We start from the raw sequence: 57,671 nt of genomic DNA on the forward strand, positions 1-57,671 counted from the left end.
GTTCATCACTCATCTATATTGACCGCCAACTGTTACATGAAGTAACGTCTCCCCAAGCCTTTGAAGGCTTAGAGCTTAATAACCGTAAGCCGTGGCGACTGTCGGCAAATATCGCAACGCCCGACCACAACGTTCCTACATCTAGCAAAGAGCGTGAACAGGGCATTGCAGGGATTGCTGATGACACCTCTCGCATTCAGGTTAAGACCCTTGATGACAACTGCAAGTCGTTTAATGTCGTACAATTTGGCATCAATGACGTACGCCAAGGCATTGTTCATGTAGTTGGGCCCGAGCAGGGTTTGACCCTACCAGGGATGACGGTGGTGTGTGGGGATAGCCATACCGCCACGCATGGGGCGTTGGGCTGTTTGGCTCACGGTATCGGCACAAGTGAAGTGGAGCACGTCCTTGCCACGCAGTGCCTTGTGCAAAAGAAAATGAAAAATATGCTGGTGAGAGTGGACGGTAAATTGGGCAAAGGCGTTACGCCAAAAGACGTTGTACTTGCTATCATCGGTAAAATCGGCACGGCAGGTGGGACAGGACACGCCATTGAATTTGGTGGACAGGTGTTCCGTGATATGTCCATTGAAGGGCGTATGACCGTGTGTAATATGGCGATTGAAGGCGGTGCTAGAGTCGGTCTTGTGGCGGTGGATGATAAGACGATTGACTATGTCAAAGGTCGCCCCTATGCCCCAACAGGCGATGATTGGGAGCGTGCGGTTGCTTATTGGAACACTTTGCATTCTGATGATGACGCTCATTTTGATACGGTGATTGTGCTAAATGGCGATGAGATTGAGCCACAGGTGTCTTGGGGTACGTCCCCCGAAATGGTCATTCCTATTAGCCAGAACGTACCAACCCTAGCCGGTGCCAAAGATGACGTACAACGTAGTAACTGGACTCGTGCCTATCAGTATATGGGGCTAACGGCAGGGCAGCCGTTATCCGACATTCGGCTTGACCGAGTTTTTATCGGCTCTTGCACCAACTCACGCATTGAAGATATTCGTGCGGCGGCAGAAGTCGTTAAAGGTCGCAAGGTCGCCCCAAGTATCAAGCAAGCGATGATTGTGGCAGGTTCGGGTTTGGTTAAAGAGCAAGCCGAGCAAGAAGGGCTTGATAAAATCTTTACCGAAGCAGGCTTTGAATGGCGTGAACCGGGCTGTTCTATGTGCCTTGCGATGAATGCTGATAAATTGCAATCAGGCGAGCATTGTGCCAGTACAAGTAACCGTAACTTTGAAGGTCGTCAAGGCAATGGCGGTCGCACGCACCTTGTCAGTCCTGCTATGGCAGCAGCGGCGGCAATTGCAGGGCATTTTGTGGACGTGCGGACGTTTTGAGATAAGGAATAAAAGATGAAAAAATACACCACCGAAATCGGCATTGTTGCTCCGTTAGACCGTGCCAATGTGGACACCGATTTGATTATCCCCAAGCAGTTTCTAAAATCCATTAAACGCACAGGCTTTGGCGATAATTTATTTGACGAGTTGCGTTATTTGGACGAAGGCTTTTTGGGGCAGGACATTGCCAAACGCCCAAAAAACCCTGATTTTGTGCTAAACCAAGAGCGTTATCAAGGGGCAACGATTTTGCTTGCCCGTGCTAATTTTGGTTGTGGGTCTAGCCGTGAGCACGCCCCTTGGGCATTAAATGAATACGGTTTTCGTACTGTGATTGCTCCAAGTTTTGCCGATATTTTTTATAATAACTGCTTTAAAAATGGTATGCTCCCTGTGATTTTATCAGAGAGAGACATTGATGAATTATTTAAAGAGTGTTTTGATAATGTAGGCTATCAATTAACCGTGGATTTGGCAAATCAAAAGGTGATTAGCCCAAGTGGCAAAGAATATGCTTTTGAAGTGGACGTATTTCGTAAGCATTGCTTATTAAATGGCTTAGATGATATTGGTTTGACTTTGCAAAATGCTGATGATATTAAAGCCTTTGAAGAAAAAGCCCGTGCGGATAGACCTTGGGTGTTTAGGGAATTAACGGCTTGATTTTTTATAATTTGATAGTTGGTGATAAATGTAGGAGCGAATTGCAATTCGCCCAAAATGATAATGTTATATAGGTCAAATATAATTTGCCCCTACCAATATTTTTAAAACATCATTTATTTATCATATTTTTAGTCTTGAATAAGTACAAAAAGGAAACCCCATGACAAAACACATTGCCATTTTAGAAGGTGACGGTATCGGTCCTGAAATCATCGCCCAAGCCGTGAAGGTACTCGACAAACTCATCGCTGACGGTTTGGACGTAAGCTATGAATACGCCTATTTGGGCGGTTCGGCATATGACAAATACGGCTCGCCATATCCTAGCCAGACCCAAGCCATTTGCCAAAAGGCGGATGCGGTGCTATTAGGTGCGGTTGGCTCGCCCCAGTATGACAACCTTGACCGTCCACTGCGTCCTGAGCGCGGGCTATTGGCAATTCGTAAAGATTTAAATTTATTTGCCAATTTGCGTCCTGCCATTTTGTACAAAGAGCTTGCAAATGCGTCCACTTTAAAGCCCGAAGTTGTATCGGGACTTGATATTTTAATCGTACGAGAATTAACAGGCGATATTTATTTTGGCGAGCCTCGTGGGATTATTACCAACGACAAAGGCGAGCGTGAGGGCTTTAACACCATGCGTTATAGCGAAAGCGAGATTCGCCGTATCGCTCATGTGTCGTTCCAATCCGCCCAAAAACGTGGCAAAAAGCTGTGTAGCGTGGATAAGGCGAATGTGTTAGAGACGACCGAGCTGTGGAAAGAGATTCTCAACGATGTTGCCAAAGAGTACCCTGACGTTGAATTGTCGCATATGTATGTGGATAATTGCGCCATGCAACTGGTTAAAGCTCCCAAGCAGTTTGATGTGATTACCACAGGTAATATTTTTGGCGATATTTTGTCCGATCAAGCGTCCATGCTCACAGGCTCTATCGGTATGCTACCATCAGCGAGTCTAAACGAGACAGGCAAAGGGCTGTATGAGCCGTCTCATGGCTCTGCCCCTGACATTGCAGGGCAGGATAAGGCGAATCCATTGGCGACCATTTTGTCACTTGCGATGCTTGTGCGTTATAGTCTAAATGATGAAAATCGTGCGGTTCAGATAGAGCAGGCGGTACAAAAAGTGCTAGAACAAGGCTATCGCACGGCGGATATTTATGAAGACGGCATGACATTGGTTGGCTGTACAGAGATGGGCGATAGAGTCATTACTGCGTTATAATAATAATGATGATGGCAATAGCAGGGTTTGGCAATACATCAAATCCTGCTTTCTTATGATAAATTCATATTTGTAAATTGTTATCATTATGTTATAATAATGTTTTACAGTTTGTGAAATATTTAAAAAAAATTGGCTTGATATTCTTTATAAAATCCAATATAATACGCCATTGATAATTATTATCGTTCGTATTATAGCTTATCACTCGACAGCATAGGTGTAGCAGGCAGTCATCATCATGAATAATGTGAATTCTACTTCGAATAATGGCATCAAAGCCATGGCGGTTGGTGTGGCGATTGCGCTGCATGGTTTGGCAGGGTTGGGCTTGGCGCACATGCAGATGCCGGAGCTTAAGCCGCTAAAGATCACACCGCCCATCAAGATAGAAATCATTGAGCCCATCAAAGAGCCTGAAATCGTTGAAATAAAAATCAACAATCTAGAATCGCCTGAACCACCCAAGCCGATCATGGCACCAAAAATTGAAAAAAATCCGGATCCACGTCCTGCGCCTGCGCCTGCAAAGCCAAAAGTAGCAGAAACAAAGCCTATCAAGCCCCAACCGGTGAAGCCCGCCCAAACCCCTAAGGTGACTGAACCAGAGGTTGAAAAACCACAAGTAACACAGCCCTCAGTAGATCAGGCGCAACTCATCGCTGCACAGCAACGCGCACAAGAGCAGGCAAGATGGGAGGCTCAGCAACGTGCTGAAGCTGATAGATTAGCTCGTGAAAAAGCAGCTGCCGAAGCTCGTGCAAGGGCAGATGCAGAGGCCAAAGCTAAAGCCGAAGCTGACGCTAAAGCAAGAGCAAGAGCCGAAGCTGATGCCAAAGCTGCCGCCGCAGCCGCAAAAAATAGCACTGATGCAGGTAGTGGCAAAGGTCATAACTCAGGCGACAGCATAGGACCTGTGTCTTTAAGTGCTGCCGAAGTCGATGCAAGCTGGAGAAGAAAGCCAAACTTAGCTCAACTATGCTCTCCTAGACTAACAGGTAAAACGGTGAATGTCACTGTTAAGCTAACGATTGATGAAAAAGGCTCTATCCAAAATGCTAGCGTTACCCAGTCATCAGGCGACAAATCCTTTGATAGAGATGTTGCCAGAGCTTATAAAAGTGGCAGGTTAAAGCCTTTTATTAGAAATGGTCAGGCGGTTAAAGGCTTTGCAAATGTACCAACAGCCATTACTATCCCTAGTGGTGCTTGTTAATTTAAATTATTAGTTTGATATTATAAACTTTACCTTTTGTGAGGAATTGTTATGGATTTTGCATTTTATTGGGGTCATACAGACGCCGTTAGTAAAACCCTGTTCTTTATTCTATTTGCTTTATCTATCATCTCGTGGGTAGTTGGCATCATTCGTGTGGCACAGTCGTGCAAATTAGCAGGCAGCATCGGCGATAGCCTAAAGCAGTCAATCTCCAGTTCAGCTACTGATCTAGACGGGCTTGATTTCGGCCAAAAGAAAATGGTCGTTGAGCAAAAGCTGCTTCAAAACGTCGCTCGCTATCGCTACGAGATGGAAAAAGGTCTGCCAATCTTAGGCACGACAGCATCGATTGCGCCATTCATTGGCCTGTTCGGTACGGTTTGGGGTATTTTCCATGCCTTGCACAGCATCTCTAAGAGCGGTCAGGCTGGTCTGGCACAGGTGGCAGGCCCTGTGGGTGAGGCGCTCATCATGACTGGCTTAGGTCTGGCGGTGGCGATTCCTGCGGTGGTGTTTTATAACATAGCGACACGCATGAACAAGCGCGCAATTCATGTTGCGAATGATGCAGCGCACCAGATTTTAGCTCAGACGGCGCGATAAGGAGTCTGTTATGGCGTTTGAATTAGGCGATCAGGACAATGGCGGCATGAATGAGATGAACCTCATTCCGCTCATTGACATCATGCTTGTGTTGATGATTATCTTCTTAGTCACGGCAACCGTGCTAAATCCTACCGTACCGCTCGATCTGCCAAAGACCAGCGCAAGTGTGAATGAGCAGCCGCCAGAAGTGCTACAAGTTAGCATCGACAGCCAAGGCGACATCTACTGGGACAGCCAAAAAATCAGCCTAGAAGAACTACAAAAACGCTTCGCTGATGAAGCCGCCAAAGGCAATGACCCACAGGTGCATCTGCGTGCTGATCGTGAAGGTAAATACGACATGGTCGCACAAGTTTTGGCGACAGCGAGCACGGCAGGATTGTCTAAGATTGCTTTTGTAAATGAGTGATTCATGAGTAATCGATGATGAATGTATAATAAAAAGCCTTGTGTGATACAAGGCTTTTTATTATAGATGATTTATTCATCGATGATGGCAATGCCCATCTTACCAAGCTTTTGATGCCATGCTTGGGCGTGGTTATTCTGAGCATTATCAGCATTGATGATGTGTGCTACCAACCCAGCCGTCGCCAAGCCAGATACCTTACGCATGACGCCACGATCGGGCAGGATGTGTGCATCGATGAGAAGGTAAATGAGCGCATCAGATGCTTTGGCGGTACTGATGGCTTTATCAATGCTACTCTTATCATCAACTACACCAAATTCATGGCAGATATTGATCGATGGATAGGTGATGGGTGTGTCAGTCGGGCGCTCTAGGATGACGCTAATGAATGATTTGTCACTGATGTCCATCGCAGGGGGTGTGATGATGGCACTGCTTGGCGTGTAGTCATCAGGGTCGATGACGCGCTGACTAAATGCATTTAATAAAGTAGCGTAGTAAGGCTTTTTTTGATCGATTTGAAAATCGTGGCGTGACTTGATAAGGCAGGTCATGTATGCGATGAATCTTGGTAGAATGCCATATAATGCGATGCTTAGCATGACCAGCCAGGCAAATTTGGCATTCTGTTCGCTTGATGGTGCGCTCATGTTTGGCAAGTCAAAGCCAAGCAAATTCGGCAGTAACCCAAAGATCTGCATCATCTGCATAAAATGAGCATCGGTAAGCAGTGTTGATTCCCAAGTAAAATCGTAACGACGAAATAAGAATAAGCATAACAATGCCACACTGGCCCCAGTCAGTGATGACAGCCATGCACCATGCATCAGCGCACCAAGATACCAGCGGCGCACAGGGCGATGGATGTCAATCTGTAACTCTAAGGCGTGCTGCATGGGTGGATTATCACCTGCGTCAATGATCTTATACAGTAGCGGCTTTTCGATGGTAAGCTGTGACAAAGCCCCACCCAAAAATGACAAGCCATCACGACGAATCAGCCCGATAACCCACCATAGCAGCGATAGGCTGTGCCAACCCAGTAGCGCGAGCAGCACATAGAAGAAGTTGATGATCTGAGTGCCAAGTAAGCCCATCACACCAACAAAACCCATCAAAAAATAAATGATATAAACCAACCGACCAGAGCCTTTGATGTAGAATTTGGCTTGGTCTAGGGCGGACTCTATCTTGCCATTACTGTCAATCTTATGCGCGCGGATGAATAGCTTATCCAGCGGCGAGGCAGATTCGGACTTGACAGCTTCGGTGATGGTCTTTGGGTGCTGTGCGAAGATATAGTGGCTTTCTTCTAATCTTCGTACAAGATCGGTATGTTCGTGGGTGTGTCTGATGGTCATGATCAGCTCGACTCTAGGGATTGTAGTTCTTGATGAAGTTGTGCTAACTTTGTACGTATTGTATCATCATCTCGCACGGACAGCTGCTTGGTGAGTTTTTTTATTTGGGTGCGAAGCTTCGCTGCGGCGATGGTGTTTTTGGCGGTGTTGGCATTGATGGACTGTGTGGTTTGGGTAGATTCGCTGATGACATTTGCCATCGCTGATTCTACGGTACTAACCACAGGCTTGGTGCCTTGCTTGATGCTGCGTTCGACGCGGTTTAAATGATGGTGATAGCGGCGGCGCAGATTTGACTGCTCATCGATGCGCTGCTCATCGCTCAGTATTCGGGGGTAATCCACCAGTTCGATGCAGTCCACAGGGCAAGGGGTTAGACACAGCTCGCAGCCTGTGCATAGATCGGTGATGATGCTGTGCATGTGCTTGGCGGTGCCGATGATGGCATCGACAGGGCAGGCGGGTATGCATTTGGTGCAGCCGATGCAGTCAGGTTCGTTGATGATGGCGCGTACTTCGATAGGGCGCTGAGTTTGTTTGTCGGTGCGCCGTTTGCTGGGCGTGGCTGCACTACTGACAATACCTAGAATGTCTGCGATGCGATCAGTGACATCTTGCCCACCTGGTACGCACAGATTTGGTGCTTCGCCATTCATCACGATGCCATGAGCATAAGGCAGACAGCCATCATGATGACCGCACAGACCGCACTGAGTCTGTGGCAGTACAGCATCGATCTGCGCGATGGCGATGCGTTTGTCATCTGGTATATCATCTAGCCTAAGCGGGCTAAACAGGACGGGCAAATCTTCTAATCGGGTGAATGTGATGGTCATGGCTGGCAAGCGCTGGCTGTTCGTTAATCTAATTGGTGGTTAAGTGGGCAGATGAATGACGCTTTGGATAAGCGTGTGTGCGATCGTGCCTACTTTTGGCGTTAGGGGTAGATTATCTACATCAAAAAATCTAGCATCTTTAATCTCATCTGCCTGAGGGCAAATCTCACCACCGGCATAATCAGCGATAAACCCAAGCATTAGGTTCGTCGGATATGGCCATGGCTGGCTGCTGTGGTAGCGTAAGTTGGAGACTGACAGACCGACCTCCTCCATAACCTCGCGATAAACGGCACTCTCTATCGACTCGCCTGCCTCCATGAATCCTGCGATGAGTCCATACATGCCAGTATCACCATGTCTGTGATGCAGTGCAAGCAGGATCTGGCGCTTAGCGGTTGTTGGGTGAATGCGTGTGATGGCGGTGATGATGCACGGCTGTACACGTGGATAGACGCGGTGACGGCATCTTTGGCACATCATGGCGTGTTCGCTCTGATGACGATGTGTGCGACCACCACAGCGCGAACAGAATTGATGATCTTGCTGCCATAATATCAGTTGAATCGCTCGGCTAATGGTGTGTGCTAAGGCGTCATCTAGCGTGTTCACGGCATTTCTATAACTTAAAAATGACAAAGATTTGTGTGTGCTGGTGTCGTATTTATCACCATAGGCGTGAATAAGTTTTGTCTTGATGGCAGCGTCTTTTGAGATGGCGAAGGTGTTAGATGGCGTAACTTGAGAAGCGTGTCCGTTATGCACTTCACCAAAGCCAAGCAAGACCGCTTCGCCAAGCGAGACCGCTTCATCTAGCATCACCCCTTGAATCGTGATGGGCAAGCCATCTTCATCGCACAGGACACTGTCCTTATCTATGATCAGATATTCTACATGATTCATCATGACAGCACCGTCGCACGCCAAGTGCTGTCTGCATCCATGTCACCAGCAGAAGTGCATATCAAACCCGCCAAATCAGACAAATCCTGAAAGCCCGTCACGCTTGACTTGGCATCTGCATGATCGTCGCCGTATTCCATCTTTATCGCCATCTGCCCGCCTGTCATCGCAAGATAGACTTCAGCCAGAATCTCGGAGTCAAGTAAAGCTCCGTGGAATGTACGATCTTGATTGCCAACATCTAAGCGACGAACCAGAGCGTCAAGTGAGTTTTTTTGGCCAGGATAGAGTTCCTTGGCGATGGCAAGTGAGTCGGTGGTTTGGATGCGATCTAGAAAGTCGGTCAGACCAACTTTATCAAATTCCATCTTCAAGAATCGCATATCGAACGCGGCATTATGTGCGATGACCTCGCTACCTATCATAAAATCATAAATCTGCTGCGCAACATCGGCAAACTTTGGTTTATCTAGTAAGAATTCATTTGAGATGCCGTGAACGCGGATAACTTCATCATCCATCTCTCTTTCAGGATTGATGTAGACGTGTAGCTTGTTACCGGTGAATTTACGATCGACTATCTCAACGATGCCCACCTCTACGATGCGGTCGCCACCTTGATCCTCAAAACCAGTGGTCTCCGTATCCATGATGAGCTGGCGAGCGCGTGAACCATAATTATTCGGCGATGGTAGAATCGCCCAAAAGTCGCCATTAGCGCGCTGAGTATTACCATCGTAATCGGGATTTTGGTTGTTGTCAGGGCTTATCTTAAAAGTGTGGTCATTCATGACTGCGGCTTGTTTTGGATTATTGGTGTTATTTGGTTCGCTTTGGTTGGATGTATCAGCATCAGTTGGGTGGTCGCAATTGTCAGAACTGATGTATTCTTCACCTGCACCGATGACGCCTTGATTGGCCAGTTGGTCTGCCATCTCATTGCCTTCGTGTCCTGCGTGCCCCTTGATCCATTGCCAATCGATCATGCGACCTTGGGTCAGTGCATCGAGATCCTGCCACAGTTCAACGTTTAGAACGGGTTTTTTGTCGGCTTTGCGCCAGCCGTTCTTTTTCCAGTTGTGTATCCATTGGGTGATGCCGTCTTTAACGTAGCCTGAATCTGTCCATATCTGTATGGGCGTGTCGGTAGGGGTGTGCTTTAGAGCGGTGATTGCGCCTAATAGCTCCATGCGGTTGTTGGTGGTGTCAGCTTCCCCGCCCCAGAGGTTATGGATGTCGCCATTAGGGTGGATGATGTGCGCGCCAAATCCGCCCGCCGATGCGCCTTGTTTGCCATTGCCTTTACAGGCACCGTCAGTGTAGGCGATGATATAGTTATTCATGATAAAACTGTGATTTAAATAATATGGATAAACCGAACATTATAAATCATCGCTTGGCTTTTGTCATTTTAGATCATTAATTTAAACATTATTGATACAAGTGGCATATTTTAAGGAAGTTCATCAAATCAGGCAGTGCATTCGTGGCAGCGGGTGAGTGCTTTGGGATTAATTTAGCAGTGGGTAATTCATGAATTTATCGGATAGATTTGCTATAATAATTGAATATTTTTTTGTTAAAAGCGATGACCATGAGCGATTTATCCCACCGTTTTAACCGCCTGTTTCGCACAGATGCGATCAGCCCACCTAAGAATGTCGAGCCGTTAGATGTGTCGAATGCGCCATTATATTTGGAAATTGGTGCTGGCAAGGGCAAGCACGCCTTATTATTCGCCAAGCAGAGTCCTGATAGGCATTTGATCGCGATTGAGCGCACCAGCGAGAAATTCGAAGCATTCGATAAGCTTGCCAAGGCGGAGAACCTGCCTAATCTCAACGCCGTCCATGCTGACGCCATCGCTTACACCGCGCATCACATCGCCCCAAACTCGCTTGATGGCGCATTCATTCTATACCCCAATCCTGAGCCAGCCAACAAGAATCAGCGTTGGCTGAATATGCCGTTTTTTGAATTTTTGGTGTCGCGACTAAAGCCAGGTGCGACCATCATCCTTGCCAGTAACATCGGCGAGTACATTGATGAGGCGCAGCAGCTGCTTGATGAGGTATGGTTATTGCCTTATGAGCGATTCGAGATTGATGCAGAATCGGCACGTACGCATTTTGAGATTAAATATCTGGCGCGCGGAGAGAAGTGCCAAGAGCTCATCATTCTAAAGCCGAACTATTACCAAACTCGATTCGATCAGATTGATGACCCAAAAGAATAATTCTGCCCCAGCCGTCGCCATCATAGGCGCAGGCGCATCGGGTCTAATGGCGGCGGAAGTGCTGTCAGCGCGCGGTATTGAGGTTCATGTATTTGAGCAGATGCCCACTGCAGGACGTAAAATTTTGATGGCGGGTAAGACAGGGCTGAACATTTCGCATAGTGAGCCTTTGGATGACTTTGTGATACGTTACACACCAAGCGATGTGATGGCGAAGTTTATCCGAGATTTTCATGCTGAGGACATACGCACGTGGATGAATGGACTTGGTATCGACAGCTATGTCGGCTCTAGCGGGCGCATATTTCCTGTGCAGATGAAGGCGTCTGACCTGCTGCGTGCGTGGCTATCTAGGCTGAGCGAACAAGGCGTGCAATTTCATTATCGTCATGCCTGTATGGGTGTGCAGGATAATTTGGTAAATTTTATAAAAAAAGATAAGCGTGGGGATGAGCTTGATCGCTTTGAGCGTCGGTTTGATGCGATTGTCTTGGCGTGTGGTGGTGGATCTTATGCGCACCTTGGTAGTGATGGTGCTTGGCAAGCTTGGTTCGGTGATGATGAATTAACACCGCTGTATGCCAGTAATGCTGGTGTGGTGCGTTCGTGGTCGCCATTCATGAATGATGTCTTTGGACAGGCATTAAAGCGCATCACCATCACGGCAGGCGACGAATCTGCACATGGTGATGTGGTGATTAGTCATTATGGCATGGAGAGTGGGCTGATTTATAAGTTAAATCGTGCCATGCGTACGATGCTTAACGAGTCGGGGCGTATTCGATTGCAGATTGACCTGATGCCAGACAAGTCCATTGACGACATCGCAAAAGCACTTAACAAATCAAAAAAACAATCACTGAATAACAGCCTACGCAAAGCAGGGCTGGATGCCACAAAAATAGCCTTATTAAGAGAATGCACACATAAGACCGACTGGTCGGATTTATCAAAAATGGCAGCATTTGTTAAGAATTTGCCTGTTGATTTTGATGGGTTTCGACCGATGGATGAGGCGATCAGCACGGGCGGTGGCGTAAGACTGTCCGCGGTAAATGATCAATTGCAATCACGTTGTAACCCTCATCTATTCATCGCAGGCGAGATGTTGGACTGGGATGCGCCAACTGGTGGCTATCTGCTGACCGCTTGCCTTGCAATGGGACGTATGGTGGGGCAGAGCGTTGCTGATTTTATCCAAAATTGACAACCGTTGGACTTGAGCGGCTAAGATGGCTGATGTTGGTATGTGCATCGGTTAAGTTTATCATCAAAACCACCCATTAAAGCCCTAAAATCTGCTACAATAGCAATCAATTTTTATCATATTTATTTACTAACTTTGGGGATTGTTATGACTCGTTTTGCTAATTTTTGTGCCGGCCCTGCATCAATGCCGACCGCCGTCTTAGAAAAGGCCCAAAATGAGATGCTTGATTGGCGTGGCACAGGCGCGTCTGTCATGGAGATCAGCCATCGCAGCGCTGACTACATTGAGATCGCCAGTAAGGCAGAGGCCGATCTGCGTAAGCTGATGAACATCAGTGATGATTATGCGGTACTGTTTTTGCAAGGTGGTGCAGCATTGCAGTTCTCGGCGATTCCTTTGAATCTACTCAATGGCGGAACAGCCGACTACCTAAACACAGGCGCATGGTCAAAAAAGGCTTACAAAGAAGCCAAGCGTTATGAAAACTTAGGTTTGGGCAAGGTTAACCTAGTCGCTACCGGTAATGGCGCTGATGTACCAAGTCAAGATTCTTGGCAGCTGACGGATGGTGCGGCATATTTTCATTATTGCCCAAATGAGACCATCCACGGCGTACAGATCTTTGAGACGCCAAAAGTCAATGCGCCAATCGTGGCTGACATGTCATCTTGCATCCTGTCCGAGCCGATTAATGTGAATGATTTTGGTATGATTTATGCAGGTGCACAAAAGAACATCGGACCTGCCGGATTGACTTTGGTGATTATCCGCAAGGATCTGCTAGAGCAAGCGTCGTCTTGGTGTCCGAATATCATGAATTATAAAAATCAATTCGACAATGACAGCATGCTAAACACACCATCGACCTATGCATGGTATCTGTCAGGATTGGTGTTTGAGTGGCTATTGGATAATGGTGGTGTTGAGGCGATTGCTAAGATTAACCGAGCCAAAGCACAGACGCTATACCGCGCCATCGATGAGAGTGATTTTTATCGCAATACGGTTAACCCAAAACACCGCTCCATCATGAATGTGCCATTCCAGTTGACGGACACCGAGTTGGATAAGCTATTCTTAGAAGAAAGTAAAAAAGCAGGCCTATTAAATTTAAAAGGTCACCGTGTCGTCGGTGGTATGCGAGCGAGTATCTATAACGCCATCACGCTTGAGCAAGTAGAATCCTTGGTTGATTTTATGAAAGCTTTCGAGCAAAAACACGGCTAATGTGGCGGTCACATGGAGAAACCACGGCAGGACGCAGGCTCTTGTGCGTGGTTTTTTATCTCAGGCGTATCAATATAAAACAACAAGGATAAGATCATGCTAAATATTCATGCGTTAAAAGCATTTAATGATAATTATATCTGGGTGCTGGTCAAGGGCGATCAAGCCATCATCATCGATGCAGGCGATGCACAGCCAGTCTTGGATTATCTAGCAGATAATGCGCTTAAACCCATTGCTATGATCATCACACACCATCACGATGATCACACAGGCGGCGTGGCGAAGATTAAAAATACCTATCCTGGCATTCAGATCATCGCCCACAGCACCCATGGAGTTAATGCCACTCAATGTGTGGATGAGGGTGATGAGTTTGAATTGCTGGGTGTTGTATTTAAGGTATGGCGAACAGCAGGGCATACAGACACCCATTTATCCTATCTGTGCGATATGGACAATAGGAAGCATGTATTCTGTGGTGATACGCTGTTTAGCGGTGGCTGCGGGCGCGTGCTCACAGGAACGATGGGCGAGCTTTTTGATAGCATGATGCGATTTAATGGTTTGGCGGATGACACGCTATTTTATCCTGCGCATGAATACACATTGTCCAACCTTAAATTTGGTCATACAGTTTGTGCTGATGATTATAAAATGGCAATTGAAAATGCCATCGCTGAGACTAAAGTCAAGCTCACTCGTGGCGAGATTTCATTGCCTACTACGCTGGGTAATGAAAGACAAATCAATGTGTTCTTGCAAGTGCATCACGAGCAGATGATAGATACTATCAAGGATAAATACCCACTTGCTGATGAATTGCCACTGAGTGTATTCACCGCGCTACGCGAACTAAAGAATAACTTCTAAGATTTTTGCACTCATGAGTATTATTTCTTTGGTGGCGTTGGCACTTGGTATGTCGATGGATGCCTTTGCCACCGCCATCGCCAAAGGGGCGACCTACCAGAACCCTAGCCTTACCAGAGCATTGAAGGCGGGTGTTGTTGTTTGGGGTGATCGAAGGGGTTGCACCCATCATTGGCTGGCTGCTTGGAGAGGCGGCGCAAGGCTGGCTGTCTCATGTGGATCATTGGGTGGCTTTTGCGCTGCTTGGCTTTTTGGCGTTTAAATTCATGCGCGATGCACTCAAAGGCGATGTGCAGATCAAAGATGATCAGCAAAACATGGCAAAAAGTGGCTTTGGACTCATGTTAATCACCGCAGTGGCAACGAGCGTTGATTCGCTGGTCGTGGGTGTGTCACTTGCCTTTTTGGAGGTGAATATCTGGCTGGCTGCCGCCCTAATTGGCTTGGCGACGATGATTATGGTTACACTTGGGCTGTATCTGGGTAACCGACTGGGGCGTCGTTTTGGTAGGGTTGCCATGTTCGTTGGTGGGGTGGTGTTGCTCATGATCGGCACGATGATTCTAGTCAGTCATCTGATGAGCGCGAGCTGACGTGATTTGTCTAGACGAGCGGCATAGAAAAAACATCAAAAATATGCTATCATTAATTGTTATAATCATTCAAAGAGCAACATGCGACACATCCCAAAAACCCCACAAGAAGCCCGCCACGCCCCAAGAAAACGCTTTGGGCAGAACTTCCTTCATGACACCAGCGTGATTCGTCAGATCGTTGATAGCATTCGCTTATCACGTGGCGATAACTTGCTTGAGATTGGGCCTGGACTTGGTGCATTGACTGAGCCGCTCTTGTCTGAGGTTGATGGCATGACTGTGGTGGAACTTGACCGCGATTTGGCAAGTTCATTAAAAATCAACATCGGCGCGAACAGCCATGAAGATTTTACCATCATTAATGATAATGCTATGCACGTAGATTATCGCGAACTTGCGCACAAAGTGGGTAAGGGTGCATTCAGAGTGGTGGGCAATCTGCCTTATAATATCTCAACGCCCATCCTGTTTCGCCTGTTGGAATTTAGCGATGTTATCACCGACATGCATTTTATGCTACAAAAAGAAGTCGTTGATCGCATCACCGCTGAGCCGAATACCAAGGCATACGGGCGACTGTCCGTCATCATGCAGTACTATTGTATGGCAGATTATCTCTTGACAGTGCCAAAAGGCGCATTCAACCCACCACCAAAAGTCACCTCTGCGGTGTTTCGTCTAACCCCATTTAAACAAAAACCCATCACCGCCCAAGATGAAGCGTTATTTGCGACCATCGTTCGTGAAACGTTCAACCATCGCCGCAAGACCTTGCGCGCGATATTCAAGACCGTGAGCCTATTACCAAAACTACAAGAACAAGACTTTGAATCTGTCGGCATCGATCCTCAGGCACGTCCAGAGTCGCTATCAGTGGCAGATTTTGTTCGCCTGTCTGACCTAGCGGTTCAAAAGCAAGTCAATTAATAAAAACCTATGAAAGACCAACAACTTATCAACAGAGCCTATCGCCATGAATACGTGATTGGCGATTTGCAGGGGTGTTTTTTTGCATTTAATCGTCTGCTTGAGATCTTAGATTTTGATGAGACACAAGACAAAGTCTGGCTGGCAGGTGACATTGTGGCGCGCGGTGAGGATTCTTTGGCAACCTTACGAGAGGTTAAGAGACTATCGGACATCGGTGCGCTAACCACAGTATTAGGCAATCATGATATCACGCTCGTCGCGGTGTGGCGTGGTATCATGCCGCCTAAGCCAAAGGATAAAACCTTGCCCATCTTTGCTGCGCCAGATTGTGACGAGCTGTTAAATTGGTTACGCAAACAGCCGCTGTTAGTGTTCCCTGATGACAAGACAGTGCTGGCTCATGCAGGCATCCCGCCCAATTGGTCAATTGATGATGCTGATCGCCATGCCAGAGAATTGCAAAAGGCATTAAGCGGTGATCTTGATGATCTGGACGAGCTACTGCCAAAGCTATACAGTAAGAAATCTGAAGGCTGGTCGGATGAGCTGCGCGGCGCCAAGCGGATGCGTGCGATAGCCAACTACCTCACCAGAATGCGACTGTGCGATGAGAATGGCGTCTTGGAATTTAGCTTTAAAGAAGGGCTATTAGATGAGATGCCCAAAGGATTTCGTCCTTGGTTCATGTGGGATGTGGCGCGGGAAAGACGCATTTTGTTTGGTCATTGGGCAGCATTAAAGGCGCAGATCGCCAGCGCAAACGTTCGTGCGCTAGATGGCGGCTGTGTGTGGGGTGGTGAGCTGGTGGCTTACCGTCTAAGCGATGGCGCAGTGATTCGATTTGGCGATGATGATTGAGACAGTCTCACCAAAACATAAAAGCCCTAACAGAAGTTAGGGCTTTTATTATTCACTAGCAATTAAGCGTCTTTAAGTGCTTTGATTGCTTTGTTTAGGCGACTCTTATGACGAGCAGCTTTATTCTTGTGGATGATGCCTTTGTCAGCCATACGGTCGATTACTGGAACAGCTTTCTTGTAAGCTTCAGTAGCCGATTCGTATGATTTTGCTTCGATGGCTGCATTCACGCGCTTGATGAAAGTACGCACCATAGAGCGTTGAGACGCTAAGTGTTGGCGACGTTTAGTGTTTTGACGAGCGCGTTTGCGAGCTTGTGCTGAGTTTGCCATGGTTTATCCTTGGATAAAAAATTGTTAATGTTAAATTCAAAAATGCTAAGCGAGATAATTCTGGCAGCCACCGAATTATCAATTTTGGTATTCATGACCAAAAATAGACACGTTGCCTAACATATAAAGCACCATTTTATCAAAATATCTAAAAATACTCAATAAAAATCGACACTTATCTGAGGATTGGCGTATTTTACGGTATTTTTGGGGTATTTGGCAAGCCCTTGACGTAACACAGTGAGAAATTTGAAGCAAAATTATGGTAAAATAGCCTGATTTTAGAATGTTTTTTGATTTATGAAAAGAAAAGCAATTATCATCGGTGGTTCGGGGCGTGTAGGACAGGCGTTGGTGCGCGAGCTTTCTGCATTATATGACACACTCATTATCATCACACGCACACAGCCACGAAGCATCAGTGAGAACATGCACGTGTATCATGTGAATAACTTTGATGCGTTGGAAGATACCATTGCTTCGATGCCCATCGGCGCTGATACGGATGCTTTTAGTTGTCTGGGCGCTGCCAAAAAAGACACCGCCAGCCAAGATGAATTTTATCAGGTTAATGTGCTGTTTAATATCGCCTTTGCCAAAGCTTGCCGTGATAAGGGCGTATCTCGATTCTTTTATTTGTCAAAAGCAGGTGTGGAGAGTGCAGGTAAAGACGCTGAGCTCATCGCCAAGGCGGATGTTGAGTATTATCTAAAAACCCTAAAATTCGATGATGTGACGGTGTTTAGATTGCATAAATTAAGCCCCGCCAAAGAGAAGCTTTCTTTAAAAACAGCCGGTAAGCTGAGCCTTAATCTTGCCAAAAATACCATCGGTGCCATCATACCTTTTGATAAAACGAAAATGCTTATGCCAAAACGTGTGGCGGCTGCCATGTCGCTGGCTGCTTATCGGCTGAATCTACGGAGTAAATACCGCACGAATGAAGAGAATTTTCACGTGATTTCTCATGATAAGATGTGCGCCATGACCGAAAAACAAACACATCATTAAGTGTGGTTGGTATTGCTCCCAATTTTCCATCTTAATGCCCAAAAAAGCCCTGCTAATGCGGGCTTTTTGTGTTATTTTTTATAGTTTTATGGTAAAATAGACGTTTGATTTTAAAGAGAAAAAAGGGTTCTTTATGACCGATAGCGTAACCCCCGTTGGGATTGTTGATGAATTAAAGCAGTCCTACCTTGACTATGCGATGAGCGTCATCGTCTCTCGTGCCTTGCCTGATGTGCGAGACGGCTTAAAGCCTGTTCACCGCCGTGTGATGTACGCCATGCACGAGCTGTCCAATGATTATAACAAACCCTACAAAAAATCTGCCCGTGTCGTGGGCGATGTTATTGGTAAATATCACCCCCACGGCGACACTGCCGTGTATGATGCCATTGTGCGTCTTGCCCAGCCGTTTTCTATGCGGTATATGATGGTGGACGGACAAGGTAACTTCGGTTCGGTGGACGGCGACCCGCCTGCCGCCATGCGTTATACCGAAGTGCGTATGCAAAAACTCACGCACCAAATGCTTGCCGACCTTGACAAAGACACGGTGGACTGGGAGGATAACTATGACGGCTCCGAAAAAATGCCGTCTGTGCTACCTGCCCGTGTGCCAAACCTGCTTGTCAATGGAGCAACGGGCATTGCGGTGGGTATGGCGACCAACATGGCACCGCATAACCTAACCGAAGTTGTGAACGCTTGTCTTGCCTATGCCGACAATCCACAGATTGATGGCGATGAGCTGGCAAGCCACATCAGCGGACCTGATTTCCCCACAGGTGGTATCATCTATGGGCGAAGTGGCATTTTTGACGCTTATCGCACAGGTAAGGGGCGACTGCACATTCGTGGGCGTTATGTCATTGAAAATATGGAAGGGGCAAGTAAAGACCGTGAACGCATTGTCTTTACTGAGATTCCTTATCAAGTCAATAAAGCCAAACTCATTGAGCAAATCGCCCAACTTGTCAATGACAAAAAATTAGACGGTATCACAGGCGTGCGTGATGAGTCTGACAAAGAGGGTATGCGAATCGCCATTGACCTAAGACGTGGTGAAAATGCCGAAGTGGTGGTAAATAATCTATTTTTGCAAACACCCTTAGAGTCCAGTTTTAGTATTAACATGGTTGCTCTTGACAACGGACAGCCACGCCTTATGACCTTGCATGACTTGATTGCCAGCTTTATCCGTCATCGTCAAGAAGTCGTTACACGCCGTACCATTTTTGAGCTGAATAAAGCCAAAGCTCGTGGACATTTGCTAGAGGGTTTGACCATTGCCCTTGCTAACATTGATGACATCATTGAGACCATTAAAAAGTCCGCCAACCGTGCCGAGGCTCGTGAGAACCTGCTTGGGCGTATCTGGCAGGCGGGCAATGTGGTTGTCATGCTAAAAAATGCAGGGGCAACGTCTATCCGCCCCGACATTATAGAGGGCGAGGATTTAAACGCCCCGTTTGGGCTTATCAATGACGACAAAGAATACCGCCTATCACCCGACCAAGTAAACGCCATTTTGGATATGCAGTTGCATCGCTTGACAGGTTTGGAGCAGGATAAATTGTCCAAAGAATACCAAGAGATTTTGGGCGAGATTGCACGCTTACAGATGATTTTGGCGGATTTTGATAAGCTCATGGGCGTGATTAAGGCGGAGCTTATCCAGATTCGTGATGATTTTGGCGATGAGCGTAAGACCGATATTGTGGACGCACGAGCTGATTTTAGCCGCGAAGATTTAATCCCAGAGCAGACGGTGGTCATGACCGTGTCGCATACAGGCTATGCCAAAACCCAAGCGGTGAGCGACTACCAAGCCCAAAAACGTGGCGGAAAAGGCAAATCAGCGACCGCCATGAAAGAAGATGACGTGATTGAGCATTTATTAGTTACCAGTACGCATGCCCATATTTTGTGCTTTACCAATACAGGGCGAGTGTTTGGCTTGCGTGGCTTTGAAGTGCCGATTGCGTCTCGTGGCTCAAAGGGCAGACCGCTTGTCAATCTTATCAACATTGACCCAAGCGAGAGCGTAACCGCCATTTTGCCCGTGGAGAGTCTGGCTGATGACGGTAAATTTGTGTTTTTTGCCACGGCAAGCGGTACGGTCAAGCGTGTGGCATTGTCGCAATTTGCCAATTTGCGTGCCAACGGACTAAGAGCCATTGACCTTGTGGATGGCGATACCTTGATTGGCGTGGCGATTACGGACGGTGAGCAACAGATTATGCTGTTCTCCAACGAAGGCAAAGCCATTCGATTTAAAGAATCCGCCATTCGTGCCATGGGACGTACTGCCAAGGGCGTGCGTGGTATCCGTGTCAATCTGCTCGCCAGTCTCGGCTTGGACGATGATGAGCCGACCGATGATGATACCGATGATAGTGATAATGACAGCGTAGTGTCGGTCAGTCGCGTGGTGTCGCTCGTGGTTGCCCCACAGGCAGGCGAGATTTTGACAGCGTGCGAAAACGGCTACGGCAAACGCACTCCGATTGACGACTATCCGACCAAAGGACGTGGCGGTCAAGGCGTGATTGCCATTAAGACGTCAGAGCGTAACGGTCAGCTTGTCAAAGCGGTGGCGGTAACAGGCGATGAAGACGTGATTTTAATTTCCGATAAAGGCACGCTTGTCCGCACACCTGTCGCTCAAATTGCAACCGCAGGACGTAACGCCCAAGGGGTCAAGCTCATTCGCATTGGCGAGAGCGAAACGCTGGTGGGGCTTGCCTGTGTGGAACATGAAGAGCCAAGCGATGATGACAGCGAACATGGCGAGGTGATAGAAGCGAGCCAAGATGGCGAATGATAAAAAAGGCGGATTGATGTCCGCCTTTTTGTTTGGGGGTATTATTTTTTTGACTTAACCCACCATCTTATTTTTTAGAAAAAAACAGGATAGTATTTTTTGGTATTTTGTTTTTATAATGACGACAAAATAGCAAACCGTTAAGAGATGACATGAATTTTAGTGATTATATTGTTTATGTAGATGAAAGTGGCGACCATAATTTGGATAACATCAATTCAAAATACCCTATTTTTGTTTTGGCATTTTGTATTTTTAATAAAAGATATTATAACAATCATACTGTTAAAGAGATTCAAAACCTAAAATTTAATTATTTTGGGCATGACATGATTATTTTACATGAGCGAGACATTCTAAAACGTAAGGGGGTGTTTAATCAGCCCAATGAGACACACCAAGCATTTTTAAATGATATTAGTGAATTGATGAAAAATAATAAATTTGTTGTCATCGCTTGCGTTATTCGCAAAGATGAACTGCCCAAAGCCGATACTGCGGACAATCCTTATCATTTGGCAATGTCAATGGGGCTTGAACGCTTGAATGATTTTTTGGGTGAAAAAAGACAGCAAGATAACCAAACTTTTGTGGTATTTGAGCAACGTGGATTGAATGAAGATAAATTGTTAAAAGCTGAATTTGAGCGTGTTTGCCAAGATAAATGCTATCCATTTCAACTGATTTTGGCATCAAAATATGCCAATTCATCGGGTATGCAACTGGCGGATTTAATCGCACGACCCATTGGTAACCATGTATTAAGACCTGATCAGACTAACAGAGCCTTTGATATTATTAAACATAAATTTTATTGTAAGCATGGAGCAAGCAATACAGGGCATAATTATGAAGATTTGGGATTGAGAGTTTATCCCTAAAACAAAAGCCCCAAATTTCTTTGGAGCTTTTGCCGACTAGGAATTACGCTTACGCTACCCTGTCCATGGTTATATCTTATCCTTATTTGTGCATAAGGTCAATGAAAATTGCAAAAAAATGTGCATAAAATTGTAAAAATATTTACATAAAATTAAAACGCGCGTTGAATTAGCTTCATAGGGTACGTCCCACGCACCTTTTGAATAAAAAAATCTTATTGGTGCGTATTACGCACCTTGCCACCAATAAGAAATTTAATGCGGTTTTGTGGGAACAAACACAACACCCAAAAAATCATACCTTATCACCAACCAAATTGCAATTTACCCCCACAAATCCACTCAAAAACAAACTCCCAAAACCAAAAAAATCTCAAACCTGAATTTTTTTCAACTTTTTTTAAAAATATATCATTTTTCTTTATCACAAAAATGTGGTTTAATATACACATTCCAAAAACAACCCCGCAAGGTGAAAAAATGACCACACAATTTCAATGCCGAGTGCATGCCCAGCGTTTTGATGAAAACTATGAGCCAGCCAGTAGCACTCGTTTGACCACCAACTTTGCTAACCTAGCTCGTGGCGAAAACCGCAAACAAAACCTACAAAACGCCATTAGAATGATTAACAACCGTTTTAACGATTTGGCGACTTGGGACAACCCAACCAACGACCGCTATTCGGTGCTGATTGACATTGTGTCCATTGACATTGACGTGTCAGGCAAGGGCGAATTTTTCTCAGGATTGGAGTGGCTAAAAACGTCTGTACTTGACCACAAAACAGGCAAAACCATTGATGGTATCATCGGCAACAGCTTTTCATCGTTTGTCCGTGATTATGATTTTAGCGTGCTACTTCGTGAGTACAACAAGGATAAGCCTGAATTTAGTGTGCCAGAAGGCTATGGCGATTTGCATGGCAAATTGTTCAAATTTATGGTTGCGTCCGAAGAGTACAAAGCCCAATCCAAAAAACCGCCTGTACTGTGCCTTAGTGTTGCGACCACTCGCACCTACCACAGAACGACCAATACGCACCCGATTTTGGGCGTGGAATATGTACAAAACGACTATTCATTGACCGATGAATATTTTGCCAAAATGGGCTTAAAAGTGCGTTACTTCATGCCACCAAAATCGGTTGCTCCGTATGCGTTTTATTTTGATGAAAATGCTGATTTGTTGAACGATTACACTAACTTAGAGCTCATCAGCACGATTGCGACCATGGAAGCGTTCCAGCGTATCTATCGCCCAGAGATTTATAGTGCCAACTCGGTGGCGGGGCAAGTGTACAAGGGCAGTCTAACTTATGAAGACTATGCCGTGCCGAAAGTGGATTATGACCGTGTGGAGCGTAACGATTTGGCGGTAAAACAAGGCAAACTTGCCGAAGAGCAATTTATTAAGCCGTATAAAGAGATTTTGGACGCTTGGCTTGCCGAAAAATAAAAGATGAATTTCAATCAACCGATTTAATTGTCGGTTGATTTGAATTTTTTTTGGTATAATGCAAATTTTAATTTAGGAAAACACAATGAGCAAAATTTTACTTCCCACTTCCACCGCAGGCAGTCTGCCAAAACCATCTTGGCTTGCCGAACCCGAAAAACTGTGGTCAGAATGGAAATTTGAAGGCGATGAGCTACGCCAAGCCAAGCAAGACGCCCTTTTGATATCGCTTGCCGAGCAGTCCAGAGCGGGCATTGACATTGTCAGCGACGGTGAGCAGACTCGTCAGCACTTTGTAACAACGTTTATTGAGCATTTGGACGGTGTGGATTTTAACAAGCGTGAAACCGTCCGCATTCGTAACCGCTACGATGCTAGTGTGCCTAGCGTGGTAGGCGATGTGTCTCGCCCAGAATCGGTGTTTGTGGACGATGCCAAATTTTTGCGTCAGCATACCGACAAGCTCATCAAATGGGCGTTGCCTGGCCCGATGACGATGATTGATACCTTGTATGACGGGCATTACAAGAGCCGTGAGAAGCTCGCGTGGGAATTTGCCAAAATCCTAAATGAAGAAGCAAAAGAGCTAGAAGCGGCAGGCGTGGATATTATTCAGTTTGATGAGCCTGCGTTTAATGTGTTTTTTGATGAGCTAAACGATTGGGGCGTGGCAACTTTGGAGCGTGCCATCTCCGGGTTAAAATGCCAAACAGCGGTACATATCTGCTACGGCTATGGCATTAAGGCGAACACCGATTGGAAGCAAACGCTTGGCAACGAATGGCGACAATACGAAGAGAGTTTCCCAAAACTGCGACAATCCAAAATTGACATCATCTCACTAGAATGCCAAAATTCTCGTGTGCCAATGGATTTGATTGAGCTGATTCGTGGCAAAACGGTCATGGTTGGGGCGATTGACGTGGCGACCAATGAGGTTGAAACACCTGAGCAAGTGGCGGATACGCTTCGCAAAGCCTTGCAATTTGTGGATGCCGATAAACTCTACCCAAGCACCAACTGCGGTATGGCTCCACTATCTCGTACGGTTGCTCGTGGTAAGTTGCACGCTCTTAGCGAAGGGGCGAAAATTATCCGTAACGAGTTGGCAGGTAAATAATCAGCCAAATCGAATGAATGTTGGGTTTTCTGTATGAAAATCCAACATTTGTATTTATAAAATAATTTAAGAAAATAACAATGGTATCAGTAACAGATTTTAAAGACGCAATGGCAAAACTCACCACCGCTGTTCATGTGATAACGACAGACGGTGTGGCAGGGCGACATGGTTTTACGGCATCGGCAGTATGTAGCGTGACCGACACGCCCCCGACTTTGCTTGTGTGTATGAATACAAACATCGGATTTTATGACAATTTTGTCAAAAATGGCGTGCTTATGGTCAATACCTTGACCGCCGAACAGTCACATCTATCTAATGCGTTCGCATCACGGCTAAATTCTGATGAGCGTTTTGAACACGGCACTTGGGAGAGACTTGCCACAGGTTCGCCAATGCTAACTGATGCCTTGATGAGCTTTGATTGCAAGATTAGCGAGATTAAAGAAGTTGGCACACATGGGGTCTTTATCTGTGAGATTATCGCCATTCGTCAAGGCGACAGCGATAAGGCATTGACCTATTTTAACCGTAATTATCATAAAACCGATGACGGCACGGCATTGGCATAAGATGACTGGGCGAAAAGCATAAAGCATGACGTGAGTTGTAATTTTTTTGTTTTGGTGGGCTGATAAATTTATCGCAAAAGCTAACATTTTTTAATAATCGGCATTATAATAATCCAATCTCCGCAACAGGAAATCCTATGCTAACTCTTCATCATCTCAATCAATCTCGCTCATTTCGCATCTTGTGGCTGTTGTGTGAACTAAACACCTTATACGGCACGCCCTTTAAAGTCATCAAACACAACCGTACCAAAAGCCACCTTGCTCCAAAAGAGCTAACCGACATTCACCCCATGGGCAAAGCTCCGATTTTGGTAGATGAAACTCATGGGCGGACGCTTGCCGAGTCGGGCTTTATTATTGAATATCTGCTACGATACTATGATACGGACGGCAAATTATCGCCCACCGATGAGACGTGGGAAGATTATGCGTTTTGGTTACATTTTGCTGAAAGCTCCATGATGCCACCGCTTGTCATGCGATTAATTATGTCAAAAGTCGCCACCAAATCGCCCTTATTGGTGCGTCCAATTGCCAAAAAGATTGCCGATAAGGTTGAGGGTTTGGTGATTAATGATAATGTCGCCCAAAGTTTCGGGTTGTTAAATGCTCATCTATCGGATAAAGACTGGATAGCAGATGACTTTACAGGAGCGGACGTACAGGCGTATTTTGCGGTCAAGGCATTACAAAGCCGTGGCGGACTTGGCAGTTGGGATAATTTAAAGGCGTGGCTTATCCGCTGTGAAAATCGTACTGCTTATAAGCAAGCGGTGGAGCAGGGTGGTAAAATTTTTGAATAATGGATTGATGATGAATCAGCCTAATAAACCAGAAATCATGGATAATATTGGCATTAAGATATTGGTTGCGGCGCTTTGTGCTATTAGCTTCGTGGCAGGCATGTATGCCCATAAGTCACGTCAGATTAACGCTTGTCAAGCGATCGGTGGCGAACTGACAGAGCATGGCAGTGCGGTGTTATGTCATGAGTGAGTATCAGAAGTGATGCATGATGGCGTGGTAGATTAGCCATCTTTAATAGCCATCTGATTGGGCTACTGTTATGAATTTAGGGATTTGGAGAGTAAGCTTTTTTGGTTGCTATCCCATTGTCTGAGTGCGTGTAGGCGCCGCTTATGAATCTCTGATAAGATGATGTGCTTGCTTTGTTCTTGTTGTTTTTTGAAATGATATTGTAGAACCTGGCTTAGTAGTTCATTGAAGAATAATGAAATATTCTGAGGTTCGTGCCCATCAATCTGCAAGAAGAACTCTCGCCAATGACTGACCAAGACGTCATGCAAGGCATGGTTTGGTAGGCTTGCCATGATAAAATGCGCTTGCTCATCGATGGTATGCCGATCGTTGGTCTGAATTAGTGGAGTGATTAAGCCATCTTTGCCGAGTTGAATTAGGCGAATGATGGTCTGAGTTAGCTCAAATAGCGCAGCATCACCGATCGACTGCCAAGTTGGCAATGCAGGCAGATGCAAATTATGTGCTTCAAGTTTATCTACGAAATCCACATGTACATCCACCACGCCCGAATCGGTCAAAATATCGCCCAATAAATCATGCTCCAATAAATGCGGTGCGTACAGAAAGCACAAGTACAATAAAATATTGCGATTGACACTTGCTTCGTAATCGGCCTTATCGATGATATAACGCTGACCACGCTCATCTTTTGCGCCCAGACGGCGATAGATGTCGTTATTTAGCCACCATTTAAAACTAGAGCCTTTGGGGAATTTTGCGGTGAGCTCTTTTAGGTTTGCCATGGCTGCCGCCTTGTTCTCAGGCAGGTTAACATCATAGCGTGAGCTTAACGCGTCAAACACGTATTCTGATGTACTGAGCGCACCTTCAATTTGCGCTCGCATCGCATCTGCGCCATGCGCTTTGATATAAGTATCAGGGTCATGGTTGTTGGGTAGGGTTAGAAATTTTAGCTGTTTACCATCGGGCAGTACGGGGGCAGCGACTTCCAGAGTTCGCCAAGCGGCACGCTGTCCTGCGCCATCGCCATCGAAGCACAGTGTGAGCGTGTCATTGTATTTTAGCAGATTGGCGATTTGTCCTTCATTCGCAGCAGTACCCATCGGTGCGACCGCGCCGTAGATACCCGCTTGATACAGCGCGATGACATCCATGTAGCCTTCTACCATCAGATAGTCATTGGGACGCGCCTGCCGCGATTCATACAGGCCGTACAGGATATGCTGCTTGGCGAATACGGGGGATTCTGACGAATTGATGTATTTTGGCATCTCATCGCCAAGTGCGCGACCGGCAAAACCAACCACGCGGCCTTGCTTGTCCTTAATAGGGAAAATGACGCGATCACGCAAAAGATCAAAGTCGCGACCCTTCTGAGAAGTGCGCACCAAGCCTAGTAGCTTTAGCCCCTCGATGTCCTGCGGGAAAGCCTCTTCAAGATGTTGCCAACCTGATGGCGCATAACCCAATTCAAAAGTATCAATCGTCTTTGTGCTAAGACCGCGCAAACTAAAATATGCCAGTGCTGACGGGCTGTTCTTTAGATGGTATTTATAAAATTCACAAATATGACGTAGCAGTGTATATAGATCGCCTTGCTCATTGGTGACCTCAGGTTGTGGCGATGGGTAATCCTCATAATGATCGCCATACACATCATCATAAAACACGTCTTCGCGTACGATTGCAGATTGTTCTGGGTGCTGCTGATTAAAATCAACAGTGTTGGTGTTAGACGTGATGTTTTGAGAGGGTGCAGACTGTGCTGTTTGCTTTGCCTTTGGGGTGTTTGATTTTGTGGTGTTGGGTTTTTGAATGTTGGTTTTTTTGTATTTGATGGATTTTTCAAAGGCATCGTCTTTGGGCAGCTCAATGCCTGTTTGCTCAGACAGGGCTTTTAACGCCTCGCCAAAACTCATCCGTTCTAACTCTCTTAGAAAGGTAATCGCATTGCCTTTTGAACCACAGCCAAAACAGTGATAAACATTCTTCTCAGGATCGACATAAAAAGAGGGGGTTTTTTCACCATGAAAAGGACAGCATCCCTTAAATTCGCGACCAGCAGGCTTTAGTATCGTGTGGCGACGAATCATGCCGACCAGATCGGCTTGACTGTTTAGCTGTTCAATAACGTATTCAGGAACGCGAGGCATGATTGGCTACTAATAAAAAGACGATAATCCCACAAATGTTTAATTTATGGGATTTTGGGTTAGATTGCAAGAAGTATTTGTCTATCTATGACAAATATTAACGTGGCACCTCATTGGCTTGACCCGCTTCAGCTTCTTGAGCTGGTAGACCCAACCCGATGCGTGGACGATGCGTCTTTTGGGTTGGTGTTACTTCTTCTTGCTGGCGCTGAGTGGTGACAGGCAGTGATAGGTTTCGACCTTGGCGGATGATCTGTTCGCGCGTTTCGCCTGCATAGTTGCTAGAAGCTGGCTCAAACTTATCCTTACTACGACCGAACTTACCAAAGCTTAACGTCGATAATGTGCGCTTACCCCAAGATGTCGCGCCTTGGTTTGGTAGGCGAACTTCGCCGTTGTTGGCTAGGTATTGCGGGTAGTTGATTTGTAGTAGGGTTTTGTATTGATTGGCGGTATCGGTCATGCCTAGCTTATCATAGCTATACGCCAACACAGCAACTGCCTCAGGGATAGCAGTTGATTGTGGGTAGTATTGGAATACCCATTTGGCGCGGTTGGCAGCAGCCAGATACGCTTCACGCTTAATGTACCAACGTGCTGCTGTCATCTCATGCTCAGCAAAGTCGTTATAAATCGCTGTCATGCGCTGCGCTGCATCTGGTGCGTATTGGCTGTTAGGGAAGTTATTAACCAATGTCTGAAAATCATTGAATGCCAGACGCGACCAAGAGGTATCACGCTGTGATTGATCTAGCTTGAATAGACGTGATGCCTTAGGTGAGCCACCCATGTTGGTAACGCCTTGTACATACAGTACGTAATCAAGGTGGCGACTGGTTGGATACGCGCGGATAAATTCTGCGGTGCTTTGAGTGACCGCTTCAAAATCATTAGCTTGGTACTGAGCATAGATCAGATCAAGCAGAGCGTCTTGAGAATATCGACCTGTTGGGTAGAATGTTCGTACATTCGTTAATGCGGTGATCGCCTCGCGGTAACGCTGTTTAGCAAGTGCATTTTGAGCATCGGTATAGTAGCCGCTTTCTGGTTTTTCAGCGGTGCTGACAACTTCTTCTTTTTTGCCAGTTATGCCTTTTAGGGTATTACAGCCAGTCAGGGCAACACTGCCTGCGATGACAGCCGTGATGACTTTTAGTTGTAATGATGTCTTCATATCGTCCTCGTATGATGCTTAATGCAAATGCAAACTTTTTTAATAAAAATAAACGTTCGTTAGTTTACCACAATTTTAAACCAAAAAAAGACTTATTGTATTTTTTGATGATTATGACAAGAAAAAAAAGCACAAATGTGATAAAGTGGCAAGCCATTTTATCTTCTTATTTATAAAGCAGTATCAAAAGTAACAAAATGACAACGCACAGCACCGAACAAAATATAATGCCTGACAGTCACATTGATGGCGAATTTGATGAAGAATTAAACACCTCTGCCAAAAATACCGTAAATCTCACCCATCGGGTCACGGATGATGAAGTGGGTTTTCGCCTTGATAAATTAGCATCGATGGTGTTTGAGGATTTCTCTCGGGTGCAGCTACAGGGATTTATCGAAGATGGTACGCTTACGGTTAATGGCGCAGCCCAAAAACCAAAATATCGCGTGAAGTTAAACGATGAGATTCATCTGTGTGCTGTCATCGAGAATCATTCTGAAGATCTGCCGGAGAATATTGACATCAATATCATCTATGAGGATGATGACGTTGTGGTTATTAATAAGCCAGCGGGCATGGTGGTGCATCCAGGGGCAGGCAATCGGACAGGTACCTTGGTGAATGCACTGCTTTATCACTATCCTGATAGCGCACATCTACCACGTGCAGGATTGGTGCATCGCATCGATAAAGAGACAACTGGGCTCTTGGTCGTGGCACGCACTAAGGCAGCGCAGATGAATCTGATCGAGCAACTAAAAGACAAAAGCGTGTATCGCCATTATCAGTGCATCTGTCAAGGCGTGCCTAGCGATATCTTGAGGCATTCGGTGATTGATCTGCCCATCGCACGCCATCCGACTCAGCGCACCAAGATGGCGGTGCGTGATGGTGGTAGAAATGCCGTAACTTACATCATGAAAGCCACTCCCATCCATGAACGTTATAGTCTGCTTGATGTACGCCTTGAGACAGGGCGTACGCATCAGATTCGTGTGCATCTGTCGCATTTGGGCTTTGCGCTGGTGGGAGATCCTGTGTATGGTGCGCCCATCAAGTCTGGTTTGGATAGGATTCATCTAGAAGCCTTAAAATCTTTTAATCGTCAGGCTTTGCATGCTTATAAATTGGGTTTCATTCACCCAGTAACGAGCGAACAGATGGCATTTCATGCGCCGCTACCTGATGACATGCAGGCACTGATTGATGTGATTAGTGAGGATTGGGATGGGCGATAAATTAATGATTCTACATCGCACGACGCGCGTATTAGTTGCTCAGACGACGGCGGGCGATTTTAATAAATTTGGATGTGACCTATATGGGCAATTCAATGTGGGATTGCACGTTGGCGACAGCCATATCAACGCCCTGCAAAACCGTGCGAAATTATTAAAAATGCTAAACGAGCTTGGTCAGGTGAATGCCATTCACTGGCTTGATCAGGTGCATAGTGACAACGTTGTGGATATTGATCAGTCATCATCTATGAATGCACATACGGCAGATGCGCTCATAACGAAGTGCAGAGGGCAGGCGCTTGCTATTATGACGGCCGACTGTGTGCCTGTGGCGATCTTTGATGATGCGAATGCTGATGCGAGTGTTGCATGTATCCATGCAGGTTGGCAGGGACTTACCAATGGCATCATTGCCAAGGCCTTATCAAAAATTCGTGCATCGAATACATCTACCAGCCATCATGCGGTCATCGGTGCGCACATCAGTCAGTCTGCTTATGAGATCACCAGAGAGCTGGCTGATAAGATTGTTAATTTGGTGTGTGCCAGTGATTTGGTGGGTATGAATGCCGATGAGCTGTATCAAGCCATCATTGCAGACAGTCAAGATAATGATAAATGCCTGATAAATCTAGATAAATTAACCAGATTACAACTAGAAAATCTCGGCGTGCAGGTCGTGAATGAATCATCGCTGTGTACTTACACAGACCCAAGGTTTTATTCTTATCGTGCGCAAACACACGCTAACAAGAGCGCAACTGGCCGTATGGCGACTATCGTTGTCAAGTTATGATTGGTGTATTGATATTGTAACAACAAAGCAATGCCAATTCATACACCGATGCTGACAATCCAAACATCGACACCTAAGAGCAATCGTTTGTCTCTATATGTCTAAAACCAACTTTCTAACAGATAGAACCCTTGTGAATCCGCGACCTTCTTGGTGGCGGATTTGTTCTTTATGGGGGAGTTGGTTGGGGTGAGTATGATGGGGCTGTCTGTTTTGGTAGGTGTGTTGGCATTAAGCGCAGCCTTTTGGGCAGCGTTCGGTGTCAATGTGATGGGCAGAGGACTTCTGGCCACCTGAATGTGCTGGCAGCCCGATAGTGTCACAATGCCCATCAATGATAAAGTTAAAATGCGCTTAGACATCATCGTGCTGACCATGTTGGATCTTTGATGATGCCTGTGGTAGGTAGGATGATTTCACGCCCTGTATTTAGCTGCTTGATGATGAGCTTGCTGTCGTTGCCTATATGAGTACTATAGACGATGCTTGTGCCATTAGGTGAGAAGCTTGCCATGCCTTCGGTGCCGATTTTTGCGATGGTTTTTGGGTTGGTGCCGTTAACATTTGCAACGATCAGATTGCTGCCTTGAGTGTAGGCTAGGCGTGTGCCATCATGGCTGACTCTAGGGCTGCCGCCTGCAGTGATGCGAATTGGGGTGTTGTTATTTAGGCGGTAGATGCTTTGGCTGCGAGTGCCATTATCAGCGGTGAAGATGATTTGACCGTTAGGCAGATACGATGGCGAATTCTCGGCACCGTCTAGCTGAGTGATGGTGCTGAGTCGATTGGCAAGCAAGTCAAGTCGATAAATATTCGGGTTGTTGTTATCATGGCTGCCTGAGAATAGCAGAGCGTTGCCATCTGCTGAAAAGGCTGGCGAGAGATTACTGCCCTTAAATGGCGTGACGAGTGTTTTTTGATCGCTGCTTAACTCTTGAATATAGATAAGCGGTAGTTCATCTTGGCGCAGTATGGTGTAGGCAAGCTTAGTGCCATCTGGTGAGAATGCGGGTGTTAATATGGATCCATTGACATTTTCGATGTTCTTAACGTTCTGCGTGGCGACATCCATGACTTTAAGCGTAGAGGTTTTTTGATTGGCCTTGCCGGTCTCTTCGACATAAGCAATCTTACCAACTAAGTCATTCGTCGTACCTGTGATGGCAGCATAGATCTTATTACTAATAGCTACCGCGGCGGCTTGTAGTTCTTGACTGCTGGTACCAAAGATGTGTGTTTGCCGCGCGCCGATGAGCTTGGCGGCGCCGAGATCGACAATATCAAAATTGGTTGCAGTCTTGTCGCCTAGGATGGTATGGCTGCTACCGATAACCACATATCGATATCCGGTGTTGCGCCATGCATGAATGTTATTGATGACATCTTCGGCGTTCTGCGGATGGTTGGGTAGGTTGTTGTCGCTGCTTTTTAATTCGGTGTTATTAAGATGTGTTAATGTCAAGTCGCTTAGGGTTTGATTGCCCAGAAATGGCACGATTGCCACTTGGTTTGGGTTTGTGTTGCCTGCCTTTGTGACTTTTAGTGCCAGATCTTCAGCATGTGCAGCTGGTGTGACTGACATGGCTAAGGCTACTGATAGGGATATCGAGCTTAGTGATCGTGAGATGAATTTTGTGTGCATATAATATCCTATTATTGAGTGCTGTTGAATTCAATGATCAGGGAATTTTTAAGTCCTGCCATCTCGCTAATTGGTGAGCTGTCATAGATGGCCGCCGTAGCACTCGAGGCAAGCTCCTGATCGCCATTGCCAACACGAACGCCCGTGACATTACCTGCATCATCAAGCTGTATCGTGACCATGAGTTTCTTACCGCCTGTGTCATTATATTTTTCCCATGCCATGATGATGCGCGCTGTGGCAGCACTTGCGGCTTGTTTTAGGTCGGCGCTGGGCGTGGTCTTCTGCGTAGTGCTTTCTTGGACAGTTGGTGTATCGATGGATGCCGATCCTTGTGTATCATAAGTCATTATGGCTTCATCAATGGGCGGATGCTCGATGTGTTCATACTCATATACAGGCGGATGGCTTGGCTGCTGAACGTCTCGGATGGGTTGCCATTTCGGCTTGCTGGGTGTGCTTGATCTGAATATCGGTTGAAATTCTGCTTGGTCGCCTACATTATGATGAATGGATTTTTGAATGACTGTGCTACTTACCGAACGAATGCGCTTGGCATCTGCTTGGGATAGAATTTGAGCTTCTAGAACATTGACCTTAGGCGGCTGGACAGGCTTTACCGACAGCATCGCCAAGATTGCAAGCAAATGCACCAATATCGTCACTAAGATGGCAATTAAAATGGTGGATTTTGTGAGTCTTGCAGGCTGAATATTGACTGGCTGTTGATCGGAAGTAGCGCTACTCATGGGGCTCACAGATGGGCTAAAACTTGGATCATTTTATCATAGTTTTGGGTGCTTGCCTATTTGTGGATATTATCGACTGCATTCACTAAGAACAAAATTGCGCCCTTGCCAAAAGTCCATTACAATATTACCAAATCTGATAAAGGTTGCCTGTCAATTGATTTGTATGTTGATATGGGTAGCTTTGAAATATTATAAATCAACATCTCGGTCAATGATAAATGAGCCAAACATCAATATTATATAATCTAAACAGAAGCTAAATTTTAACTTAAATACATCACCAAATAATATAGAACAACGATGAATAATTTACCCATATTAGCCAAAGATCAATACTATCTAAGCAGACTTGCCAGAGAAATAAAGCACGCCCACGCCGAAGACAAAACAAAAAAACAAGCACGGTTCGATGAGATCGCACAGCGCTCACGCAAGATCGTGCAGGCGCGCATCGATAATATTCCTGCCAATCTGACCGAGCTTTTGAATCAAGATCTGCCGGTAACCAAAGAGGCGGATACACTCATTCAAGCCATTAAAGATCACCAAGTCATCATCGTCGCAGGCGAGACAGGTTCGGGCAAGACAACTCAGCTGCCCAAACTTGCCATGCTGGCTGGTCGCGGCATCACAGGGCAAATCGGACATACGCAGCCAAGACGTCTGGCGGCGCGCTCGGTGGCAGGGCGTATCAGTGAGGAGCTGGGCGAGAGTCTGGGCAAGACAGTGAGCTTTAAGGTGAGGTTCACCGAAGAGGGCGGTCAGCACAGCATCGTTAAGCTGATGACGGATGGTATTTTGCTCGCTGAGCTTGGCTCAGACAGGTTCCTAACGCGTTATGATACCATCATCATCGATGAGGCACATGAACGCAGTCTTAACATCGATTTTATTTTGGGTTATCTAAAGAGTCTGCTGCCAAAGCGCCCAGACCTAAAAGTCATCATCACGTCTGCCACGCTAGATACGCAGCGATTTGCTGATTATTTTGCCAAGGATGGCAAGCCTGCGCCTGTATTTAGCGTCGAAGGGCGCAGTTACCCTGTGGAGGTGCGTTATCGTCCTTTGACCGATCAGATCATAGCCAGCCATGACGACGACGCCTTTGATGAGGCTGAGGATAATCTGCCCAGAGCTTTGACAGCTGCAGTGGCTGAATGCTTAGATGATGCTGCCAAAAAAGGTCATCCGCATCAGGCGGATATCCTAATTTTTGCCAGTACAGAAGCCCAGATTCGAGAGCTTCAAGACATCTTGACCACGTATGCGCCACTGCACACCGAAGTATTGCCGCTCTTTGCTCGTCAGAGTTTTGCTGAGCAACAGAGAATCTTTGCGCCATCGGGCAAGGGTCGGCGCATCATTATTGCCACCAACGTCGCAGAGACTGCCTTGACTGTGCCGAACATTCGCTACGTCATTGATTTGGGTTTTGCGCGTATCAGCCGTTATAACTACCGTTCACGTATCCAAAGACTGCCCATTGAAGCCATTAGTCAAGCAGCGGCCAATCAGCGCAAAGGTCGCTGCGGTCGTATCGGTGATGGTGTGTGCATCCGCTTGTATTCTGAAGAGGATTTTAATGCGCGCCCTGAGTTTACTGAGCCTGAGATTCTACGCACCAATTTGGCAAGTGTGATTTTGCAGATGGCGCGGTTGAACTTGGGCGATGTGGCTGAATTTGATTTCATTACCCCACCAGATTTTCGTTTGGTGAATGATGGCAAGAAGCTACTGCTTGAACTCGGGGCGATCCATGATGCGCCAACCAAAACCGCCATCAAAAAACGCAAAAATACCCCAAGTAGTCTAACCAAAATCGGTCAGCTGATGGCGAAGATGCCGATCGATCCGCGCCTTGCTAGAATGCTAGTCGCAGGTGATCATTTTGACTGCTTGGTGGACATGCTTATCATCGTATCTGCGCTGGCAGTACAGGACGTGCGTGAGCGCCCGCTGAATAAACAAGCCCAAGCCGACCAAAAACATGCCTTATTCCGCCGTGATAATTCTGACTTTTTGTTTTATTTAGAGCTGTATCAGGCGTTGTTTGGATTGCATGAGACTAATGATAACCAGCTGCTTAGTAGCAATGCAAGGCGAAATTTTGCCAAAAAGCATTATCTTAGCTTTACACGCATCCGTGAATGGCAAAAAACCCATGAACAGCTATCTGCGATGATGGCAGAATTGGGCTTTGAAATCAAAAAGCCCGCAGATCAAGATTCTAAAGATACACCAAAAATCGACACAAAAAAAGGCACACGTCTATCATTAAATAAAAGAGGCATCAAAAAGACCAAGGGTGTCAGCCTAAATGCGCTAAAATCTATCAGTGCCAATGGTGTGCCTGATAAAGCCGCGATTCAATACGCCAATATCCACCGCGCATTATTAACCGCGCTTTTGTCCTTTGTGGCGCATAAGACTGACAAGCTGGGTGAATATCTCATGGCGCGCAGCCAAAAGGCGCGAATCTTTCCTGCCAGCACCCTGCACAAAAAAGGCGTCGATTGGCTCATGGCGTTCGAGGTGGTGGAGACCTCTCAGGTGTACATGCGCTGCAATGCCAAGATTGAACCTGAGTGGATTGTCTCAGCGGCGGCAGATCTTTTAAAATACCATTACTTTGAACCGCATTGGTCAAAAAAGACAGGGCGGGTGCGTGCCTATATGCAGATCAGCTTGTTTGGGCTGATTGTTGTTGCCAAAGAGCTGACCAACTACGAGCCTGTGGACATTGAGCACGCCAGAGAGATCTTTATCCGAGATGCGTTGGTGGGGGATAATTATGGTTTTAATGCCAAATTCCTAACGCATAACACCGCCAAAATCAAAGACGTGGAGCGCATCGAAGACAAGCTTCGTCGCCGAGATCTGTTGGTGGATGAAGAGCGGCTTTATCAATTTTATCATCAGCAAATCCCTAACCATATCGCCAGTCGTAAGGCGTTTGAAGAATTTTATCATGAAAAAGCGAGCGACAATCCTAACTTCTTGTTCTTTGAAGATGATGATGTGCTCAATGAAAACATCAACGCCAATCAGGACTTTCCTGAGACATGGCAGCTGGGCGGGGTTAAGTTACCTCTGTCTTATGTCTTTGACCCAAGTTCAGACGATGATGGCGTGACTGTGCGCGTGCCGATCAAGGCGTTATCTCAGATTGACCCGGTGGCGCTCCTGTGGGGGGTTGCAGGTTGGCGCTATGAATTGGTGCTTCAGCTATTAAAAACGTTGCCCAAAGAGCTGCGCCGTCAAATCGTTCCAATCCCAGATACAACGGACAAGATTTTTGATAGATTAAATGCCGATAGCGGCGTAGGGCTACTAAATCAGCTGTCTGATAACCTACTGCGTCTAGGCGTGCGTGTCAGCCCCGATGATTTTGATCTTACCAAAGTAGATAACTATCTAAGACCGCTCATCTGCGTGGTGGATGATAAGAATCACATCATTGAAAAAAGCCGAGACTTAGAGCGATTAAAAGCGCGCCACACCACGACCATTCGCCAAGAAGTGATGGTCGAAGAAGGCTTGCACCATGCATTCCCTGAGCATTTTAATTTTGTGCGTAATAAACACACTTCTGGTGTGGTCATGCAAGAATTCTCTGCATTAAAGGCGGACAAGGTGGGCACGGCGGTGTCGATTGTCCAATTTACCGAACTAAAATCCGCCCTTAGCACGCATAAGCAGGGCGTGCTGGCGCTCATCAAATCAAAGCTTAGTGCCAAACAAAGGCAGCTCACCAGTCAGGTGGATAAGACATTTAAATTGGCGTTCGCACCACTTGGCGACCTTGAGAAGCTAAAAGCCATCGTTGTTGATGCAACATTGCAGGCGTGTTTTTATGATCATGCGCCAAGATTCATCGACAGCTCCAGCGAGGATGCTCGTCAGCACATTGGTGCGCTTATTGATGATGAAACGTCTTGGTTGGTTGAGCATTTGCCTTTTGATGCTGATGAGTTTAACGTGACCCAAGATAAGATTTTGAGTGAATTTCTCTTAACGGGTCAAGGCGTCCTAAAAATTCTAAAAGATATCTACACCGCTTGGCAGACGGCGCGCGGTAAGCTGCTCATGCTAGATAATGAGATTTTTGGTGAGAGCATTGAGGATGTCGAGGATCAATTGGACGATTTGGCGTTGTCTGACTTTGTATATCGCACGGATGTCATGCGCTGGCGAGAATATCCGCGTTATCTGCAGGCACTAAACACCCGATTGGACCGCTTGACTCACAACTTAGATGCTGATCTTGATGGGGTGTATCTGCTTGATGTACACATGGAGCGACTCGCCAATCGTGTGCATGATCCTAAGATCGCCGAATATCGCTGGCTCATTGAAGAATATCGCATCAATCTATTCGCTCAGCCCATGAAGACAAAATCGCCTGTATCCACTAAGCGGCTTGAGAAACTGTGGGCAAACTTAAACACAAAATAAGTCGTTTATAGCCATTTAAAAAACCCTTAAATTAGTGAAAAAATGTTCACTAATTTAAGGGAAGTTGTGATAAAATTTTACAACTGGTTACATCTTTTGTGATAAACTAAAGACAGTTTATTATATTAATAGTGAATAATACTAAGGATCATTTATGCCAATTTATCTTACCGCAACAGGGCTGCACACCCCAAAAGACAAAATCACCAACGAAGAGCTCGTGGCGAGTTTTAACACCTATGTGGATAATTATAACCGTGATAATGCTGCTGCGATCGAAGCAGGCGAGAAGGTCGCGTTGCAGCATTCTACCGCTGAATTCATCGAAAAAGCATCAGGCATTAAGTCTCGCTATGTCATCGACAAAAAAGGCATCCTAGATCCTGAAATCATGGCGCCAGTTTTCCCTGCGCGCAAGTTGGGCGAAGAGCTGTCCATCATGGCGGAGATGGGTGTTGATGCACTCCAAAAAGCCCTAGATACTGCAGGACTTAAAGGCGAAGACTTAGATGGCATCATCTGCGCCTGTTCTAACTTTCAGCGCGTGTATCCAGCCATCGCCATCGAGATTCAAAACGCCATCGGCATGAAGGGTGGCTTTGCCTTTGACACCAATGTGGCGTGTAGTGCGGCGACTTTTGGTATTGCTCAGGCTGCTGGCATGATTAAGGCGGGTTTTGGCAAGCGTGTGGCGGTGGTGAACATTGAGATTACCTCAGCTCATCTAAATTGGCGTAATCGTGACAGCCATTTCATCTTTGGTGACATCGCGGCAGCCACCATCGTCGAAGAGCTAGGCACACCAAAAGGCTATGAAGTACTCGACTGCAAGCTCTACACTCAGTTCTCAGCCAATATCAAAAACGAATACGGATTCATGGACAGAAGTGAATATCTGGCAGCAGGTCAAGACATTCATGCTGACATTAAAGAGCCTGTGACAGATAAGCTATTCTTACAAGAAGGACGTAAAGTATTCCGCGAGGTCTGCCCAAAAGTATCTGAAATCATCAGCACCCATTTGGCAGAAAATAACATTGATAATCAGCAAGTTAAGCGCCTATGGCTGCATCAGGCCAATATCAACATGATCGATCTAATCCTGCGTACTGTGATGGGTAAAGAGGCGGATAAAGCCATTGCGCCGATCGCCATTACCGAATATGGCAATACCAGTTCGGCAAGCCCAATGATCGCTTTCCATGAGCATCAAGATGGCATTGAAAGTGGCGATCTTGGGGTGATTTGCTCATTTGGCGCAGGTTATTCGATCGGTTCTGTCATCGTTAAGAAAGTTTAATCATTGAAAAACACCTCAACTGGCTTGAGGTGTTTTTTTGTTCTTTATAATTTATTTAACATAATACATATGGTAGACGCCAAAGACTAAAAAAAATAAAATCGTACCTTTAGGTCAGAACTTTACTAAGTTTAACCGCAAGCCTTATGGTGAATTTGGATGACAATATTTTGTTGTCTGGCTTAGCATCTGTTATAATGCATGTTTTATTTAGATATTGATATGATGAATCCTCAAGCCTACCAAGCCCAGTTGTCCGCTAAGATTGACCGCATTCAATCGCAGTTTGCACAGTTTAACCCCCCAACCCTAGAGATCTATGAATCGCTTGTCAGTTATTTTCGTCAGCGTGCTGAATTTAGAATTTGGCACACCGAAGATGATTTGTTCTATGCGATGTTCGAGCGCAATGATTCTGGTAATAAAAGCGTCGCACGCATGGATGAATTTCCCATAGCGAGCAGGGCGATTAATGAGCTGATGCCGATTTTACTTAATCATCTTAAAGCTGATCCGCTGTTGTCAGAGCGATTATTTGAAGTGCATTTTTTAAATACCTTGAACGGACAAATGCTGGTTACGCTCATCTACCACAAGAAGCTGAACGAACAATGGCAAGCTTTGGCAAGCGATTTGGCCGATAAATTAAACATCAAGCTCATCGGGCGTAGCCGCGGACAAAAATTAGTATTGTCCGATGATTTCGTCGTCGAGAAGATGACGGTGAGCATTAAGGGGCAAGACGAGGATTTTTATTATCAGCAGATTGAAGGTGGGTTTAGTCAGCCTAATGCTTATGTGTGTCGCCACATGCTAAATTTTGCTTGCGATGTAGCGGACAAAATCAGCCAAAATGACCAGAGGGATCTGCTGGAGTTGTACTGTGGCAATGGCAATTTTACCCTGCCATTGTCTAAATATTTTAATCGAGTGCTTGCCACTGAGCTGGCAAAATCATCGGTAAACTCAGCCAAATGGGCGATTGACCATAACGACATCCAGAACATTGCCATCGCGCGTCTGTCTGCCGAAGAGTTCAGTCAGGCGCATAATGGCGAACGTGAATTTAGACGATTGGCCGAGAGCGATATCGATATCAAATCTTACGATTTTAATGCTGTATTTGTTGATCCGCCGCGCGCAGGAATTGATGATGAGACGTTAAAGATTTTGGCGAATTTTGAGAATATTATTTATATCTCGTGTAATCCTGATACACTGTTCGATAATTTGCAGATGCTATGTCACACGCATGAAATCAAGCGTTTTGCGTTATTTGATCAATTTCCCTACACGCATCACATCGAAAGCGGTGTTTGGCTTGTCAAGAGATAATCAGCATTCTAGCGCCGTCTTTAGCGCAATATCAATGTCTTGTCTGGCAAGCCATCGCTTATAATCAGACGGTATGTCTTTGAATTCTTTGCCTTTGTGCTTGCCAAATGGCATGTTCTTAGGCAGGCAATTCAAGAACAGCGTCTCAAAGTCGTCTGCTTCAATGCGCTCATTCAACGCCATCAGCACCTTATGGGTAAACAGCACATCAAAATACGCCCCATGCGCGTGCATCTTATAAGTCTGCTTATCATCTGGATAAAAGTGCGTCAGTAGCGCGCCAAGGCTAAACTTGGGCAACTCATCAAAAAATTTCCGCGCCAGTATGCAGGTACAAATCGGCTTGATATTTGATATATCAACGCCTGCATTTTTGAGAACACTAAGATCATAACTGATGTGATGACCGATGAGATAGGTGGTTTGTGGCATGACAAAACTGGTGTGGGGCGGGCATTCTGCAACGTCTTCATCATAGATGCCAGTGACTTTGCTGGCGCCGTATTCGATGGGTTTTTGAGGGTTGAACCGAGCGTTAAAATGCTGACCTGTCGGCATAAGAAAGGTGTCAATCTCAAGCCATGCGATTTCGGTGGCATGAGGGTCTTTGGTGCCTGTGGTCTCTGTGTCTAAAATCAGCGCATGGGAAGAAGTATTCATCTGGTAGGTTTAAATTTTAAAAAAGATTGAGCGGATTATACCAAAAATTTAATGCAAAAACCGTCAAAATATGGCAAAATAACCCGTCTAAAATTAGCTTATAAATACTATGAAAGAGAGCCTACGCCACCGCCTAGACCAAATGGCGGACAGATTTGAAGAAGTGACCGCCTTATTATCTGACCCTGACACGATCAGCGACAGTAAGAAATTCCGTGCCTTGTCGGTTGAGCATAGCGATTTGTCCGAGCTTGTGGACGCTTGGGGAAAGTTTTGCCAGGCTGAAGAAGACCTAGCAACTGCTAATGAAATGCTGTCCGACCCTGACATGAAAGAGATGGCAGAAGAAGAGATTGATGCTGCCAAAGCTGAGATTGAGCGTCTGGGCGATGTGCTAAATGTCCTAATGCTGCCCAAGGATCCCAACGATAAGGCGACCGCCTTTTTGGAGATTCGAGCAGGGACAGGGGGTGATGAAGCGGCGATATTTAGTGGCGATTTGTTCCGTATGTACCAAAAATATGCCCAAAGTCAAGGTTGGCAGGTGGAAGTCTTATCTGCTAACGAAGGCGAGCATGGTGGCTATAAGGAAATCATCACCCGAGTGTCGGGCGTGGGCGTGTATGGACGGCTTAAATTTGAAAGTGGGGCTCATCGGGTTCAGCGTGTACCAGCCACCGAGTCACAGGGACGTGTACATACGTCCGCTTGTACGGTTGCCATTATGCCTGAGATTGAGCTTGATGATACGGTTGATATTAATCCTGCTGACCTACGCATTGACACCTATCGCTCAAGCGGGGCTGGCGGTCAGCACGTCAATACCACTGATTCTGCCGTGCGAATCACTCACATTCCCACAGGCGTGGTTGCCGAATGCCAACAAGAACGCTCACAGCACGCCAACAAAGACAAGGCGATGAAAATGCTTGTCGCCAAAATCCAACAAGCCAAAGTCCAAGCCCAGCTTGACGCCACAAGCGACATGAGACGAAATTTGGTGGGTTCAGGCGACCGCTCCGAGCGTATCCGCACCTATAATTTCCCGCAAGGACGCATGACCGACCACCGTATCAATCTGACGCTTTATAAGCTAGATGCCATTATGGAAGGCGATTTGGGGGAATTATTGGATGCACTCTTGCGTGAACACCAAGCTGACCTAATGGCTAGCGTTGGTGGTGAATAACTAAGAGCGTACAGCATGAAAGGTTTTATTCCTGCCAAATTTACGCCAATTGTCTTTGCGTTCATATGTCTGGCATCATGGCATTCTTGATGTCGGCGGTGTCGGCTGTGGTGAATACTGGCTTTGGTGGTAAGTATTTTACACGTGTGATTGGCGCGTATTTGATTGCCTTTCCCATTGCTTTTGTTTGTGTGGCGATACTAAGACCAGTTGTGATGAAATTGGTGGATTTAACCATCAAAAAATCGTGAGACCAATATAATGAGATTGAAACTTGTGATGATATTGGCGTTTTCCATATTAGGCTGTGCCCACTCACCCAATATAGAAAATGAGAAAATCACACCCAAAGAAGTAAAATTTCAATCTAAAAACGCAAGCCCTGCCGAGATTGACGAATGTCAAAAACAAGGTGGCAAGGTGAAGAAGGTGGGTATGCTACAATTTGATAAATGCATCATCACTTATCCCGATGCAGGTGAAATGTGCACCAAAGGCGATGATTGCCAAAGTGAGAGATGTGAGCCAAAATTGAATAATGGGCTCAAGCTAACCAAGGCAATCATAGGCGTATGTAAAGTAGATAACAATCCGTTTGGCTGTCGCAGCTTTATCGAGAGCGGGCAGGTGCTGACACTGTGTGTGGATTGAATCTCTTGATCGTGCTAGGCTGATCGATTGGGATTTAAAGCGTTGGCTTGGAAGTAAATCAGTATCAGAAGCAATAGTTAACCAAATTTAAAATTTAATGTAATGTTCTAAGGCGTAATTATGTCAAATAACCAACCTCAAACCGAACTTATCGACACCAACGAACTCATTCGCCAACGTCTTGAAAAGCTAGATATATTAAAACAAAAGGCAAGCGAGCAAGGCAAAACCGCTTATCCAAACACCTTTAAACCTGCCGACTATTGTGCCGATTTGCAAGACAAATTTGCCAATGTCGATAAAGCAACCCTAGAAGCAGACGCAGAAGAGGGCAATAAGACTTGTGCGAAAGTCGCTGGGCGTGTCATGCTAAACCGTGGCTCGTTTATCGTGATTAGCGACATGACAGGGCGTATTCAGTTGTATGTGGATAGAAAAGGGCTACCTGCCGAGACCTTGGAGCTGATTAAATCCTTAGATTTGGGCGATATTGTCGGGGCGAGCGGTTATATTGGGCGTTCGGGCAAGGGTGATTTGTACATTCATCTAGAAGATTTTGAACTTTTAACCAAGTCGTTACGCCCCTTACCTGATAAATTTCACGGCTTAACCGACACCGAAGTTAAATATCGTCAGCGTTATTTAGATTTAATGGTAAACGAAGACACCCGAAAAACCTTTGAAATCCGTGCCAAAGTGGTGGCGGGCATTCGGGCGTTTTTGGTGGGCGAGCGTTTTATGGAGGTAGAAACGCCGATGATGCACGTTATCCCCGGCGGTGCGTCTGCTCGTCCGTTTGTAACGCACCACAATGCCCTTGATATGGAGCTGTTTTTGCGTATCGCGCCTGAGCTGTACCTAAAACGCCTTGTTGTCGGTGGGTTTGACCGTGTGTTTGAGATTAACCGCAACTTTCGTAACGAAGGCGTGTCCACTCGCCACAACCCTGAATTTACGATGATTGAGTTTTATCAAGCCTATGCTGATTATAAGGATTTGATGAGCTTAACTGAGCGTATGCTTGAAAAATTAGCAACTGATATTTTGGGTACGACCGATCTGCCTTATGGCGATGAAGTGTTCAGCTTTAAAGGCCCATTCAAAAAAATCACGATGTTTGATGCGATTTTGGAACATAACCCAACCTTTACCGCCGACAATGTCAATGACCGTGAATTTTTAGCGAATTTTGTCAAAAATGAATTAAAAGAAGAAGTTAAGCCGTCTTTTGGTTTGGGTAAATTACAGACGATTGTCTTTGAAGAGACGGTAGAAACCAAACTTCGCCAGCCGACTTTCATCACCGAATACCCTGCCGAAACGTCGCCACTGGCCCGCCGTAACGATGACAACCCACACGTTACCGACCGTTTTGAGATGTTTATCGGTGGGCGTGAGCTTGCCAATGGGTTTAGTGAGCTCAACGACCCCATTGACCAAGCCGAGCGTTTCCGCCAGCAGGTTGCTGAAAAAGATGCAGGCGATGACGAAGCGATGCACTATGATGCCGACTTTATCGAAGCCTTAGAATACGGCTTACCGCCAACCGCAGGGCAGGGCATTGGTATTGACCGTCTGGTGATGCTCTTTGCCAATGCACCAAGTATTCGTGATGTGATTTTATTTCCGCACATGAGACACAAAGGTTAATCTAGTAATTAAAAAAGCAGGTGGTATGCCTGCTTTTTATTGGATTTTTATTGGTTGTTTTTGTTTGTTGAATATCGGTTTTGGGTTTAGAGCAGTTGTTTTTTAGTGTATAATTGCCTAATACTTTATTACTAAAACCGTCATGTCCGAATACCAAGTCTTAGCACGCAAATACCGCCCCAAAAATTTTAGTGAATTATTGGGGCAAACCCACGTCTCCCAAGCCCTATCGCACGCCATTGATACAGGGCGATTGCACCATGCTTATCTGTTTACAGGTACTCGTGGCGTGGGTAAGACGACCATTGCACGGATTTTGGCAAAGTGCCTAAACTGCGAAACGGGCATCACCAGCACGCCCTGCGGTGTGTGTGACACCTGCGTGAGCGTCGATAATGGGCGGTTTATTGACCTGATTGAGATTGACGCGGCAAGTCGCACCAAGGTAGAAGACACTCGGGATTTGTTAGAAAATGTCCCTTACGCTCCCACCCAAGGTCGGTACAAGGTGTATCTCATTGACGAGGTGCATATGCTCTCCACACACTCGTTTAATGCTCTGTTAAAAACACTAGAAGAACCCCCTGAGCATGTCAAATTTATCCTAGCGACCACCGACCCCCAAAAGCTCCCTATTACGATCATATCGCGTTGTCTACAGTTCGTGCTTCGTCCGATGTCGCAAGAGCTTTTGCATGAGCATCTAAGTAAAATACTTCAAAATGAAAACATCAGCTATAGTTATAATGCTGTTTGGCAGTTGGCACAATCCGCCAAAGGCTCGGTGCGTGACGCACTGTCATTAACTGACCAAGCCATTGCTTTTGGCGGTGGCAGCCTGAATGACGAGACTGTGGTCAGCATGCTGGGGCTTGTGGACGGGCTAGATGTGATTAACCTGATACAGGATATTTATCTGGATAATCGAAGTAGCGTGGCAAATCATATCTCAAGACTACGCACTCAGATGGTGGATGCGGTCGCGGTACTTGATAGACTGGTTGATAGCCTGCATGAACTTGCCATGATGCAGTTCTTGCCGGTGCCACTTGATAAGAATGATACACAAAAACAAGCCTTCACCCAGCTATCTGCGCAGATACCTGCTGATGTGTTGCAGCTGTATTATGAGATCGCCATCAAATCGCGTGACAGCGTGCGCCTGGCGACCACACCGATGCAGGCACTTGAGATGGGAATTTTGCGATTGCTTGCGTTTCGTCCGCTTTTGACGAATGAAGTATTAAACATTGAGGGCGCACCAGTAGTTGGCTCTGACATTAAAGATGTAGAATCGCCTGATGGTAATCAATCTCACGATGATCATTCTTCTACAGGTGTCGCTCATGGCGATGATACGAATGGTGAAAATCTATTACAGACTGATGATCTTAAGATTGATAACGAGATTAATGCAGTAGCCCATGACAACGACCTGTCATTAGATGAACTTCATCAAGAAGAATCAATTGAACTAAACTTGCATGATCCAGCTTCTAAAAAGCTGACTTACGATGGCAAACAAAGCGATGCTAAGACAGTTGAGGCTGAACCATCCGCTGAATTTTCCTCTAATGATACGATTGGATACAAAGAACCATCAGATGATGTTGGTGGTCATATCGTCGATGATCAAATCGACATCCAAGAGAAGATGGCTTTAGAGTCATCACCTGCAAATCCTATTGAGACCAATGATGCAATCAATCAACAAGATGAGCTGATTTCTCAAACGCTTTTAGCTGACAACCAAACAAACTTAGCCACTAACCCAAAGCAAGCCTTAAAAGCCAAACTGATCGCACCTCAGGTTGAGCTATCAGGCGAGTGGACGGCACAAAAATGGGATTATTGGCTGGCATTGGCGCGTCAAGAGCATCTGTTCAACAATGACGAGTTGGCGCTCTTGCACAGCAGTCGCATGGTGGGGGAAATAGATGGCAAAAGCACGCTGCATGTGGACAGCCATAACTCGCAGGTGGACGTTAGCTTTAACTCTGCCAAAACCAAAATCGCCGAGCGACTACCGAACATGCAACTTCAAGACGACTTGCCATTGTTGGATGTTGCAGAAAAAGCAGACATTCCTTACCAATTACAAAAAAAGCGCGATGCTCAGGTGATGATAGATGCTCAAAATCAAATCATCCAAAGCCCTGTGGTACAGACCTTGTGGCAGCAAGGATTCATTGATGACCACGGAGAAGATACGCGCATCCTATCAGGAACGAAATTAACCTTAGATGATTAATATTTACCATATTTACCATATTTAACATATTTAAATTATTGATTTTAATAAATAATTATAAGAAATTGACGGCTGTTTGACCTAATATGTGAAAATTATTACTAAATCCTTACAAAATACGTGGATTTGTTGCGTTTTATGCAAAAAATATGTATAAATTGTTTACTAATTGCACATAATCTCTGTTATAATATACATTTGACTGGTTTGTGTAACGGGGAAATTAAGGCAAGCGTATAGAGAGATTTTGGCAGATAACCAAAACAGCATCATAAAAGCCAGCCTGCCCTGATGGATTTGGAATAACTTTGAAGGTCGAGTATGTTAGATAATTTGCGTGGTATGGCAGTTTTTGCCAGCGTGGTGCGGCATGGGTCTTTTAGTGGTGCTGCCAAAGAATTGGGTATTACAACAAGTGCTGTCAGTCAGCAGATCCGCTCTCTTGAATTGGATTTGGGCGTGGCGCTACTACATCGCTCAACGCGAAAACTAAGCTTGAGCGAAGCAGGTGAAAGCCTTTATACCGCCGCCTTGCAGATGGTAAAAGCGGTTGAGCAAGGGCGCGACAGCGTTAGTCAATTAAAGGATGAGATTGCAGGCAGTCTTCGTATCGCAACATCGCCAGAGATTGCGCGCGAATATCTGATTTCTGCGCTGAGTACGTGGCTTGACGAGCATGAGAACCTGTCTTTGAATTTGATCGCACGCGGCGAAGAGCTTGACATGATTGAAGATCGCATTGATTTGGCGGTTGTGTTAGAAGAAAATCCGCAAGGCGTAACACTGACTAAAGTCAAGCAGTTGTTGCTTGCGTCGCCAAGTTATCTAGATGTGCATGATGCCATCGGCGCGCCAAAAGACCTGTCATCACACGTCTTCATCACCCATGGTGACAAACAAAACGAGAATCTAGAATTTCAAAAAGGCGAGGATAAATTTAGCATCCGTGTCTCGTCACGCTTGATGAGTAACAATCAAGCCATCGCGCTTGATTTGGCAGCAGCGGGTTATGGCATCGTTAAGTCAAGCGAATTGAACGCTAAGGCGCTCATCGAGTCGGGTAAATTGGTGCCAGTGCTTGCTGATTATCAGCTGCCAACACTGACCTTAGGCGCATCTACTGTCGCCAAAGAGCAGATGCCCACCAAAGCAAAAAAATGCCTCGAAATGCTCATTGCTTATTTTGACAAATAAATCTAAAAAGACCTTGATTGCCTAAGGTCTTTTTTGTTGCTAATAACTGTGAAATTTTTATATCAATCGTTTAAAAAATTGTCGCATTTACGTCATATTTTAGTATAATTGAGTATCATTTTTGATGAAGATTAGGGAATAATGATGAAAATAAGCCAATCAAGTGGTCGATTTGAGACTTTATTGAAGCCTTGCGTGCTATTGGTAGGTGCAGCGATGCTGGCCGCTTGTCAAAATACCAGTACGTTCAGCGATTCAAATACCGCCAATATGGCACAAGCCAATTTGGCGAGCAGTCATGCTGCTGATGCCCGTGCATTATTTAGTGATCAGGTATCATCGCCCATCGTGCGTAACAAGGCAATGCTGACCGAAGCACTGGCGGCGCATTTATCATCAGAAAGACATACGTTAGGCACGTATCACTATAAGGCAGTAAGCATCGGCAACCCTGATGGTGTCGATGCTTCGGCAGATACTTTGCTCGCCAGCGCGATTAAGACCTACGAACACAAGACCAATCAGGACATTCAAGGCTACGAGCCAGATTATTATCGCTCAAGCACGGATTATATTTACGCTGATAGTGATAGCATGGATGATAGCTTGTCCGAGCTGCCTTATCTGCGCTATGATGATGAGCAGCTGGGTCGCACACCTGATAGCACCGTAACACGAGGCGAAGGTTTGGTGTTTGAAGGCGATTATCATACCAAGCGTAGTCTGGCGAACAGTGCGATTAGCGGGTTCCATAGCTGCATTGCCTTAGCTTCATATGAAATTGATGATTTGGTACGAGATGAGCCAAATATTAGCATAAGCAAGCAAGCGGTAAAAGGCCAACTAAAAGCCATCAGTGATTGTCAAAAAGTATTTAACCAGTCCGTTGAAGATGAGAAGTTGTTATCAGGCTCTGGTTATATCAGTTCCGATGTGGCGCATTTCCGTGGCTGCGCGCTGAATTTCGACAAAGGCGTTCGCCAAGTTCTTGCACCAAATCGCCAAACCAAATCTTACGATGACGACAGCTATGCTTATTATAATTTGGTGTACATGGATTATTTTGTGTGCAATGAAGTGGATAATTTTAATCGCGCGCTTGAGCCATGGGATTATCTGAATCAGACTTCTGAACAAGATTTGAAATTAATCGCTGCTCGAAAAGAGTGCGCATTGACACATCAGGCAGGAGTGCAAAAGCTATTCGCGCGTGGTAAATCATACGATAAAAACAAAGAAGAGTTCGCTGATAATTACATCAGCTATATCAATTGTGTTGATGGCTCCATTAAGGATAATACCGATAAGGATTACAACCCTGAGCCGATTAATGAGCTATCAGAAGTATCTGTCCGCACGTCAGAGCAGTATTCAGCCGTGCATGGTTATGGCAGCTATGATGATTACGAACCACAATCTCGCATCTCATCATGGTTCGATGCCTATAAGAGTATGAAAGCTGCACAACAAGAAGGAAGAAAACCTCGCCTGCCGGCGGGTCAGATGCCGAACATTTTTGGTAGTGTATTAGGCAGCATGCTAAATCATATGAAAGTATCACCTGAGCAGGTGCTCGCTCAGAATCTGTATCGTTATAATAACACAGCGCTGACCATACTTAGTCACCATCGTCCGCAGCAGCGCCAAAGCAAGATGCTGTATTCGATGGATTACTACTCTCCCACCGCCGAGCAGTCGATTCAGTTGCCTGTTCTGTTAGACTTCGAACATTCAAAAGCCAAGGCAGATGTCGCTGCACTATTGCCGGTCATCGCCATGCTCACCCCAAAACATGCACCCTTACCCAATGAACTGCCTGATCAAGAGATAACCTTTACACTACCAAATGATCTGCATAATCAACTGCCGATGACGGTGATCTATGATGCGACCCAAAAAGGCGTTCTAAATGCCTTTAATGAGCTTGATGGCGATCAATTTACCGCTATTGACATCAGCGATGATAAATTTGCCAAAGATATTGGAGCGAGTCGCGCTATTAAGGTGAATTTTGACGCTTATGGAACGGGTCAGTTCATGGGTGTGATCATCAAGCACATTGGTAAAGCCTTAAAATCATACGTTGATGCACATCCTGAAGTGTACGAACAGGGCGACAAGGGCGATAACATCAAGCGCGCCATTGACGACTTGGCGATCATCAATGACGGCTATCACACGCGTGATCTGGGCGGTCTGATGCAGATCATTGAAGGTGTTTTACCCGTGGACTTTCATCAGGCGAATTACTTTTACCTGAATCGCCAAGGCAAAATCGTTGGCATGCAAGTGATTGGTAGATTTGATGATGCGATGCAGCAGATTCGCGTTGAGACTGTGGGTCAGGTGCGTTATTCTAACATACCATTTGAGCATCCATTGAATGATAAATTTGCGAATAGCTTTAGCACAGCAGGAGAATTTGATGGTACGGTTTGGCTATCAGACATCAGTCAAGAAGCCAAACTTAAAAAACAGGCATTAGAAGAGCGACTGTCTTATGAAGAATCATATGATGAGTACGGCGATGATGATCTTTATGATGATGCTGAAGGTGCAACCACCGCAGCTAAAGCAGCTACTGCCACTGCGCAATATAGCCAAGACTAAATAATAAGGACATATGATGACTTTAATGAAATTTACACCCTTTGCGATCGCTGTGTCGCTTGCCTTATCAGCTTGCACCACAACAGGACAAAGTGCGCTAACCCCTGAAGAATCCAAAATACCCACCGCGCCAGATGCCAAATCAGCATTAAGCCAAGCAATTCAATCTCAGCTGCGCTCATCTTTTGATTATCAAACGACGGTCTACGCCTCCAATCATATTCGCCGTGATGCATTGGCGAATGCCACGCCCGAACAGCTGTCTGCCGCTGACGACATGATGAGAGTGTGCGAAAATGAACACGAAGAAGCGTACGTTGCACTATTAAAATCAGAACCATCTGACGATTTAGATGATCAAAAACAAGCCATTAAAGAGCGCTATCTATCATGTGTAAGTGATCAATATGGCGTGGATGCTTACGAGAGCTTTGATTTTGAAGAGTTTTATCAACAGTCTAAAGACTTAACTCCTGAAGAGATGAGAGAGGTACTTACCACTGCCATCTCTGCTCATGCAGAAAGCCAAAAGCTAAAACTCCAAGAAGTCAATTCTGCTAAGCATGACGGCAATCACACCGCACTTGATGTCAAGAAAGCCAAGCTGTTGAACGAATATCTCATCAAGCCCACCAAGGCTACGATTGTGGGGCGCTATCAGCCGCTATCTGGCATAATCACTGCTTTGCCAAGTGTTGAATATCATTCCAAGAATCTCAATATCGCCATGAATCAGCCGATTTACGTTGATCTAAAAGCAGGAATCATTTACCTGTGGGCGGACAATTTCGCGTTGGCGAACAGCAATCTGGCTGACAAGAATCTTGGCGATAAATGGCATAATAAATGGCTTGCCATTCCGCTAAATGACGGTAGCCTGCCTGAGGGCTTTGCCAAAGAATTCATCCGCGCCTACCTTAACGCCAAGAAAGAAAGCTTCCAAAGTCTAGATGATGCATCCATCAAGCAAGTCTCTGCGCAGGCACTATACGACTTGCCGTTCTTTGAAGAGAATGTCAATGACACAGTGAAATCTCGCATCAACGACAGTACGCGCATCATTCAAAATGCACCAACTGCCAAGGCACGAGCCTATAGCCGCTATATCTTCGCTGACACATTGTATAATGATATCACTGCCAAATACCCGCAGCTTCAGAATGAACCGACTTATCATGAGTACGACTTGATTGATGGTGAAAGCAGCATCAATGTGAGCGCACCCATCGGTCAGAGCCAGGATGAAACAGACACTACTGATAAGCTAAAATTCAGCAGCGAAAAATTCATGGGCTTGCTACTAAGCATTCTAAGAGTTCAAATTGACGGCTATTATGACAATCTAAATCAGTCAGGGTCAGCAGCTGAAGAAAGCGAGGTGTCTTCATATGCGCCCGTTTGGCATTACGGCATCAAATCAGGTCAGATCAACTGGATACATTATCGTCATTATCTGACTAAGCAAATCAAACAAGGTCAGCTCGCTAAAGATGTGATCTCTGCCAAAGAGCCGATGTTTGTGGATGTATTTACGACCATCAATCCTAAGGCCAGCCATGACTTTGATCGTCTGCCAAGTCATCTGCGTGTGCCAAATGCTCAAAATAGCGTAAACGTGTTTGAGTATGGTAACGAATTCATTGAACGCCTAAAGTCCAGCGATGATAAATATCGCCAAATCATGCTACAGTTGCTAATGGGGGCAGAAGATGCGCAGGAAGATCATTAATCGACGCAGACAACGACCACATCCCGCCAAGCTAAGAGCTACTCGCTTGGCAAGGCGTAATATTCGCCAGCAACATCTTGTGGCGAAAAGACGTCAGCTCTGGCGCTTTATCTGTATCAAAAAAGTGGTTTTGGCTGAGAGTTAATTCGTTATAACTTGACAAATAAATAAGGGTGCTGATCGCACCCTTATTTGATTATTTGCTGTCTTGTGGCTTTAGCAGATGATTTTCTAGATAATGAATGTTTTGTGCTTCATTAACAAAATTCTCATCTTGGAGAATGACATCACGATGTAGTGGAATGTTGGTCTTGATGCCTTCGATGATCAGCTCATCCAATGCGTGCAATGTCTTTGCAACGGCTTGACTGCGTGTTTGCGCATGGCAGATCAGCTTACCAATCATTGAGTCATAGTAGCTAGGGATGTTATACCCTTGATACAGATGACTATCAAAGCGTACGCCAGAACCGCTTGGTGCGAACATATTTTCGATCTTGCCAGGGCAGGGCATGAAAGTCTTAGGATCTTCCGCGTTGATACGGCATTCGATGGCATGACCGCGGATGGTGATCTCGTCTTGATGATAAGACAGTCCATAACCTGCGGCGATTTTTAATTGCTCAACGATGATGTCAATGCCCGTAATCATCTCAGTAACAGGGTGTTCTACCTGAACACGTGTATTCATCTCAATAAAGAAGAATTGACCGTCTTCATATAGAAACTCAAAGGTGCCCGCACCGCGATACTTAATCTGCTCACAAGCGCGCACGCACGCATCTAGAATTGGCTGTCTGATGTCATCAGGAATGCCAGGTGCTGGCGCTTCTTCTAGTACTTTTTGGTGGCGGCGCTGTAGCGAGCAGTCACGATCGAACAGGTGTAGGGCATTACCATTACCATCGCCAAGTACCTGAACCTCGACATGGCGAGGGTTCTTTAAGAATCGCTCCATATATACGGTGTCATCACCAAAGGCGCTTTCAGCCTCTGCCTTGGCAGCTTGTACTTGGTTGATGAGTTCTTCGAAGCGTTCTACCACACGCATGCCACGACCACCACCGCCAGCTGCTGCTTTTACGATCAGCGGAAAGCCGATGTTCTTAGCCTGCTCTTCGGCGTTGTGTAGGGTGATTGCGCCAACAGAGCCTGGCACAGTCGGCACGCCCGCTTTTTTCATGGCGTTAATGGCTGATACTTTGTTACCCATTAGGCGAATGTGATCAGCATGAGGACCCACGAAGGTCAGACCCGCTTCTTCTACTTTCTCAGCAAAGTCAGCATTCTCCGACAAAAAACCATAACCGGGGTGAATCGCATCCGCGCCAGTCACTTCAGCAGCCGATAGGATGGCATTCACGTCAAGATAACTTTGAGAAGAAGGGGCGTTACCGATGCATACCGCTTCATCTACGAATCGCAGGTGCATGAGATCTTTGTCGGCTGTCGAGTACACGCCCACGGTAGAGATGCCCAGCTGCTTACAGGCACGTACGATGCGCAGGGCGATCTCACCACGGTTTGCAATCAATAGTTTTTTAATCATGATTCACCTACGCTTTGTAGCGGATGACAGGCTGACCGAATTGTACCACGTCGGCATTATTTACCAGAATCTCTTCGATGATGCCGCTTTGGGTGGCCTCTAATGGGTTCATGATTTTCATTGCTTCGATGATACCTAGCTGGTCGCCTGCTTGGACTTTTTGACCGACTTTAACGAACGGAGGATCATTTGGGCTAGGTGCTGAATAGAATACACCCACCATTGGCGAGGTTTCAACTTTGCCGCTCGGTGCCTTTGGTGCGGTGGCCGCTGCAGGTGCAGCAGGTGCGGCTGTGGTTGCGACAGGTGCGGCGATGGTCTGTACAGCGACGTTACGGGTTAGATTCACGTAGTTATCATCATGACCGTATTCAAGATTGACCAGATCTTTTTCTTCCATTAAATCAATGAGTTCACGAATTTTTTTGATGTCCATAGCCATCACCTTTTTAACAATGGGTTGAAATTAAAAAATTAAATAACACCGTTTATTGTAACAAATTTTTTCAAAAACGCCTAGCGTAAAACTGGGAGTGCGTCATTTAACTTGCTAAAAATTGTTCAAAATGCGCCAACAAACACGCAAAAAAACAGATTGAATATAGTGTACATTCGTTTTATTTTATTGCAAGTGTTTTTTGTATGAATTTTGATGATTTCATCAAAAAATGCTCAATTTTTAGCAAATATTTCATCAAGAATTACCAATTTGGAGTGTCTTGTTCGCCCAGCCAACTTGGGCGTACCCATTTGGGCGCATCTTTAAATTCAAAGTTTGCCATTTGCTTTAATAATTCTGCAGGATCATCAGATACACAGATCAGACCCATGTTCGACTGCGGCATGAAGCCTTCATCTGCGCATCGCTGCAGTGTCTCTAAGAACGGTGTAAAAAATCCTTTGGTGTTAAGAATGCCGATCGGTTTGGCGTGCTGACGTAGCTGTAGCAATGACAGCACTTCATAAAGCTCCTCCAAGGTGCCAATACCACCTGCCATGGCGATAAATCCATCAGCAAGCTCAATCATCTTGTATTTTCTGGTTGCCATGTCAGGTGTCTCGATTAATTGGGTTAATCCTAGATGAGCAACTTCTTTTTGCTTTAAGAATGTAGGAATCACGCCCGTCACTGTTCCGCCATGCGCTAGGGTAGCATCTGCAATGGTGCCCATCAGACCTACTTTACCACCGCCGTAGATGAGGTGCATGCCTTGGAAGGCCAGAGTTTTGCCCATCTGCTTGGCCGCTTCGTAATAATCGGGTGTCGTCCCGAAGTTTGAACCGCAGTAGATGGTGATGTTTTTTAGAGTGTTCATATAGCCTCCTATGATTAAGATGGTTTTTAAATTAAGAACGATTGAGCCAGCGCCACGGCTGTACCGTGCCAAGCCCCATGCCAATGAGACCGAGCACCATGACCGTGCTAAGTGGTTCACCCAGCAGTGGTACAGCGAGCAGGGCAGACATAAAGGGCGCAAGTGACGATAGCCCGCCCGCCTGAAAAGCACCCAATCGCGCGACCGCCATGGCATAAGTAACTGTGGCAACAATCATCACCAGTACGCTATGAAAGATGCCTTGTATGCCTAGGTGAATGATGCTTGCGTTCGGCGAAGAAAATCCAATAAAAAATGCATAGATCGGCAAATAAATAACCGCCGACCAAAAGACCGTACTGCACATCGCTTGCCATGGAGTTAGTTGCCATTCTCTAAGTAGGACGCTAAAGCCCGCCCAGCAAAAAGCACAAGCCACAAAAATCGCATCACCGGTATTGAAGTGATACGCGCCTGTCATGATCATTGTCGTCATCGCCAATAAAGTCATGATGATGATACCAAGTGCGATTTTGGTATTGCGATCCGGCTTAACCCGAAAGAATGCCCACAGTAGCAGCGCAGTCGCCACAGGAATCATACCATTTAAGAATACAGCACCGTGAACCACAGGCGCAAGGGCAAAGGCGGTATAAACCAGACAGCTATAACCAGCACCACCCATTAGCGCTAGGACAACAGATCGTCTCGACCATAGGAATTGCCAGTCTTTTTGATGGTGGATGACCGGCAGTAGAATCAATGCAGAAAAGGCAAAGCGCATGGCGATCACATCCCAAGGCGAGATTTGCCATGCCACGGTAACTCGTGATAGCAGGCTAAAACTTCCCCATACACACATGGTAAGTAGCACCAGAAGATAGCCTTGGGTTCTTTGCGATAATTGGTTAAATGAATGGCTTGGGTGAAGCATGATTGTATTAATTTGAATTTTTATTATTTATTTAAAGGTATTATACGCCAAAAAGACAAATCCCCAAATATGGCATTTGGGGATTTTTGATTAGTCTTTGGTATTTTGAAGTTCGGGATCGGCGAATACCACCACCTCTTCTTCAAATTCAGGCTTAACCTGTACGACAAAGTCCTCTCGAGACAAACCCATGCGCAGCGGGATTGAGCTGGCAACATAGATCGAAGAGTAAGTACCTGCAATCGTACCGATAAACTGAGCCAGTGCAAACCAGAACAGACCATCACCACCCAAGAATAAGAGCGCAAGCACCACCACGAAAACGGTTCCTGTGGTCATGAAAGTACGTCTTAGTGTTTCGGTCAGTGACAGGTCAACTACTTGATAAGGCGTCAAACCACGAACACGGCGGAAATTCTCGCGAATGCGGTCATAGACAACGATCGTGTCGTTCACCGAATAACCAATCAACGCAAGAACGGCCGCTAGCACGGTCAAGTCAAATGGCCAACCAAAAATAGCAAACAAGCCACACACCACGATCACGTCATGAAACAGTGCCAGTACCGCACCCAAAGCCAGCTTAAACTGGAATCGGAGCGATACATAGACCATCATGAGCAACAGCGCCAAACCGATGGCAAGTAATGAATCTAGATAAATTTCATTACCTACCTGACTGCCAATGATGTTAATGTTCTCAACACTGGCAGGATTTGATGGTAAGTTTAATGCTGAGGTTAGCGCTTGGCTAAGACCTTCAGGGTCTTGGGTATCCTGAGGTGGTAGGCGAACCAATAGTTCACTACGCGTACCTAGATACTGTACAACAGCATCATTAAAGCCTTGCTGCGATAATGCACTGGCAACTTGTGCCTGCTCAACAGGCTGACCATAAGAGACGTCAGCCGACACACCACCGGTAAAATCAAGACCAAGGTTTAATCCCTTAACTGCGATGGCGACCACACTTGCAATCACCAGTAGCGCTGATAGGATAACCATCGGGATCTCAAGCTTCATGAATGGCAGGATGCGACGGTTGCCAATCAGCTTGGCGCCACCTGCTTTTTCAGCGGCTTCATCAACAGCGATGATGTCTTGATTGGCAAGCGCTTCTTCGTTCGCACGAGCATTACTGCCTTTACCATCGCGGCGTGGACCACGGCGACGACGCGCCTCTTTAGCGTTTAGTTCGTCGTGGTTATCGATTGGATTATTATCATTTGTCATCATATACTCCTAACCGATGCTGATTTTTGTCAAGTTTTTACGATAGCCATACCAAATCTGCATGAGTGCACGCGTCACGATGATGGCGGTAAATAAAGACGTGATGATACCAATGGCAAGCGTAATGGC

51 protein-coding genes (2 of these 51 cut by a window edge) are annotated in these 57,671 nt (G+C 45.9%); 34 read left to right on the top strand and 17 right to left on the bottom strand.

What is annotated here, in order from left to right; all coding sequences use genetic code 11:
- From leuC to AAX10_RS04425, 6 genes are all read left to right on the top strand, one after another.
- Positions 1-1,355: the 3' portion of a 3-isopropylmalate dehydratase large subunit gene (gene leuC, locus AAX10_RS04400; RefSeq protein ID WP_046699947.1), read on the top strand. The gene continues 64 nt to the left of window position 1, outside the view; only the last 1,355 of its 1,419 coding nucleotides appear in the window; its start codon lies beyond the left edge, outside the window; it ends in the stop codon at positions 1,353-1,355.
- Positions 1,356-1,370: 15 nt separating this feature from the next.
- On the top strand, positions 1,371-2,021 hold the full coding sequence (leuD, locus tag AAX10_RS04405; protein ID WP_046699948.1) for a 3-isopropylmalate dehydratase small subunit: 651 nt from the start codon (positions 1,371-1,373) through the stop codon (positions 2,019-2,021).
- A gap of 163 nt (positions 2,022-2,184) precedes the next feature.
- Entirely contained in the window at positions 2,185-3,255 is a 1,071-nt protein-coding gene (gene leuB / locus AAX10_RS04410; protein ID WP_046699949.1) for a 3-isopropylmalate dehydrogenase, read from the top strand.
- Positions 3,256-3,496: 241 nt separating this feature from the next.
- The gene (locus tag AAX10_RS04415) at positions 3,497-4,471 is read left to right on the top strand and encodes an energy transducer TonB (protein WP_080947037.1); all 975 of its coding nucleotides are present in this window, start codon (positions 3,497-3,499) and stop codon (positions 4,469-4,471) included.
- A 51-nt stretch (positions 4,472-4,522) separates the two neighbouring features.
- Positions 4,523-5,077, top strand: a complete 555-nt coding sequence (locus tag AAX10_RS04420) for a MotA/TolQ/ExbB proton channel family protein (protein WP_036362452.1) — start codon at positions 4,523-4,525, stop codon at positions 5,075-5,077.
- A gap of 10 nt (positions 5,078-5,087) precedes the next feature.
- Complete coding sequence (locus AAX10_RS04425; RefSeq protein ID WP_036362455.1) at positions 5,088-5,489, top strand: ExbD/TolR family protein; 402 nt, start codon at positions 5,088-5,090, stop codon at positions 5,487-5,489.
- A gap of 71 nt (positions 5,490-5,560) precedes the next feature.
- Here the strand turns inward: AAX10_RS04425 and AAX10_RS04430 are convergent, their stop codons facing one another.
- Genes AAX10_RS04430 through dnaQ form a run of 4 tightly spaced genes read right to left on the bottom strand, consistent with a single transcriptional unit; the run spans position 5,561 to position 9,935 of the window.
- Positions 5,561-6,853, bottom strand: a complete 1,293-nt coding sequence (locus tag AAX10_RS04430) for a DUF2868 domain-containing protein (RefSeq protein ID WP_080947038.1) — start codon at positions 6,851-6,853, stop codon at positions 5,561-5,563.
- A gap of 2 nt (positions 6,854-6,855) precedes the next feature.
- Positions 6,856-7,689: an RnfABCDGE type electron transport complex subunit B gene (locus tag AAX10_RS04435; RefSeq protein WP_046699950.1), complete on the bottom strand. Its 834-nt coding sequence runs from the start codon at positions 7,687-7,689 to the stop codon at positions 6,856-6,858.
- A gap of 39 nt (positions 7,690-7,728) precedes the next feature.
- Complete coding sequence (nudC, locus tag AAX10_RS04440) at positions 7,729-8,595, bottom strand: NAD(+) diphosphatase (RefSeq protein WP_226997821.1); 867 nt, start codon at positions 8,593-8,595, stop codon at positions 7,729-7,731.
- Positions 8,592-9,935, bottom strand: a complete 1,344-nt coding sequence (dnaQ, locus tag AAX10_RS04445; protein ID WP_046699951.1) for a DNA polymerase III subunit epsilon — start codon at positions 9,933-9,935, stop codon at positions 8,592-8,594. Before dnaQ ends, nudC begins: the two co-directional genes overlap by 4 nt.
- A gap of 251 nt (positions 9,936-10,186) precedes the next feature.
- Here dnaQ and trmB point away from each other — a divergent pair, with 251 nt between their 5' ends.
- From trmB to AAX10_RS04480, 7 genes are all read left to right on the top strand, one after another.
- Entirely contained in the window at positions 10,187-10,828 is a 642-nt protein-coding gene (gene trmB, locus AAX10_RS04450; RefSeq protein ID WP_226997822.1) for a tRNA (guanine(46)-N(7))-methyltransferase TrmB, read from the top strand.
- A complete protein-coding gene (locus tag AAX10_RS04455; protein ID WP_046699952.1) occupies positions 10,812-12,035 on the top strand; it encodes a TIGR03862 family flavoprotein in 1,224 nt (407 codons plus the stop codon). The genes trmB and AAX10_RS04455 overlap by 17 nt, the downstream gene beginning before the upstream one ends.
- A gap of 147 nt (positions 12,036-12,182) precedes the next feature.
- Entirely contained in the window at positions 12,183-13,265 is a 1,083-nt protein-coding gene (gene serC, locus AAX10_RS04460) for a 3-phosphoserine/phosphohydroxythreonine transaminase (RefSeq protein ID WP_046699953.1), read from the top strand.
- A gap of 96 nt (positions 13,266-13,361) precedes the next feature.
- A complete protein-coding gene (gene gloB, locus AAX10_RS04465) occupies positions 13,362-14,138 on the top strand; it encodes a hydroxyacylglutathione hydrolase (protein ID WP_080947039.1) in 777 nt (258 codons plus the stop codon).
- A gap of 137 nt (positions 14,139-14,275) precedes the next feature.
- The gene (locus AAX10_RS04470) at positions 14,276-14,731 is read left to right on the top strand and encodes a manganese efflux pump MntP (protein ID WP_320056788.1); all 456 of its coding nucleotides are present in this window, start codon (positions 14,276-14,278) and stop codon (positions 14,729-14,731) included.
- A gap of 81 nt (positions 14,732-14,812) precedes the next feature.
- The gene (gene rsmA / locus AAX10_RS04475; protein ID WP_046699955.1) at positions 14,813-15,661 is read left to right on the top strand and encodes a 16S rRNA (adenine(1518)-N(6)/adenine(1519)-N(6))-dimethyltransferase RsmA; all 849 of its coding nucleotides are present in this window, start codon (positions 14,813-14,815) and stop codon (positions 15,659-15,661) included.
- 9 nt (positions 15,662-15,670) lie between these two features.
- Positions 15,671-16,522 (top strand): symmetrical bis(5'-nucleosyl)-tetraphosphatase, encoded by an 852-nt coding sequence (locus tag AAX10_RS04480; RefSeq protein WP_046699956.1) that lies wholly within the window; start codon positions 15,671-15,673, stop codon positions 16,520-16,522.
- 62 nt (positions 16,523-16,584) lie between these two features.
- Here AAX10_RS04480 and rpsT read toward each other — a convergent pair whose 3' ends face one another.
- Complete coding sequence (gene rpsT / locus AAX10_RS04485) at positions 16,585-16,854, bottom strand: 30S ribosomal protein S20 (RefSeq protein ID WP_036362486.1); 270 nt, start codon at positions 16,852-16,854, stop codon at positions 16,585-16,587.
- Positions 16,855-17,154: 300 nt separating this feature from the next.
- On the opposite strand from rpsT, the gene AAX10_RS04490 reads away from it, so the two are divergent.
- The 8 genes from AAX10_RS04490 (at position 17,155) to AAX10_RS04525 (ending at position 25,719) form a co-directional block, all read left to right on the top strand.
- Entirely contained in the window at positions 17,155-17,865 is a 711-nt protein-coding gene (locus AAX10_RS04490) for an NAD-dependent epimerase/dehydratase family protein (RefSeq protein ID WP_036362491.1), read from the top strand.
- A gap of 133 nt (positions 17,866-17,998) precedes the next feature.
- Complete coding sequence (gene gyrA, locus AAX10_RS04495) at positions 17,999-20,686, top strand: DNA gyrase subunit A (RefSeq protein WP_036362494.1); 2,688 nt, start codon at positions 17,999-18,001, stop codon at positions 20,684-20,686.
- A 152-nt stretch (positions 20,687-20,838) separates the two neighbouring features.
- Positions 20,839-21,567, top strand: a complete 729-nt coding sequence (locus tag AAX10_RS04500) for a DUF3800 domain-containing protein (RefSeq protein WP_046699957.1) — start codon at positions 20,839-20,841, stop codon at positions 21,565-21,567.
- A 480-nt stretch (positions 21,568-22,047) separates the two neighbouring features.
- Complete coding sequence (locus AAX10_RS04505; RefSeq protein WP_036362505.1) at positions 22,048-23,025, top strand: DUF1852 domain-containing protein; 978 nt, start codon at positions 22,048-22,050, stop codon at positions 23,023-23,025.
- A gap of 85 nt (positions 23,026-23,110) precedes the next feature.
- Positions 23,111-24,145, top strand: a complete 1,035-nt coding sequence (locus AAX10_RS04510) for a methionine synthase (RefSeq protein WP_046699959.1) — start codon at positions 23,111-23,113, stop codon at positions 24,143-24,145.
- Between the two features lie 80 nt (positions 24,146-24,225).
- Positions 24,226-24,720 (top strand): flavin reductase, encoded by a 495-nt coding sequence (locus AAX10_RS04515; protein WP_046699960.1) that lies wholly within the window; start codon positions 24,226-24,228, stop codon positions 24,718-24,720.
- 137 nt (positions 24,721-24,857) lie between these two features.
- The gene (locus AAX10_RS04520; RefSeq protein WP_046699961.1) at positions 24,858-25,526 is read left to right on the top strand and encodes a glutathione S-transferase; all 669 of its coding nucleotides are present in this window, start codon (positions 24,858-24,860) and stop codon (positions 25,524-25,526) included.
- A gap of 10 nt (positions 25,527-25,536) precedes the next feature.
- Positions 25,537-25,719, top strand: coding sequence for a hypothetical protein (locus AAX10_RS04525; protein WP_046699962.1), 183 nt, complete (start codon positions 25,537-25,539; stop codon positions 25,717-25,719).
- A 68-nt stretch (positions 25,720-25,787) separates the two neighbouring features.
- On the opposite strand, the gene AAX10_RS04530 is transcribed toward AAX10_RS04525, so the two are convergent.
- Together AAX10_RS04530 and AAX10_RS04535 are read right to left on the bottom strand one after the other, a co-directional pair.
- Complete coding sequence (locus AAX10_RS04530) at positions 25,788-27,878, bottom strand: DNA primase (RefSeq protein ID WP_046699963.1); 2,091 nt, start codon at positions 27,876-27,878, stop codon at positions 25,788-25,790.
- Between the two features lie 97 nt (positions 27,879-27,975).
- Positions 27,976-29,052 (bottom strand): outer membrane protein assembly factor BamD, encoded by a 1,077-nt coding sequence (locus AAX10_RS04535; RefSeq protein WP_046699964.1) that lies wholly within the window; start codon positions 29,050-29,052, stop codon positions 27,976-27,978.
- A gap of 197 nt (positions 29,053-29,249) precedes the next feature.
- On the opposite strand from AAX10_RS04535, the gene AAX10_RS04540 reads away from it, so the two are divergent.
- On the top strand, positions 29,250-30,293 hold the full coding sequence (locus AAX10_RS04540) for an RluA family pseudouridine synthase (RefSeq protein ID WP_080947040.1): 1,044 nt from the start codon (positions 29,250-29,252) through the stop codon (positions 30,291-30,293).
- A complete protein-coding gene (gene pgeF / locus AAX10_RS04545) occupies positions 30,283-31,092 on the top strand; it encodes a peptidoglycan editing factor PgeF (protein ID WP_046699965.1) in 810 nt (269 codons plus the stop codon). Before AAX10_RS04540 ends, pgeF begins: the two co-directional genes overlap by 11 nt.
- A gap of 101 nt (positions 31,093-31,193) precedes the next feature.
- Here pgeF and AAX10_RS04550 read toward each other — a convergent pair whose 3' ends face one another.
- The 3 genes from AAX10_RS04550 to AAX10_RS04560 are packed head-to-tail and all read right to left on the bottom strand — an operon-like array spanning position 31,194 to position 33,483.
- Positions 31,194-31,469, bottom strand: a complete 276-nt coding sequence (locus tag AAX10_RS04550; protein ID WP_046699966.1) for a hypothetical protein — start codon at positions 31,467-31,469, stop codon at positions 31,194-31,196.
- Positions 31,454-32,734 (bottom strand): TolB family protein, encoded by a 1,281-nt coding sequence (locus tag AAX10_RS04555; RefSeq protein WP_046699967.1) that lies wholly within the window; start codon positions 32,732-32,734, stop codon positions 31,454-31,456. Before AAX10_RS04555 ends, AAX10_RS04550 begins: the two co-directional genes overlap by 16 nt.
- A gap of 11 nt (positions 32,735-32,745) precedes the next feature.
- Positions 32,746-33,483, bottom strand: coding sequence for a cell envelope integrity TolA family protein (locus AAX10_RS04560; RefSeq protein WP_046699968.1), 738 nt, complete (start codon positions 33,481-33,483; stop codon positions 32,746-32,748).
- 303 nt (positions 33,484-33,786) lie between these two features.
- Here AAX10_RS04560 and hrpA point away from each other — a divergent pair, with 303 nt between their 5' ends.
- The 3 genes from hrpA (at position 33,787) to trmA (ending at position 40,576) form a co-directional block, all read left to right on the top strand.
- Positions 33,787-37,941 carry an ATP-dependent RNA helicase HrpA gene (gene hrpA / locus AAX10_RS04565; RefSeq protein WP_046699969.1) on the top strand — a complete coding sequence of 1,385 codons (4,155 nt, stop codon included), beginning with the start codon at positions 33,787-33,789 and terminating at the stop codon, positions 37,939-37,941.
- A gap of 154 nt (positions 37,942-38,095) precedes the next feature.
- Positions 38,096-39,241, top strand: coding sequence for a beta-ketoacyl-ACP synthase III (locus AAX10_RS04570; RefSeq protein ID WP_046699970.1), 1,146 nt, complete (start codon positions 38,096-38,098; stop codon positions 39,239-39,241).
- Positions 39,242-39,466: 225 nt separating this feature from the next.
- On the top strand, positions 39,467-40,576 hold the full coding sequence (gene trmA, locus AAX10_RS04575; RefSeq protein WP_046700614.1) for a tRNA (uridine(54)-C5)-methyltransferase TrmA: 1,110 nt from the start codon (positions 39,467-39,469) through the stop codon (positions 40,574-40,576).
- Here trmA and AAX10_RS04580 read toward each other — a convergent pair whose 3' ends face one another.
- Positions 40,577-41,236, bottom strand: a complete 660-nt coding sequence (locus AAX10_RS04580; RefSeq protein ID WP_046699971.1) for a putative quorum-sensing-regulated virulence factor — start codon at positions 41,234-41,236, stop codon at positions 40,577-40,579. It abuts the gene before it with no gap.
- Positions 41,237-41,345: 109 nt separating this feature from the next.
- Between AAX10_RS04580 and prfA the strand changes: the two genes are divergently transcribed.
- From prfA to AAX10_RS04620, 8 genes are all read left to right on the top strand, one after another.
- A complete protein-coding gene (prfA, locus tag AAX10_RS04585; RefSeq protein ID WP_046698152.1) occupies positions 41,346-42,425 on the top strand; it encodes a peptide chain release factor 1 in 1,080 nt (359 codons plus the stop codon).
- A gap of 65 nt (positions 42,426-42,490) precedes the next feature.
- On the top strand, positions 42,491-42,676 hold the full coding sequence (locus tag AAX10_RS04590) for a DUF2798 domain-containing protein (protein WP_080947041.1): 186 nt from the start codon (positions 42,491-42,493) through the stop codon (positions 42,674-42,676).
- A gap of 10 nt (positions 42,677-42,686) precedes the next feature.
- Positions 42,687-43,076 carry a hypothetical protein gene (locus AAX10_RS04595; protein ID WP_149038853.1) on the top strand — a complete coding sequence of 130 codons (390 nt, stop codon included), beginning with the start codon at positions 42,687-42,689 and terminating at the stop codon, positions 43,074-43,076.
- Positions 43,077-43,196: 120 nt separating this feature from the next.
- Positions 43,197-44,726: a lysine--tRNA ligase gene (gene lysS / locus AAX10_RS04600; RefSeq protein WP_046699972.1), complete on the top strand. Its 1,530-nt coding sequence runs from the start codon at positions 43,197-43,199 to the stop codon at positions 44,724-44,726.
- A gap of 142 nt (positions 44,727-44,868) precedes the next feature.
- On the top strand, positions 44,869-46,977 hold the full coding sequence (gene dnaX / locus AAX10_RS04605) for a DNA polymerase III subunit gamma/tau (RefSeq protein WP_046699973.1): 2,109 nt from the start codon (positions 44,869-44,871) through the stop codon (positions 46,975-46,977).
- Between the two features lie 321 nt (positions 46,978-47,298).
- Positions 47,299-48,171, top strand: a complete 873-nt coding sequence (locus tag AAX10_RS04610; protein ID WP_036362575.1) for a LysR family transcriptional regulator — start codon at positions 47,299-47,301, stop codon at positions 48,169-48,171.
- Between the two features lie 144 nt (positions 48,172-48,315).
- Entirely contained in the window at positions 48,316-50,781 is a 2,466-nt protein-coding gene (locus AAX10_RS04615) for a hypothetical protein (protein WP_046699974.1), read from the top strand.
- Positions 50,782-50,797: 16 nt separating this feature from the next.
- Entirely contained in the window at positions 50,798-52,510 is a 1,713-nt protein-coding gene (locus tag AAX10_RS04620; RefSeq protein WP_046699975.1) for a hypothetical protein, read from the top strand.
- Between the two features lie 196 nt (positions 52,511-52,706).
- Here the strand turns inward: AAX10_RS04620 and accC are convergent, their stop codons facing one another.
- The 6 genes from accC to secD all read right to left on the bottom strand — a co-directional run.
- A complete protein-coding gene (gene accC, locus AAX10_RS04625) occupies positions 52,707-54,059 on the bottom strand; it encodes an acetyl-CoA carboxylase biotin carboxylase subunit (protein ID WP_046698159.1) in 1,353 nt (450 codons plus the stop codon).
- 7 nt (positions 54,060-54,066) lie between these two features.
- Positions 54,067-54,495 carry an acetyl-CoA carboxylase biotin carboxyl carrier protein gene (accB, locus tag AAX10_RS04630; protein WP_046698160.1) on the bottom strand — a complete coding sequence of 143 codons (429 nt, stop codon included), beginning with the start codon at positions 54,493-54,495 and terminating at the stop codon, positions 54,067-54,069.
- Between the two features lie 265 nt (positions 54,496-54,760).
- On the bottom strand, positions 54,761-55,375 hold the full coding sequence (locus tag AAX10_RS04635) for an LOG family protein (protein WP_046699976.1): 615 nt from the start codon (positions 55,373-55,375) through the stop codon (positions 54,761-54,763).
- 31 nt (positions 55,376-55,406) lie between these two features.
- Positions 55,407-56,309 (bottom strand): DMT family transporter, encoded by a 903-nt coding sequence (locus tag AAX10_RS04640; RefSeq protein WP_046699977.1) that lies wholly within the window; start codon positions 56,307-56,309, stop codon positions 55,407-55,409.
- A 90-nt stretch (positions 56,310-56,399) separates the two neighbouring features.
- On the bottom strand, positions 56,400-57,542 hold the full coding sequence (secF, locus tag AAX10_RS04645; protein WP_046699978.1) for a protein translocase subunit SecF: 1,143 nt from the start codon (positions 57,540-57,542) through the stop codon (positions 56,400-56,402).
- 9 nt (positions 57,543-57,551) lie between these two features.
- Positions 57,552-57,671, bottom strand: partial view of a protein translocase subunit SecD gene (gene secD, locus AAX10_RS04650; RefSeq protein WP_046699979.1) — the end only. Its footprint extends 1,758 nt past the window's final position; only the last 120 of its 1,878 coding nucleotides appear in the window; its start codon lies beyond the right edge, outside the window — the gene reads right to left on this strand; it ends in the stop codon at positions 57,552-57,554.

Origin of the sequence: Moraxella bovoculi (assembly GCF_000988745.2) — a bacterium.
Taxonomy (GTDB): domain Bacteria; phylum Pseudomonadota; class Gammaproteobacteria; order Pseudomonadales; family Moraxellaceae; genus Moraxella; species Moraxella bovoculi.

Coding starts and splice junctions, on each gene's coding strand:
- AAX10_RS04455 (WP_046699952.1), top strand. CDS start 10,812: ATGACCCAAAAGAATAATTCTGCCCCAGCCGTCGCCATCATAGGCGCA.
- AAX10_RS04535 (WP_046699964.1), bottom strand. CDS start 29,052: ATGAAGACATCATTACAACTAAAAGTCATCACGGCTGTCATCGCAGGC.
- hrpA (WP_046699969.1), top strand. CDS start 33,787: ATGAATAATTTACCCATATTAGCCAAAGATCAATACTATCTAAGCAGA.
- trmA (WP_046700614.1), top strand. CDS start 39,467: ATGAATCCTCAAGCCTACCAAGCCCAGTTGTCCGCTAAGATTGACCGC.
- AAX10_RS04570 (WP_046699970.1), top strand. CDS start 38,096: ATGCCAATTTATCTTACCGCAACAGGGCTGCACACCCCAAAAGACAAA.
- AAX10_RS04520 (WP_046699961.1), top strand. CDS start 24,858: ATGCTAACTCTTCATCATCTCAATCAATCTCGCTCATTTCGCATCTTG.
- rsmA (WP_046699955.1), top strand. CDS start 14,813: ATGCGACACATCCCAAAAACCCCACAAGAAGCCCGCCACGCCCCAAGA.
- AAX10_RS04420 (WP_036362452.1), top strand. CDS start 4,523: ATGGATTTTGCATTTTATTGGGGTCATACAGACGCCGTTAGTAAAACC.
- AAX10_RS04555 (WP_046699967.1), bottom strand. CDS start 32,734: ATGCACACAAAATTCATCTCACGATCACTAAGCTCGATATCCCTATCA.
- gyrA (WP_036362494.1), top strand. CDS start 17,999: ATGACCGATAGCGTAACCCCCGTTGGGATTGTTGATGAATTAAAGCAG.
- AAX10_RS04500 (WP_046699957.1), top strand. CDS start 20,839: ATGAATTTTAGTGATTATATTGTTTATGTAGATGAAAGTGGCGACCAT.
- AAX10_RS04560 (WP_046699968.1), bottom strand. CDS start 33,483: ATGAGTAGCGCTACTTCCGATCAACAGCCAGTCAATATTCAGCCTGCA.
- AAX10_RS04490 (WP_036362491.1), top strand. CDS start 17,155: ATGAAAAGAAAAGCAATTATCATCGGTGGTTCGGGGCGTGTAGGACAG.
- AAX10_RS04425 (WP_036362455.1), top strand. CDS start 5,088: ATGGCGTTTGAATTAGGCGATCAGGACAATGGCGGCATGAATGAGATG.
- rpsT (WP_036362486.1), bottom strand. CDS start 16,854: ATGGCAAACTCAGCACAAGCTCGCAAACGCGCTCGTCAAAACACTAAA.
- AAX10_RS04595 (WP_149038853.1), top strand. CDS start 42,687: ATGAGATTGAAACTTGTGATGATATTGGCGTTTTCCATATTAGGCTGT.
- AAX10_RS04615 (WP_046699974.1), top strand. CDS start 48,316: ATGAAAATAAGCCAATCAAGTGGTCGATTTGAGACTTTATTGAAGCCT.
- prfA (WP_046698152.1), top strand. CDS start 41,346: ATGAAAGAGAGCCTACGCCACCGCCTAGACCAAATGGCGGACAGATTT.
- AAX10_RS04430 (WP_080947038.1), bottom strand. CDS start 6,853: ATGACCATCAGACACACCCACGAACATACCGATCTTGTACGAAGATTA.
- AAX10_RS04515 (WP_046699960.1), top strand. CDS start 24,226: ATGGTATCAGTAACAGATTTTAAAGACGCAATGGCAAAACTCACCACC.
- AAX10_RS04640 (WP_046699977.1), bottom strand. CDS start 56,309: ATGCTTCACCCAAGCCATTCATTTAACCAATTATCGCAAAGAACCCAA.
- secF (WP_046699978.1), bottom strand. CDS start 57,542: ATGACAAATGATAATAATCCAATCGATAACCACGACGAACTAAACGCT.
- AAX10_RS04550 (WP_046699966.1), bottom strand. CDS start 31,469: ATGGTCAGCACGATGATGTCTAAGCGCATTTTAACTTTATCATTGATG.
- AAX10_RS04505 (WP_036362505.1), top strand. CDS start 22,048: ATGACCACACAATTTCAATGCCGAGTGCATGCCCAGCGTTTTGATGAA.
- AAX10_RS04435 (WP_046699950.1), bottom strand. CDS start 7,689: ATGACCATCACATTCACCCGATTAGAAGATTTGCCCGTCCTGTTTAGC.
- gloB (WP_080947039.1), top strand. CDS start 13,362: ATGCTAAATATTCATGCGTTAAAAGCATTTAATGATAATTATATCTGG.
- AAX10_RS04590 (WP_080947041.1), top strand. CDS start 42,491: ATGTCTGGCATCATGGCATTCTTGATGTCGGCGGTGTCGGCTGTGGTG.
- AAX10_RS04635 (WP_046699976.1), bottom strand. CDS start 55,375: ATGAACACTCTAAAAAACATCACCATCTACTGCGGTTCAAACTTCGGG.
- AAX10_RS04480 (WP_046699956.1), top strand. CDS start 15,671: ATGAAAGACCAACAACTTATCAACAGAGCCTATCGCCATGAATACGTG.
- leuB (WP_046699949.1), top strand. CDS start 2,185: ATGACAAAACACATTGCCATTTTAGAAGGTGACGGTATCGGTCCTGAA.
- serC (WP_046699953.1), top strand. CDS start 12,183: ATGACTCGTTTTGCTAATTTTTGTGCCGGCCCTGCATCAATGCCGACC.
- pgeF (WP_046699965.1), top strand. CDS start 30,283: ATGGGCGATAAATTAATGATTCTACATCGCACGACGCGCGTATTAGTT.
- AAX10_RS04510 (WP_046699959.1), top strand. CDS start 23,111: ATGAGCAAAATTTTACTTCCCACTTCCACCGCAGGCAGTCTGCCAAAA.
- dnaX (WP_046699973.1), top strand. CDS start 44,869: ATGTCCGAATACCAAGTCTTAGCACGCAAATACCGCCCCAAAAATTTT.
- AAX10_RS04525 (WP_046699962.1), top strand. CDS start 25,537: ATGAATCAGCCTAATAAACCAGAAATCATGGATAATATTGGCATTAAG.
- nudC (WP_226997821.1), bottom strand. CDS start 8,595: ATGATGAATCATGTAGAATATCTGATCATAGATAAGGACAGTGTCCTG.
- lysS (WP_046699972.1), top strand. CDS start 43,197: ATGTCAAATAACCAACCTCAAACCGAACTTATCGACACCAACGAACTC.
- dnaQ (WP_046699951.1), bottom strand. CDS start 9,935: ATGAATAACTATATCATCGCCTACACTGACGGTGCCTGTAAAGGCAAT.
- accB (WP_046698160.1), bottom strand. CDS start 54,495: ATGGACATCAAAAAAATTCGTGAACTCATTGATTTAATGGAAGAAAAA.
- AAX10_RS04415 (WP_080947037.1), top strand. CDS start 3,497: ATGAATAATGTGAATTCTACTTCGAATAATGGCATCAAAGCCATGGCG.
- AAX10_RS04530 (WP_046699963.1), bottom strand. CDS start 27,878: ATGCCTCGCGTTCCTGAATACGTTATTGAACAGCTAAACAGTCAAGCC.
- trmB (WP_226997822.1), top strand. CDS start 10,187: ATGAGCGATTTATCCCACCGTTTTAACCGCCTGTTTCGCACAGATGCG.
- AAX10_RS04580 (WP_046699971.1), bottom strand. CDS start 41,236: ATGAATACTTCTTCCCATGCGCTGATTTTAGACACAGAGACCACAGGC.
- AAX10_RS04610 (WP_036362575.1), top strand. CDS start 47,299: ATGTTAGATAATTTGCGTGGTATGGCAGTTTTTGCCAGCGTGGTGCGG.
- AAX10_RS04620 (WP_046699975.1), top strand. CDS start 50,798: ATGACTTTAATGAAATTTACACCCTTTGCGATCGCTGTGTCGCTTGCC.
- accC (WP_046698159.1), bottom strand. CDS start 54,059: ATGATTAAAAAACTATTGATTGCAAACCGTGGTGAGATCGCCCTGCGC.
- AAX10_RS04540 (WP_080947040.1), top strand. CDS start 29,250: ATGACAACGCACAGCACCGAACAAAATATAATGCCTGACAGTCACATT.
- leuD (WP_046699948.1), top strand. CDS start 1,371: ATGAAAAAATACACCACCGAAATCGGCATTGTTGCTCCGTTAGACCGT.